39 protein-coding genes (2 of these 39 running past the window's edge) are annotated in these 57,671 nt (G+C 71.9%); 25 read left to right on the forward strand and 14 right to left on the reverse strand.

The window, feature by feature from the left end; translation table 11 throughout:
* On the forward strand, nt 1-1,548 hold the 3' portion of the coding sequence (locus RE027_RS03045) for a phospho-sugar mutase (RefSeq protein WP_368806762.1). The gene continues 204 nt to the left of window position 1, outside the view; only the last 1,548 of its 1,752 coding nucleotides appear in the window; the start codon falls outside the window, past its left edge; it ends in the stop codon at nt 1,546-1,548.
* Between the two features lie 21 nt (nt 1,549-1,569).
* Here the strand turns inward: RE027_RS03045 and RE027_RS03050 are convergent, their stop codons facing one another.
* The 3 genes from RE027_RS03050 to nirD all read right to left on the reverse strand — a co-directional run bounded on the left by RE027_RS03050 (nt 1,570) and on the right by nirD (nt 4,534).
* A complete protein-coding gene (locus RE027_RS03050; RefSeq protein ID WP_368806763.1) occupies nt 1,570-2,838 on the reverse strand; it encodes a heparan-alpha-glucosaminide N-acetyltransferase domain-containing protein in 1,269 nt (422 codons plus the stop codon).
* Between the two features lie 220 nt (nt 2,839-3,058).
* A complete protein-coding gene (locus RE027_RS03055) occupies nt 3,059-4,039 on the reverse strand; it encodes an alpha/beta hydrolase family protein (RefSeq protein ID WP_368806764.1) in 981 nt (326 codons plus the stop codon).
* 84 nt (nt 4,040-4,123) lie between these two features.
* Nucleotides 4,124-4,534: a nitrite reductase small subunit NirD gene (gene nirD / locus RE027_RS03060; protein WP_368806765.1), complete on the reverse strand. Its 411-nt coding sequence runs from the start codon at nt 4,532-4,534 to the stop codon at nt 4,124-4,126.
* A gap of 225 nt (nt 4,535-4,759) precedes the next feature.
* Between nirD and nirB the strand changes: the two genes are divergently transcribed.
* Both nirB and RE027_RS03070 read left to right on the forward strand, forming a co-directional pair.
* Nucleotides 4,760-7,387, forward strand: coding sequence for a nitrite reductase large subunit NirB (gene nirB / locus RE027_RS03065; RefSeq protein ID WP_368806766.1), 2,628 nt, complete (start codon nt 4,760-4,762; stop codon nt 7,385-7,387).
* Between the two features lie 90 nt (nt 7,388-7,477).
* Nucleotides 7,478-8,593, forward strand: a complete 1,116-nt coding sequence (locus tag RE027_RS03070) for a uroporphyrinogen-III synthase (RefSeq protein WP_368806767.1) — start codon at nt 7,478-7,480, stop codon at nt 8,591-8,593.
* A gap of 46 nt (nt 8,594-8,639) precedes the next feature.
* On the opposite strand, the gene RE027_RS03075 is transcribed toward RE027_RS03070, so the two are convergent.
* The 7 genes from RE027_RS03075 to RE027_RS03105 all read right to left on the reverse strand — a co-directional run bounded on the left by RE027_RS03075 (nt 8,640) and on the right by RE027_RS03105 (nt 22,151).
* Nucleotides 8,640-9,875 carry a heparan-alpha-glucosaminide N-acetyltransferase domain-containing protein gene (locus tag RE027_RS03075; RefSeq protein WP_368806768.1) on the reverse strand — a complete coding sequence of 412 codons (1,236 nt, stop codon included), beginning with the start codon at nt 9,873-9,875 and terminating at the stop codon, nt 8,640-8,642.
* A gap of 172 nt (nt 9,876-10,047) precedes the next feature.
* The gene (locus RE027_RS03080) at nt 10,048-11,649 is read right to left on the reverse strand and encodes an FAD-dependent oxidoreductase (RefSeq protein WP_368806769.1); all 1,602 of its coding nucleotides are present in this window, start codon (nt 11,647-11,649) and stop codon (nt 10,048-10,050) included.
* Nucleotides 11,646-13,799 carry a molybdopterin oxidoreductase family protein gene (locus RE027_RS03085; protein ID WP_368806770.1) on the reverse strand — a complete coding sequence of 718 codons (2,154 nt, stop codon included), beginning with the start codon at nt 13,797-13,799 and terminating at the stop codon, nt 11,646-11,648. Before RE027_RS03085 ends, RE027_RS03080 begins: the two co-directional genes overlap by 4 nt.
* A 46-nt stretch (nt 13,800-13,845) precedes the next feature.
* Nucleotides 13,846-15,258, reverse strand: coding sequence for an MFS transporter (locus RE027_RS03090; protein WP_438612410.1), 1,413 nt, complete (start codon nt 15,256-15,258; stop codon nt 13,846-13,848).
* 293 nt (nt 15,259-15,551) lie between these two features.
* Nucleotides 15,552-16,772 (reverse strand): heparan-alpha-glucosaminide N-acetyltransferase domain-containing protein, encoded by a 1,221-nt coding sequence (locus RE027_RS03095; RefSeq protein WP_368806771.1) that lies wholly within the window; start codon nt 16,770-16,772, stop codon nt 15,552-15,554.
* The gene (locus RE027_RS03100) at nt 16,762-20,835 is read right to left on the reverse strand and encodes a Pls/PosA family non-ribosomal peptide synthetase (protein ID WP_368806772.1); all 4,074 of its coding nucleotides are present in this window, start codon (nt 20,833-20,835) and stop codon (nt 16,762-16,764) included. The genes RE027_RS03095 and RE027_RS03100 overlap by 11 nt, the downstream gene beginning before the upstream one ends.
* Before the next feature lie 326 nt (nt 20,836-21,161).
* The gene (locus tag RE027_RS03105) at nt 21,162-22,151 is read right to left on the reverse strand and encodes an alpha/beta hydrolase family protein (RefSeq protein WP_368806773.1); all 990 of its coding nucleotides are present in this window, start codon (nt 22,149-22,151) and stop codon (nt 21,162-21,164) included.
* Between the two features lie 213 nt (nt 22,152-22,364).
* Here RE027_RS03105 and RE027_RS03110 point away from each other — a divergent pair, with 213 nt between their 5' ends.
* Nucleotides 22,365-23,807, forward strand: a complete 1,443-nt coding sequence (locus tag RE027_RS03110) for an amino acid permease (protein ID WP_368806947.1) — start codon at nt 22,365-22,367, stop codon at nt 23,805-23,807.
* 59 nt (nt 23,808-23,866) lie between these two features.
* Here RE027_RS03110 and RE027_RS03115 read toward each other — a convergent pair whose 3' ends face one another.
* Nucleotides 23,867-24,589: a sirohydrochlorin chelatase gene (locus RE027_RS03115; protein ID WP_368806774.1), complete on the reverse strand. Its 723-nt coding sequence runs from the start codon at nt 24,587-24,589 to the stop codon at nt 23,867-23,869.
* Nucleotides 24,590-24,741: 152 nt separating this feature from the next.
* Here RE027_RS03115 and cobA point away from each other — a divergent pair, with 152 nt between their 5' ends.
* The 8 genes from cobA (at nt 24,742) to RE027_RS03155 (ending at nt 36,454) form a co-directional block, all read left to right on the forward strand.
* Nucleotides 24,742-25,764, forward strand: a complete 1,023-nt coding sequence (gene cobA, locus RE027_RS03120; protein WP_368806775.1) for a uroporphyrinogen-III C-methyltransferase — start codon at nt 24,742-24,744, stop codon at nt 25,762-25,764.
* A complete protein-coding gene (locus tag RE027_RS03125) occupies nt 25,754-26,617 on the forward strand; it encodes a uroporphyrinogen-III synthase (protein ID WP_368806776.1) in 864 nt (287 codons plus the stop codon). The genes cobA and RE027_RS03125 overlap by 11 nt, the downstream gene beginning before the upstream one ends.
* Nucleotides 26,618-27,758: 1,141 nt before the next feature.
* Nucleotides 27,759-28,550 carry a glycosyltransferase gene (locus RE027_RS03130; protein WP_368806777.1) on the forward strand — a complete coding sequence of 264 codons (792 nt, stop codon included), beginning with the start codon at nt 27,759-27,761 and terminating at the stop codon, nt 28,548-28,550.
* Nucleotides 28,551-28,552: 2 nt separating this feature from the next.
* Entirely contained in the window at nt 28,553-30,004 is a 1,452-nt protein-coding gene (locus tag RE027_RS03135) for a glycosyltransferase family 4 protein (protein ID WP_368806778.1), read from the forward strand.
* A complete protein-coding gene (locus RE027_RS03140) occupies nt 30,001-33,012 on the forward strand; it encodes a glycosyltransferase family 39 protein (protein ID WP_368806779.1) in 3,012 nt (1,003 codons plus the stop codon). The genes RE027_RS03135 and RE027_RS03140 overlap by 4 nt, the downstream gene beginning before the upstream one ends.
* Nucleotides 33,013-33,085: 73 nt before the next feature.
* Nucleotides 33,086-34,375: a beta-galactosidase gene (locus RE027_RS03145; RefSeq protein ID WP_368806780.1), complete on the forward strand. Its 1,290-nt coding sequence runs from the start codon at nt 33,086-33,088 to the stop codon at nt 34,373-34,375.
* A gap of 62 nt (nt 34,376-34,437) precedes the next feature.
* On the forward strand, nt 34,438-35,688 hold the full coding sequence (locus tag RE027_RS03150; protein ID WP_368806781.1) for a glycosyltransferase family 4 protein: 1,251 nt from the start codon (nt 34,438-34,440) through the stop codon (nt 35,686-35,688).
* Nucleotides 35,666-36,454 (forward strand): PIG-L family deacetylase, encoded by a 789-nt coding sequence (locus tag RE027_RS03155; protein ID WP_368806782.1) that lies wholly within the window; start codon nt 35,666-35,668, stop codon nt 36,452-36,454. The genes RE027_RS03150 and RE027_RS03155 overlap by 23 nt, the downstream gene beginning before the upstream one ends.
* Nucleotides 36,455-36,470: 16 nt before the next feature.
* On the opposite strand, the gene RE027_RS03160 is transcribed toward RE027_RS03155, so the two are convergent.
* A complete protein-coding gene (locus tag RE027_RS03160) occupies nt 36,471-37,469 on the reverse strand; it encodes a right-handed parallel beta-helix repeat-containing protein (protein WP_368806783.1) in 999 nt (332 codons plus the stop codon).
* Nucleotides 37,470-37,800: 331 nt separating this feature from the next.
* Between RE027_RS03160 and RE027_RS03165 the strand changes: the two genes are divergently transcribed.
* Complete coding sequence (locus RE027_RS03165; protein ID WP_368806784.1) at nt 37,801-38,784, forward strand: endonuclease/exonuclease/phosphatase family protein; 984 nt, start codon at nt 37,801-37,803, stop codon at nt 38,782-38,784.
* Between the two features lie 119 nt (nt 38,785-38,903).
* Nucleotides 38,904-39,557 carry a deoxyribose-phosphate aldolase gene (gene deoC, locus RE027_RS03170; protein ID WP_368806785.1) on the forward strand — a complete coding sequence of 218 codons (654 nt, stop codon included), beginning with the start codon at nt 38,904-38,906 and terminating at the stop codon, nt 39,555-39,557.
* A 44-nt stretch (nt 39,558-39,601) separates the two neighbouring features.
* Here deoC and RE027_RS03175 read toward each other — a convergent pair whose 3' ends face one another.
* On the reverse strand, nt 39,602-40,870 hold the full coding sequence (locus RE027_RS03175; RefSeq protein WP_368806786.1) for a PP2C family protein-serine/threonine phosphatase: 1,269 nt from the start codon (nt 40,868-40,870) through the stop codon (nt 39,602-39,604).
* Nucleotides 40,871-41,015: 145 nt separating this feature from the next.
* Between RE027_RS03175 and RE027_RS03180 the strand changes: the two genes are divergently transcribed.
* The 4 genes from RE027_RS03180 to RE027_RS03195 all read left to right on the forward strand — a co-directional run bounded on the left by RE027_RS03180 (nt 41,016) and on the right by RE027_RS03195 (nt 44,842).
* Nucleotides 41,016-41,915 carry an SDR family oxidoreductase gene (locus RE027_RS03180; protein WP_368806787.1) on the forward strand — a complete coding sequence of 300 codons (900 nt, stop codon included), beginning with the start codon at nt 41,016-41,018 and terminating at the stop codon, nt 41,913-41,915.
* A gap of 137 nt (nt 41,916-42,052) precedes the next feature.
* The gene (locus RE027_RS03185) at nt 42,053-43,627 is read left to right on the forward strand and encodes an alpha/beta hydrolase fold domain-containing protein (RefSeq protein ID WP_368806788.1); all 1,575 of its coding nucleotides are present in this window, start codon (nt 42,053-42,055) and stop codon (nt 43,625-43,627) included.
* Nucleotides 43,628-43,821: 194 nt separating this feature from the next.
* Nucleotides 43,822-44,256, forward strand: a complete 435-nt coding sequence (locus RE027_RS03190) for a hypothetical protein (RefSeq protein WP_368806789.1) — start codon at nt 43,822-43,824, stop codon at nt 44,254-44,256.
* A 157-nt stretch (nt 44,257-44,413) separates the two neighbouring features.
* The gene (locus RE027_RS03195; RefSeq protein WP_368806790.1) at nt 44,414-44,842 is read left to right on the forward strand and encodes a hypothetical protein; all 429 of its coding nucleotides are present in this window, start codon (nt 44,414-44,416) and stop codon (nt 44,840-44,842) included.
* A gap of 84 nt (nt 44,843-44,926) precedes the next feature.
* Here the strand turns inward: RE027_RS03195 and mfd are convergent, their stop codons facing one another.
* Nucleotides 44,927-48,634, reverse strand: coding sequence for a transcription-repair coupling factor (gene mfd, locus RE027_RS03200; RefSeq protein WP_368806791.1), 3,708 nt, complete (start codon nt 48,632-48,634; stop codon nt 44,927-44,929).
* Between the two features lie 194 nt (nt 48,635-48,828).
* On the opposite strand from mfd, the gene RE027_RS03205 reads away from it, so the two are divergent.
* From RE027_RS03205 to RE027_RS03235, 7 genes are all read left to right on the forward strand, one after another.
* Nucleotides 48,829-49,326, forward strand: coding sequence for a DUF2505 domain-containing protein (locus tag RE027_RS03205; protein WP_368806792.1), 498 nt, complete (start codon nt 48,829-48,831; stop codon nt 49,324-49,326).
* 21 nt (nt 49,327-49,347) lie between these two features.
* Nucleotides 49,348-50,265: a Na+/H+ antiporter NhaA gene (locus tag RE027_RS03210; RefSeq protein ID WP_368806948.1), complete on the forward strand. Its 918-nt coding sequence runs from the start codon at nt 49,348-49,350 to the stop codon at nt 50,263-50,265.
* 109 nt (nt 50,266-50,374) lie between these two features.
* Nucleotides 50,375-51,637 (forward strand): glycoside hydrolase family 6 protein, encoded by a 1,263-nt coding sequence (locus RE027_RS03215; RefSeq protein WP_368806793.1) that lies wholly within the window; start codon nt 50,375-50,377, stop codon nt 51,635-51,637.
* A 701-nt stretch (nt 51,638-52,338) separates the two neighbouring features.
* Nucleotides 52,339-53,622, forward strand: coding sequence for a glycosyltransferase family 2 protein (locus RE027_RS03220; protein WP_368806794.1), 1,284 nt, complete (start codon nt 52,339-52,341; stop codon nt 53,620-53,622).
* Nucleotides 53,619-55,235, forward strand: coding sequence for an ArnT family glycosyltransferase (locus RE027_RS03225; RefSeq protein WP_368806795.1), 1,617 nt, complete (start codon nt 53,619-53,621; stop codon nt 55,233-55,235). The genes RE027_RS03220 and RE027_RS03225 overlap by 4 nt, the downstream gene beginning before the upstream one ends.
* A gap of 56 nt (nt 55,236-55,291) precedes the next feature.
* Nucleotides 55,292-56,494, forward strand: coding sequence for a glycosyltransferase (locus tag RE027_RS03230; RefSeq protein ID WP_368806796.1), 1,203 nt, complete (start codon nt 55,292-55,294; stop codon nt 56,492-56,494).
* Nucleotides 56,494-57,671 carry the 5' portion of an ArnT family glycosyltransferase gene (locus RE027_RS03235; RefSeq protein WP_368806797.1) on the forward strand. Its footprint extends 409 nt past the window's final position, so 1,178 of the gene's 1,587 nt are visible here — the first part of the coding sequence; it begins with the start codon at nt 56,494-56,496; its stop codon lies beyond the right edge, outside the window. Before RE027_RS03230 ends, RE027_RS03235 begins: the two co-directional genes overlap by 1 nt.

Raw genomic sequence — 57,671 nt, forward strand, 5'->3', positions numbered from 1 at the left:
GGCGCCGGGCCGATGCGGATGAACCGCGTGGTGGTGCTGCGCGCGGCCGCCGGGCTGGCCGCCCACGTCCTGGCCACCGCCGGCGACCCGACCGCCGACGACCCCGGGACCGGGGCGGACGGACGCCCCCTACGGGCCGTGGTCGGCTACGACGCCCGGCACGACTCCGACGTCTTCGCCCGCGACACGGCCGCGGTGTTCACCGCGGCCGGCATCGAGACGCTGCTGATGCCCTCGGCCCTGCCCACCCCCGTGCTCGCGTGGGCCGTGCGGGCCTTCGAGGCCGAGGTGGGCGTGATGGTCACCGCCAGCCACAACCCGCCCGCCGACAACGGGTACAAGGTCTACCTCGGCGGCCGCACCGTGGCGCCGGAGGCCCGGGGCTGCCAGATCGTGGCGCCGCACGACCGGCTGATCGCCGAGCGGATCGCGGCCGCCGGCCCCGTGGCCGGGATCCCCCGGGCCGGGTCCGGGTGGACCGTCCTGCCCGGGACGGTCGAGGAGGACTACCTCCGCGCGGTGCTCCCGGCGCCCGCGCGGACCGCACGGGCCCTGCGGCTCGTGCTCACCCCGATGCACGGGGTCGGCGGCCGCACCGCCGCGCAGGCGCTGCGGCGCGCCGGCTTCGCCGACGTCCACGTGGTCGCCGAGCAGGCCGAGCCCGATCCCGACTTCCCCACGGTCGCGTTCCCCAATCCCGAGGAGCCCGGCGCCCTGGACCTGGCGCTGGAGGCGGCCCGGGCCCGGGACGCCGACCTCGTGCTGGCCAACGACCCCGACGCGGACCGGGTGGCCGTGGCCGTCCCGGAGCCCGGCGGCGCGGGAGCCGGCTGGCGGATGCTGCGCGGCGACGAGGTCGGCGCGCTGCTGGGTCACGCCGCGGCGGCCCGGTGCGCCGGCCGCGGCGACGCCGTGCTCGCCAACTCCATCGTCTCCTCCCGCCTGCTCGGGCGGATCGCCGCCGCGGCCGGGCTCGCCCACCAGGAGACCCTGACCGGGTTCAAGTGGATCGCCCGCGTGCCGGGCCTGGCCTACGGCTACGAGGAGGCGCTGGGCTACTGCGTGGCGCCCGAGGTGGTCCGGGACAAGGACGGGATCAGCGCCGCCGTGGCGGTGGCGGTGCTGGCCGACGAGCTGCGGGCGCAGGGGCGCACGCTCCAGGACGTGCTGGACGAGCTGGCCGTGGCGCACGGTCTGCACGCGACCGACCAGCTGAGCATCCGAGTGGCCGACCTCGGCCGCATCCCGGCGATGAGCGCGGCCCTGCGGGACGCCCCGCCCACGGCACTGGGCGGCTCGGAGGTCGTGCAGGTGGAGGACCTCACCTCCCCGGCCACCGGGCTGCCGCCCACGGAGGGGCTGCGCCTGCTCACCCGCGACGGCACCCGGGTGATCGTGCGCCCCTCCGGGACCGAGCCCAAGCTCAAGTGCTACCTGGAGGTCGTGGCCCCGGTGCCGGAGCGGGCGGCCCTGCCGGCCGCGCGGGCGGCGGCCACGGAGCAGCTCGCCCGGATCCGGCGCGAGCTCAGGACCGCCCTGGGCGTCTGAGCCCGGATCCCGCCGGGCGCGTCAGCGGGCGACGGGGGCCCGGGGCGCCGTCCCGTCCCCGCCCCGGGCCAGCACCCGGCGGGCGATGGCCTTCGTGCTCGCCGAGACGAGCTTCTCCAGCGGCCCCTGGCCGATGCTGCGCTGCCAGAGCACGGCCACCAGCACGAACGCGAGGATCTGGCCCCAGAACCAGAGGTAGGGCGCGTCCCAGAACAGCTCGAGCCACATGACGAGCAGGTGGCTCACGTACAGGGTGAACGTCATGGCGCCCATGGCCGCCAGCGGGGTCAGCCCCCGGTCCACGGCTCGGGGCAGCAGCAGGAACAGCCCCAGCGCGCTCGCTGCCAGGCCGAGGCTCAGGAGGAGCGAGAACGGCGTGTTGGAGTGCGCGCCGGGAACGAGCAGCCACCACAGGGTCGTGGTCGGCAGCTCCGGGTCGGCGCCGTAGGCGATGACCTCGCCGATCTCCGACTCGCTCATCCAAGGGGTGGCCGCGGCGATGGCCTCCCGGCCGCCCAGGCTCAGCGCGACCGTGGCGAGCCCCCAGGCCGCGAGGGCGAGAACGGCGCCCACCGCGGCCAGGCCGGCCTGCACGCGCCGGTCCGCCAGGTCCATCCGGCCGATCGCGATCCCGGCGCACACGAACGTCATCCACGGCAGGGCCGGGTAGGTGCCGGTCAGCAGGAGGTGGGCCAGGACGCTCCCCGGTTCCGTCACGAGGTCCAGCAGGCTCGGATTGCTGAACTCGTGGGCCGGCAGACGGTCCAGGGACCACTGCATGAGGAAGGGCGCGAGCACGGCGAACAGCGCGGCGCTCAGCAGGAGGTGCCGGATCCGCAGGCCGAGGAACGGCAGGGCCAGCAGGAAGAACACCCCGTAGTAGACGAGGATGTTGTGCCAGGGCAGCACCAGGAAGCCCAGCAGGAACCCGATCAGGGCGATGATGGCGGCGCGGCCCACCTGGGCCCACCGGGAGGCGGTCCGTCGCCGCCCCGTGTACGGGGTGCGCCCGCCCGTGGTGAAGGCCAGGCTCACCCCGGCCAGCGTGGCGAACAGGGCGGAGGCGTGCCCCCCGAACAGGGTCAGGGCCAGGGTCGGCTCCCCCTCCTCGCTGAACCAGGGCAGGGTGTGCACCGCGATCATGCCGAACAGGGCGAACCCGCGGGCGGCGTCGACGCCGGCGATCCGCCGGGACGGGGCACGGCCGCGCACCGCGGCGCCCCCAGTCCGGTCGGTGCGGGCACCGGCGTCCGTGCCGGCCCCTGCCGGAGGCGTTCGTTCTGCGGTCATGCGGCTCCCCCACGGACGGATCGGTTCGGTGCCCACGCGCCGATGTCGTCCGCGACCGCGCCCCCCGGCACGGCGCCCGGTCCCGCACGGGGGTCCGGAGGCACAGTGATGCGGACCCCAGCGTACTGGAGCGGAGGACGACGGCGACGGGGAACGTGCTTCGTGTCCTTCTGTGACATTTGCAAACAGCGGGCGCCGTCCGGCAGCGCCACCGGCCGGGCTACCCGGCCCCGGTGCTCTCCCCGGTGCCTTCCCCGGCCGCCTCCTCGGCCTCGGTCAGGACCTCGTCCAGGATCCGCACGTCGGGCAGGTCGAAGTGGTCCACGCCCTCGCGGATCCGCAGGCTCACGTTGTCGTAGCCGGCCGCCTCGTACCACCGGTGCCCGTGGCGGGCGGCGCCCAGGGCGTCGAAGGTCGCCCGCGGATCGGTGCCGTCGTCGTCCCGCCCCACGTCCCAGTGCAGCCGCAGCCCGCGCAGCTGCGACCGGGTGGGCTCCGACCCGGCTTCCCGGGGCCCCTGCCCGCCGCCGAGCAGGATCGCCCCGCCGCCGGGGACGAGGTCCACGTGGTCGGCCAGCAACTCCCGGCCGATGAGCTGGGCGCCCCCGGAGTAGCCGGTCAGCCAGGTGCGGGAGCGGTCGATGTCGTAGTCCGCCAGCAGGCGCTCCTCGACGAGCGCCCGGAACCACTCGGCGTTGAGCTCGCGCTCCTCCCACCAGGTGGCGTCCCCGGAACGGTCCGGGGTGCGCGGCACCACGAGGACCATGTTGTGGGCGCGCGCCACCTCGGCCAGGCACGAGACGTTGTACTCGGGGCTCTCGAACTCCCACGCCCCGTCCCCGTGCAGGCGGAAGACCACGCCCACGGGCCGGCTCCAGTCCACGCCCTGCGCCAGGACGTGGTAGCCGCTGGTCACCCCGTCGTGCTCGAAGCTGAGGTCGAAGCGGTCCCGGGTCTGCTGCCCCGGCCCGAACAGGTCGGCGCCGAAGAGCCCGCGCTCCTCGGCGGCCTCCCGCCGGCGCACGGGCACGTCCATGTCCATGCCGTAGCGGTGGCACGAGAGCGTCTCCGGCGTCCCCGGCTGCGGCGGGGGCTGCTCCGACCGGTCGAGCAGGGCGGCCAGCGCCACGGCCAGCGCGAGCAGGAGAACGAGGCCGAGCACCAGGCCGGCGACGACCCACCGCCGGCCGCGCCGCCGCACGGCGACGCCTCGGTGGCGGTGGCGCCGCGCGGACCGCGGCCACCGGGAATTGCGAAAGGGACGCTGTCGTGTCACCCGCTCATCTTATGGACGGACCCCTGGGAGTTCCCCACCGGCGGACGGTGCGGAGGGCAGCGCCACGAGGACCCGCCCGTCCCGCACCCGGACGGGGTGCACGGGCAGGTCCGGGCCGTCGCCGCTGAGGCAGTGGCCCGTGCCGAGGTCGTAGACCTCCTTGTGCAGGGGCGACGCGACCGTGACCGCCCCGCCGCGGGACCCGAGGATGCCCCGCGCCATCACGCAGGCCCCCGTGCGGGGGTCGCGGTGGTCGGCGGCCAGGACCGTCGAGGGGTCCAGACGGTACAGCGCCACCTGGCGCCCGGCCACCCGGGCGGCCTCGCCCCACAGGGGCTCCAGGTCCGTCAGGGCGCACACGTCGTGCCAGGCCGTCGCGGCGGCGGGACGGGTCGGGGCTTCCGGGAGTGTCTCGGTCATGGGGGCCTCCTGCTGGTTCGGCAACGTCGGGCCCGACGTTAGGCGGACCGGGTTTCGAGGGCGCTCCTCCACCGTTTCGGCCGGGTCAAACGCCGCTCACGCAGGGCGCGGGCAGCGGTGAGGAAAGCGAAAACCCCCCGGAACGGCAGGGCAACCACGGGGCAATCCCCGCCTCCTAGGGTCGGTGACGACGCCCCACCCGCCCACCCGTTCCCGGAGGTCCCCGTGACGCGCTCGCCCTTCACCGCCCGCTCCCCGCAGCACGTCGTCGTGGTCGGCGGTGGCCCCGCCGCCCACCGCTTCGCGGAGGCGGTGCTGTCCGCGGAGGACCACCACGTGCGCCTCACCGTGTTCGCCGACGAGCCGTGGGTGCCCTACGACCGTGTGCAGCTGTCCAAGGCGCTGACCGGCCCGGCCGGCGAGGTCGACCTCACCCTGGGCGGCGGCACCGTCTGGCAGGACCCGCGGGTCGACCTGCGCCAGGGCGTGGAAGCACGGGAGATCGACCCCGCGGCGCGCACCGTCACGGCGGCGGACGGGTCCGTCACCGCCTACGACGAGCTCGTGCTCGCGACCGGCTCGGACGCCGCCCGTCTCGACGTGCCCGGCGCCCACCACGCCCTCGTCTTCCGCACGCTCGCCGACGTCGCGGCGATCCGGGCCGAGGTGGAGCGGCTGCGCGCCCACTACGGGCGCACCCCCCGCGGCGTGGTGATCGGCGGCGGGCTGCTGGGTCTCGAGGCCGCCGGGGGGCTCCAGGAGCTCGGCGCGGAGGCCACCGTGGTGCACTCCCGCAGGTGGCTCATGAACGCCCAGCTCGACGAGGGCGCCGGGCGCTCCCTCAACGCCCTGATCTCCGCCCGGGGGGTGCGCCTGCACCTGGGCGAGCGGCCCTGCGGGATCGGGCTGCGCAAGGCCGACGGCGAGGTGTGCGCCGTCGAGTTCCGGGACTCCCCCGACCTCGAGGCGGACCTGGTCATCGTGGCCACCGGCATCCGCGCCCGGGACCGGCTGGCCTACAACGCCGGGATCGGGACCGCCCCGCGCGGCGGTGTGGTGATCGACGAGGCCTGCCGCACCTCCGCGGAGCACGTGTGGGCGATCGGCGAGGTCGCCTCCTGGAACGGGGAGTGCCTCGGGCTGGTGGCCCCGGCCAACACCATGGCCGAGATCGTCGCCGACCGTCTCGCGGGCGGGCGCTCCCGCTTCGAGAGCTTCGACACCGCGACGAAGCTCAAGCTCGCCGGCGTGGACGTCGCGTCCTTCGGCGACGCCTACGGGGAGACCGCGGACTGCCTCGAGGTCGTCTACGCGGACCCCGCGCGGGGGATGTACCAGAAGGTCGTCGTGACCCAGGACGCGCGGACCCTGCTGGGCGGGGTGTTCGTCGGCGACGCCGAGCCGTACAACGCGCTGCGACCGCTGCTGGGCCGGGAGCTGCCCGCCGAGCCGGGCGCCTACCTCTCGGCCTCCGGCGGGGACGCCCCGGCCGGCGACCTGCCCGACGACGCCGTGCTGTGCTCCTGCAACAACGTGACGACCGGCGCGGTGCGCGAGCGGATCTCCTGCGGCGTGCACGAGATCGGCGAGCTCAAGAAGTGCTCCCGGGCCGGCACCCAGTGCGGCTCCTGCATCCCGATGCTCAAGAAGACCCTGGACCTCGAGCTGGCCAAGGCGGGCGTGGAGGTCTCCCAGGCCCTGTGCGAGCATTTCGAGCTCTCCCGCGCCGAGCTCTTCGAGGCCGTGCGCGCCCTGGATCTGTCCTCGTGGGACGAGGTCGTGGGCCGCTTCGGCACGGGCCTGGGCTGCGACATCTGCAAGCCCGTGGTCGCCTCCGTCCTCGCCTCGCAGCGCGACGAGTACGTGCTCGACGCCGGGCGCGGCGCCCTGCAGGACACCAACGACCGGGCGCTGGCGAACATGCAGAAGGACGGCACCTACTCCGTGGTCCCCCGTGTGCCGGCCGGCGAGATCACCCCGGAGAAGCTCATCGTGCTCGGCGAGGTCGCGCGCAGGTACGGTCTCTACACCAAGATCACCGGGGCCCTGCGGGTGGACATGTTCGGCGCGCGCCTCGAGCAGCTGCCCGAGATCTGGCGGGAGCTCGTGGACGCGGGCTTCGAGTCGGGGCAGGCCTACGGCAAGGCCCTGCGCAACGTGAAGTCCTGCGTGGGCTCCTCGTGGTGCCGCTACGGCGTGCAGGACTCCGTGGGCATGGCCGTGCGGCTGGAGCTGCGCTACCGGGGGCTGCGCTCCCCGCACAAGTTCAAGATGGGCGTCTCCGGCTGCGCCCGCGAGTGCGCCGAGGCCCGCGGCAAGGACGTGGGCGTCATCTCCACCACGGACGGCTGGAACCTCTACACCGGCGGCAACGGCGGGGCGACCCCCGCCCACGCCCAGCTGCTGGCCCAGGGCCTGGACGACGAGACCCTGGTCCGCTACATCGACCGGTACCTGATGTACTACATCCGCACCGCGGACCGGATGCAGCGCACGGCCCGGTGGCAGGAGGAGCTCGACGGCGGGATCGAGCACGTGCGCGCCGTCGTCGTCGAGGACTCCCTCGGCATCGGCGCGGAGCTCGAGGCCGCCATGGAGCGCCACGTGGGCCGCTACGAGGACGAGTGGGCGGCGACCCTCGCGGATCCGGAGCGGCTGCGCCGCTTCCGGTCCTTCGTCAACGACGCCGCCCCGGACGACTCCCAGGACTACGTGCTCGAGCGCGGCCAGCGCCGCCCCGCGACCGACGCCGAGCGCGCGGCCGCCGGGACAGGCGACGGGCCCGTGCTGCTGACCGGTCCGCGCATCCCCGTGCGCGAGGGCGCCGCGACCGGTGCGCCGGCCGGGGTGTGAGCGCGCGGGGACGACCCCGCGCCCTGCGGCGGTGAGCTGCCGGAAACATGCAGAAACACGGCGGTCACAGGGCGACCATACCCTCGGGTCATGAGCGCTGAACCATCCGCCCCCGAGGTCGGCGAGCTGACCGGGTTCCGCATCGGCGTGACCGCCCACCGCCGGGCCACGGACTTCATCTCGGCCCTGGAGCGCCGCGGCGCGCAGGTGGTGCACGCCCCGGCCCTGATGATCTCCCCCGTCACCGAGGACGCCCGGGTGGTCGAGGACACCCGCACGCTGCTGGCCCACCGGCCCGAGATCCTCGTGGTCACCACGGCCTACGGGCTGCGCCGCTGGTTCGAGGCCGCGGACGCCGCGGGCCTGGGCGAGGACCTGCGCGACGCGGTCCGGGCGGCCCGCGTGCTCGCCCGCGGCGCCAAGGCCCGCGGCCAGGTGCTCTCCCTGGAGCTCGAGGACCCGGAGGTCTCCTCCGACGAGCGGACGTCCTCGGTGGTGGACCGGCTCCTGGCCGACGGCGTGGCCGGCATCCGCGTGGCCGTCCAGCTGCACGGGCTGACCGACGAGATCCAGCTGGAGCGTCTCGTGGCCGCCGGCGCCCAGGTGGACACCGTGGCCCCCTACCGCTGGCTCTCGGCCGACGACGGCGAGCGCCTGCCCGCCCTGATCCGGGACGTGTGCGAACGCCGACTCGACGTGCTGACGTTCACCGCCGCGCCGGCCGTGGACTCCCTGTTCAGCACCGCGCAGGAGACCGGCCACTACGACCGGCTCGTCGAGGCCCTGCGCACGGACGTCACGGCCGCCGCGGTCGGCCCGGTGTGCGCCGGGCCCCTGCTGGAGGCCGGGCTGGCGCCGCTGGTGCCCGAACGGTTCCGCCTGGGCGCCCTGGTCCGGGCGGTGTGCACGCACACGGCCGAGGCGCGCACCGTGGTGGTGCCCACCCGGTACGGGACGCTGCGGCTGATGAGCACCGGCACCGCGCTGGACGGCACGTACGTGCCCCTCTCCGACGCGCAGGTCGCGGTGCTGCGGGCGCTGGCAACGAGCCCGGGGGCGGTGGTGTCCCGGGCGCAGCTGCTGTCCGCGGTCCCGGGCCTGGACACCGAGCACGCCCTGGAGATGGTGATCTCACGGCTGCGCAAGGCCCTGCCCGCTCCCCTGGTCGCCACGATCATCAAGCGGGGCTACCGGCTGGACGCGTGACGGCCGCGACAGGTCCCGAGGACCCGGTGGCGGCTCCCGTCAGGGTTCAGGAGCTCCGGCCACCGGGGGACTCCCGGCCCAGCACCGCCCGGCGGACGGGGCGGACCACCGCGTTCATGAGCATCTCCACCGGGCCCTGCCCGAAGGCCCGTTCCCACGCGAGGGCGAACAGCACCGCGAGCACCAGGTTCACCACGGTCCAGAGCACGCGGTGGTCGTAGAAGAACTCGAAGGACAGGAACACGAGGTGGGCGTAGTACAGGCTCAGGGTCATCGCCCCCATGGCGGCCAGCGGCACCAGCCAGGTCTCGAACTTCCGGGCGAGGAGCAGGCACGCCCCGACCACGGCCAGGCTCACCCCGAGGCTCCAGGCCACGGAGAACGGCGTGTTGATGTCGGGGGTGGTGAGGACCAGCCACCACAGGCTGTTGTCCGGCAGCCCGCCGGATCCGTACACGAGGAGGTTGTCGAGCTGCTCGCGGGTCAGGGAGGGAATGCTGAAGAGCAGCGTCGTGTAGACGTCGGCGGAGTAGAGCACGTGCCACGAGACGAGCTTGGCGGTGGCCGCGAGGGCGGCGCCGGCGACCAGCAGGCGCACCTGGATCCGCAGGCTGCGCAGGTTCAGCCGGCCGATGGCCACCCCGGCGAGCAGGTAGGCCATGTAGGGCAGCGCGGGATAGGTGCCCGTCAGCAGCAGCTGCCAGAACACGGCGGCCGGCTCGGAGAGCACGGTCCCGAAGGTCGGGTTGAGCGAGGAGAACTCCGGCAGCGCGTCGCCGACCCGGTGGACCAGCAGGGGGCCCACCAGCAGGAAGACCCCCGAGAGGACGAACAGCGTCCGGGGGGCCAGCCCGATGAAGGGCAGGGTGAGCAGGAAGAAGGCGGCGAAGTAGATCAGGATGTTGTAGGCCGGGGGCTCCGGCGGCATGAGGTAGCCGATGCTCAGGCCCAGGACCAGCAGCAGCACGGCCCGCACCGCGACCCCCGCCCGCGCAGCCATCAGGGCCCGGCCCCGGACGGGACGGCGCCCGCCGGAGGTGAGGGCCAGCCCCGTCCCGGCGAGCAGGGCGAAGAGGGCGGGAGAGTCCCCGGGGAAGAAGATCCAGGTGAGCGTGGGCCTGCCGGTGCTGGGATAGGCCGCGGGCAGCAGGTGGACGCACATGATGGCGATCAGCGCCACCCCGCGTGCGGCGTCGATGCCGGTCAGGCGGCCCGACGTGCGCCGGGAGGCGGATCCGGGGGCGGTCTCCGGGGATCGGCCTCCGGCTGCACCGTCTGTCATGGGTCGTCGTCCTGTTCTGCGAGGTGGTCCTGCTCCTTCCGGGAGAGATCCGCGCCCATGGTCGCACCCTGCACCGGGCAATCGGTGCATCGTGGCCCCGAGTGACCACGGCGCGTCGCGCCCGGGTGGCGCGGTCGGCCTCCCCGGCGCTGCCGGCGCCCCGATCCGCCGGTCACACGGCCGCGGCGGCGTGCTTCTCGATCAGCTCCCGGACAGCGCTCCTGCAGCCGCCGCAGCCGGTGGCCGCCCGCGTGGCGCAGCTGACCTCCTCGACGGTGCGGGCGCCCTCCGTGACCGCGTCGGCGATCCGGCCCGCCGTGACGCCCGCGCAGTGGCAGAGCGTCGACTCCGGGGTCGCCCGGCTCTCCCCGCTCCCCGCGTCCGGGCCGTCGAGGCGCAGCAGCACGCTCGGGTCCTCGGGCACCGCCTCCCCCCGGTCGTAGAGCAGCCCGATGCCGGCGGCGGAGCGGGGCAGGCCGAGCACGATGTAGCCCTCGAGGGTCCGGTCCGGGCCGAGCACGAGCTTGGCGTACGTCCCTGCCGAGCCGTCGGCCCACTGCACCACCGACCCGCCGTCCGGACGGGCTTCCCAGGGCACTCCCCCGACCCTCCCGGCCGCGGCGAGCTCCACCTGGTGCGCCTTGAGCCGCACCGCACCGGCGGGGCCCTCGGTCAGCGGGGCGAGGACCGTCGTCCCGCCGTCGGCCACGGCCTCCAGCTCGGCGCGCACCCGGGCCGCGAGCCACTCCGCCTGCCGCCAGCCGGGACCGACGAGACCGGACGGGCCCGTCCCCTCCCGGGCCGGGCAGACCTGGCAGGACGGGTCCTTGCACAGCACCTCGGCGCAGTCGCCGATCGCGAACACGCGCTGCTCCACGTCGGCCTCGAGTTCGTGGTCGACCACGACGCCGCGGGCGGTGCGCAGTCCGGCTCCCGCGGCGAGCTCGGTGCGGGCCGTGACGCCGATCGAGAGCAGCAGCAGCTCACCGGGGACCTCCCGGCCGTCGTCGAGGAGGAGACCGCGGAAACGCCGGTCCTCGTCCAGGAGCACCTCGCGCGCCTGGGTCCCGGAGACGACCCCCACCCCGGCGTCCGCGAGCGCCCGGCCCAGCAGGGCACCGCCGGCCGCGTCGAGGGACCGGGTCATCACCCACGGGGCGTGGTGCACCACGGTCACCGGGCAGCCGACCTCGCTCGCGGCGAGCGCGGCCTCGAGCCCGAGCACGCCGCCGCCCAGGACCACGACCCGGCCCCGGCGGTCGACGACCTCGCGGACCGCGCGGGCGTCCCGCAGGTCCCGCAGGGCGGTGACGCCGGCCGGGAGGTGCTCGTAGGCGTCCGGGTCGGGGTTGATCCCGCGCAGCACGGGCAGGTTGGGGCGGGCACCGGTGGCGAGGACCAGGCGGTCGTAGCCGAGCTCCCGGGACTCCCCCGTCGGTCCGTCCGTGAGGCGCAGGATCCGGCGGGAGCGGTCGATCCGGGTCACCTCCGTGCCGAGCAGGACGTCGACCCCGGACCGCGACAGGGCCTCGGGGTCGGCCAGTCCCATCGTGGCGAGCTCGGCGCGGCCCACGGCGTGCTCGCCCACGAGCACCCGGTTGTAGGCGGGCTCGGCCTCCCCGCCGATCACGGTGAGCCGGATCGTGCCGTCGGCGGCGAGGTCGGCGACGTCGTCGACGAAGCGCGCGGCCACGGGGCCGAAGCCGATCACGACCACGTGCTCGCCGGGCCGCATCGGGGTGCCGGTGGAACGGGTGCTGCGGTGCACGCTCATCGGGTCGTCTCCTCGGGGTCGATCGCCCGGACCGTCACCGCGCCGGCCTTGAACTCGGGCATGGCCGAGACCGGGTCCACGGCGTCCGAGGACACGAGCTTGTTGGCGGTCTGCCGGCCGGCGTAGTGGAAGGGCAGGAACACGGTGTCGGGGCGGATGTCGGAGGTCAGCTGGGCGCGGGCCACGGCACGGCCCCGGGCGCTGGTGAGCTCCACCGCGGCACCGTCGCGGACGCCGAGAGCGGCCGCGGTCGCGGGGTGGATCTGCATTCTGGACCCGGGCCTGGCCTCGTGCAGGGACGGCACGCGGCGGGTCTGGTTGCCGGACTGGTAGTGCTCCAGGTACCGCCCCGTCACGAGGGTCAGGGTCCCCGCCCGGTGGAGGGGCTCCCGGCGGTTCCGGTGCGGGCTCGGGTCCACGGCGCGGCCGGCGGCTCGGGTCCTGACCGGCACGAGCACGGCCCGCCCGTCCGCGTGCCCGAAGCCGTCGAGGAAGGCCCGGGGCGTGCCCGCCGACCCGCCGGCCGGGTACGGCCAGTAGCAGGCCTCGTCCGCGTCCAGGGCGGCCCAGCTGATCCCCGAGTAGTCGGCCTTCCCCCCGGCGGAGGCACGGCGCAGCTCCTCGAAGACCTCCTCCGGCTCGGGGCTGAACGTGCCGGGAGCCCCGAGCCGCCGGGCGAGCTCGGCCATGATCCACAGCTCGTCCCGGGCTCCGGGCGGCGGGTCCACCGCGCGGCGGCGGCGCAGCACCCGGCCCTCGAGGTTCGTCATGGTGCCCTCCTCCTCGGCCCACTGCAGGACGGGCAGGACGAGGTCGGCGTACCCGGCGGTCTCGGAGAAGAAGAAGTCGCAGACCACGAGGAAGTCCAGGGCCTGCAGGCCACGGGTCACGGCGTCGGTGTCCGGGGCGCCGATCACCACGTTGGAGCCGTTGACCCACAGGCAGCGCACGCCGTGCTCGGTGCCCAGGGTGGTCAGCAGCTCCACGGCCGGGATCCCCGCGCCGGGCAGGTCCACGGGGTGCACGCCCCACACGCCGGCCACGTGCTCGCGGGCGGCGGGGTCCGTGATGGTGCGGTAGCCGGGGAGCTGGTCCGCCTTCTGCCCGTGCTCGCGCCCGCCCTGCCCGTTGCCCTGGCCGGTGAGGGTGCCCCAGCCGGAGCCCGGCACACCGGGCAGGCCGAGGAGCAGGGCCAGGTTGATCGCGGCGGTCGCGGTGTCCGTGCCGTCGACGTGCTGCTCCACGCCGCGGCCGGTGAGCACGTACGTGCCCCGGCGCTCGCGGGCCAGCAGGTGGGCGGCCCGGCGGATCCGCGCGGCCGGGACCCCGGTGACCTGCTCGACCCGCTCGGGCCACCACGCGTTGACGCTCGTCGTGAAGGCCTCGAGGCCCGTGGTGCGCCGCTCGAGGTAGTCCCGGTCCGCGAGGTCCTCGTGCAGGACCACGTGGGCCAGGCCCAGCAGCAGCACGAGGTCCGAGCCGGGGGTCGGCTGCAGGTGCAGACCGCCCCCGTCCTCGGTCATCCGCGCCGTGGCGGAGCGGCGGGGGTCCACCACGACCAGGCCGCCGTGCTCCTGGGCGTGCCGCAGGTGCTGGAGGAACGGCGGCATGGTCTCGGCCGGGTTGGTCCCCAGCAGCAGCACGGTGTGGGCGTCGTCGAGGTCCGTCACCGGGAAGGGCAGACCCCGGTCCATCCCCAGCGACCGGTTGGCCGCGGCCGCGGCGGAGGACATGCAGAACCGGCCGTTGTAGTCGATCCGCGAGGTCCGCAGCGCCACCCGGGCGAACTTCCCGAGCTGGTAGGCCTTCTCGTTGGTCAGCGACCCGCCGCCGAAGACGCCGACCCCGTCCCGGCCGTGGCGCTCCTGCGCCGCCCGGAACTCCCCGGCCATCCGGTCCAGGGCCGCCTCCCAGGACACCTCCCGGAAGACCCCGTCCGCCCCGCGCAGCAGGGGTGCCGTGAGCCGCGAGGGGTGGGCCAGCAGCTCCGACGACGTCCAGCCCTTCCGGCACATCCCGCCGCCGTTCACCGGGAACTGCCGGCCCCGCACCTCCGGGAAGCCCTGCGCGGCGGCGGCCTCCGAGCCCGTGTCGAGGGTCATCGCGCACTGCAGGGCGCAGTAGGGGCAGTGGGTCGCCGTCGTGGCCATGCGTGCCGCTCCTTCGGGAAGGGGTGGGGGTCGAGGAGTGCGGGCCTCAGATGTGGCTGTCGCCCATCTCGGTGCCCTTGCGCAGGTAGCAGAACCAGGTCGTGCCCAGGGCCACGAGGTAGAACGCCACGAAGCCGTAGAACGCGGCGCTGTAGGCGCCCGTGGTGGTGTTCGAGAGGTTCAGCGCCTGCGGGATGAGAAAGCCGCCGTACGCGCCGACCGCGCCGATCAGGCCCAGGGCCGCGGAGGCCTTGCGCTCGGTGGAGACCGCCGCGTCCTGCTGCTGCCGCAGCCCCAGCACCCGGTAGATCGAGGGGATCATCCGGTACGTGGAGCCGTTGCCCATGCCGGCCGCGGTGAAGAGCAGCAGGAACAGCCCCAGGAACAGCCAGAAGTTGGCCAGGGGCAGGGTGAGCACCACGGCCAGCGCGAGCAGCGCCATGACCGCGAACACGGCCACCGTCATGGGGGCGCCGCCGAAGCGGTCCGCGAGCCTGCCGCCGTAGGGCCGGGAGACCGAGCCGACCAGCGGGCCGAGGAACGCCAGGGACAGTGCCGCGGCGCCCACGCCGAAGGACGAGAACTCGGGGAAGGTGTCCGCGATGAGCTTCGGGAACACGCTGGAGAAGCCGATGAAGGAGCCGAAGGTGCCCACGTAGAGGAAGGACATGATCCAGAAGTGCGGTTCCTTGACCGTGGCCAGGGACCCGGCGACGTCGCCCTTGGCGTGGGACAGGTTGTGCATGTACCGCTTCGCGCCCCACGCCGCGAACAGGATGAACGGCACCCACAGCCATCCGGCGACCGACAGCCCGCTGGCCCCGAGTGCGACGAGCGAGACGGCGATCGGGACGACCAGCTGGGCCACGGCCGTGCCGAGGTTGCCGCCGGCCGCGTTCAGCCCGAGCGCCCAGCCCTTCTCCCGCACGGGGTAGAAGAAGGTGATGTTGGCCATCGAGGAGGCGAAGTTGCCGCCGCCGAAGCCGGCGGTGGCCGCCAGCAGCAGCATGACCGCGAACGGGGTGTCCGGGTTGCCGACCGCCAGTGCCAGGCCCACCGTGGGGACCAGCAGCAGCAGGGCGGAGACGATGGTCCAGTTCCGGCCGCCGAAGCGTCCCACCATGAAGGTGTAGGGGATGCGCAGCGTGGCGCCCACCAGGGACGGGATGGAGATCAGCCAGAAGATCTGGGGGTCGGTGAAGGCGAAGCCCGCCCCGGGCAGGAAGACCACGGTGATGGCCCACAGCTGCCAGACGGCGAAGCCGAGGAACTCGGCGAAGACGGACCACTTGAGGTTCGTGCGGGCGATGGGGCGGCCGGTGCTCTCCCAGAAGGCGGGGTCCTCGGGGCGGTAGCCGTCCAGCCAGCGGCCGGGCCGCTCGCGCAGCGCCAGCGGCGGGACCGTCGTCGGCGACCCTGCCGCCGTCGTGGACGGGTCGGGGTGCAGCTCTGGACTCACGGGGACCTCCTGGAGGGGCGGGGCGGTGCACGACGACGGCGGCGTGCGGTGCCTCCACCGTAGGAAGCCCGTGTTTCCGCCCCGGACGGCAGGAGTAACGGCCCGGTGCACTTTCGCTCACACGGCCGGGGCACCCGCGTGAGGACCCCTGGGCGCGCCGCCCCCCCTCATGCGCCGAGTCCCCAGTCCGGTGGCGATCCCCCACTCACGAACGTGGGGATTCGGCACCGGACTGGGGACTCGGCGTCGGGGTGGGGCCGGGCGACAGGGCGTGCCCGGGGTGGGTCAGGCGGTCAGCGCTCCACCACCCGGCGGGTGATGCCCTTCGAGACGCGGGCCACGAGCTTCTCGAGCGGCCCCTGCCCCACCGCGCGCTGCCAGGCCACGGCCAGCAGGCCGAAGACGACCAGCTGCATCCAGAACCAGAACCCGGGGGCGAGGTCGTAGACCCCCGTGGCCAGGAACAGCAGGTGCAGGGTGTAGAGCGTGAACGTCATGGACCCGGCCGCCGCGAGGGGCGTCAGCCACTTGCCGACCAGACGGGCCAGGAGCAGGAAGGCACCGAGCGCGAACACCGCCATGCCGAGGCTGATGAACAGCGCCGGGGGCGTGTTGCTGTGCGGGGCCGGGACCATGAGCCACCACAGGGTGGTGGTCGGCAGGGACGGCTCGGGGCCGAAGACCAGGATCGCGTCGATCTGCTCCTCGGACATCCAGGGGGTGGCGGACCAGATCCGGTCGTAGACCCCGAGGATCAGCAGCGCGGCCATGGACACCGTGTAGGCGAGCAGGGCCGTCGCCGCGCCGACGCCCGCGAGCCACAGCTGCACCCGCCGGCTGGTGAGGTTCATCCGGCCCAGGGCGATGCCGGCCAGGAGGTAGCCCATGTAGGGCAGGGCCGGATAGGTGCCGGTCAGCAGCAGCTGGGAGACGACGGTGACCGGCTCGGTGACCAGGTTCCACAGCGTGGGATTGCCGTAGACGTGGGCGGGCAGGACGTCCAGGGACCACTGCATCAGGAACGGGGCGAGCACGGCGAACAGCACCGCGGTCACCAGCAGGTGGCGGATCCGCAGGCCCAGGAACGGGATCGCGAGCAGGAAGAACATCCCGTAGTAGATGAGGATGTTGTTCACCGGCGGGGCCACGAAGCCGACGAGGAAGCCGACGAGGGCGATCACCGCGGCGCGGCCCACCAGCCCGGCCCGGTCCCCGGCCAGCCGCCGACCCGTGTGCGGGGTGCGGCCGCCGGAGAGGAAGGCCAGGCTCACGCCGGCCAGCGTCGCGAACAGCGCCGCCGAGTGCCCGGCGAACAGGGACCAGCTCACGGAGGCCCGCTCGGCGTCCGCGTTCCAGACCGGCAGGGTGTGCACGGCGATCATGCCCAGCAGGGCGAAGCCGCGGGCGGCGTCGACGCCGACCAGCCGCCGCCGGGTGCGCCGGCCGGCGGGGCCCGGGACGTTGAGCACCGCGGTGCCCCCGCCCCGGGTGGCGGTGGGGTCGTCAGCGCTCACGGGCCGACCCCCCGGTGCCGACGAGCTCGCCGGCCGGGACGTGCAGCGGGCGGATCGGGTTGCCGCCCCAGGTGCTGCCGGCGGGCACGGTCTCCTGGGCCATCACCAGGGAGCCGGGGCCCACGGTCGCGCCGGCCTCCACGGTGCTGCCCGGGAGGACGAAGCTGTTGGGACCCAGCGTGGACCCGGCCTCCATCGACACCGGCTGCAGCCGCATGATGCGGTCGTGGAACAGGTGCGTCTGGAGCACGGTCCCGCGGTTGACGGACACGCCCCGGCCGAGGTGGACGAGGTCGAACTCCGGCAGCCACCAGGTCTCGCACCACACGCCGCGCTCGATCCGGGCGCCCATCAGGCGCGCCCAGACGTTGAACACCGGGGAGCCCACGGCCAGGCGGATCAGGCCCGGCACGGCCAGCGACTCCGCGAAGGTGTCGGCGAGCTCGTTGCGCCACACGAAGGAGCTGAACAGCGGGCGCTCGCCCTCGCGGAAGCGGCCCATGAGCGCCCACTTGACCATCACGGGCACCAGCGCTGCGAGCACGCCGGCGGTGAGCACCACAGGGGTGGCCCACAGCAGCGCCGCGACGATGCCCTCGAGGTCGCTGCCGGCGCTCATGTAGATCGTGGTGAGGACGTAGACGATCGCGAGGTCGATCCACGCGGTGACCATGAAGGGCACGGCGCGCAGGGACTCCATCAGCGTGCGGGCCACGACCAGCCGCCGGCGCGGCCGGTAGGTGACGGCCTCGTCCGCGGCGTCGCTGACCCGGCTGATCGGCTCGGGCATCCGGCCGAGCCAGGACGTGCCGGCCTCGGCGTGCTCCGGGGTGGAGGAGAGCACCGCGATCAGGGAGTCGTCGGGGACGTCCCGGTCCGGGCCCACGATCGCGGAGTTGCCCACGAAGGAGCGCTCCCCCACCGTGGAGCGGCCCACGTGCACCCAGCCGAAGCCGGTGCGGGCGGAGCTCACCATGGAGTGGTCGGCCATGAAGGAGCCGGACTCGAAGGTGGTCAGGTGCGGGAGGGTCTCCACGGTGGAGATCTCCACCTGGTTGCCCACGCGGGCGCCCAGCAGCCGCAGGAAGAACGGCGTGGCGATCGACGCGTAGACCGGGTAGGTGGACACGAGGCTCTTCTGCAGCAGCACGCTGGTCAGCCACACGGCCCAGGCCACGGACCCGTCGGCGCGGTGGTGCCCGGGCGTGATGAGCCGGGCGAGCAGGCGCACCACCAGCACGAGCAGGGCCAGGTACACGAGGGCCGTGAGCACGGCGAACACCGGCACCCACAGGGCCAGGATCGGGAAGACGCGCTCGTAGAGCTCGACCCCCTGCACCTGCGGGAAGACGATCAGGACGCCGGGGACGACGGCCAGCAGGGGCAGCAGCCCGACCGTGCCCAGGCCCAGCGCGTACAGCAGCCCGGTCAGGAACCGGTTGCCGTGGCCGGCGGTCCGGTCGGGCCAGGTGACGCCGGCGGGACCGAGGTCCACGAGCGGGGAGCCGCCCTGCAGCCGCCCGGCCGGGACGGTGCCGGTGACGTGGGAGCCGGGGTCGACCTCCGCGCCGTCCTCGACCACCGCGCCGGGGCTCAGCAGCGTGCGGGTGCCGACCCGGGCGTTCTCGCCCACGGACACGGCGTCGAGGTGGAAGACGTCGCCCTCGAGCCAGTAGCCGGAGAGGTCGACCTCGTGCTCCACGGCCGCGCCGTCGCCGATGCGGGCGAGCCCGCTCACCGGCGGCATGGTGTCCAGGTGGGTGTGGCGGCCGACCCGGTTGCCGAGCAGGCGGAAGAACAGGACCATCACGGGGGTGCCCATGAGGGGCTCGAACTTGTTGAAGATCAGGATCCGCTCGGCCATCCAGACCCGCAGGTGGGTCCAGGAGCCGCGGGGGTGCACGCCGGGGCGCAGCCGGAAGGTGAGCAGCCGGATGAACAGCGCGGTGAGCACGAGCCGGCCGGGCAGGGCGAAGAGCACCAGCCAGCCGATCACGAGCGGCAGCAGCGGCGGGTTCGGGACCCAGGACGCGCCGAGGACGTTGAACAGCAGCCACACGACGATCGCCGAGCCCAGCACGTAGCGCAGGCCCGAGACGGCGTAGAGGCCCGCGAGGAAGGGGACCTGCACGAGGCCGTTCCAGCGGGGGGTGTCGGTCACCCGGCGGGCGCGCGCGGCGTCCTGGGCGACGACGTCGACGGGCGCGAGGCCCGCGAGGTACTCGTGCATGCCCATGAGCGTGGGGTGGCGGTAGATCTCCGCGATCTCCGCGTCCGGGTAGGTCCGGCGGATCTCGGAGACCAGCTTGGCCACGGCCACGGAGGTGCCGCCGAGGGCGAAGAAGTCGCTGTCCTCGTCGATGGGCAGGGGGCCGAGCTGGTCCGCCCAGAGCGCGGCGAGCCACTCGAGCTCGGCGTCGATCTGCGAGCTCTCGGCGTCCGCGCCGGCGGCCGGCAGCGGCCAGGGCAGGGCCTTGCGGTCCACCTTGCCGGAGGTCTTCAGGGGCAGCTCGTCCATCAGCGCCAGCGCGGGCACCATCTGGCCCGGGAGGCGGTCGGCGAGCAGGCGGCGGGCCTCCTGGAGGTCCACCGAGCCCGGCGCGTCGGCCACGAGGTAGCCCACGAGGACCTGGTTGCCGGCGGGGGTGGTGTGCACCGCCGCGGCACCGGCCTGCACGCCGGGCAGGCGGCTCATCTGCTCGTCGATCTCGCCCATCTCCACGCGGCGGCCGGAGATCTTGACCTGGTCGTCGGCACGGCCCACGAAGACGATGCCCTCGGGGTCGGCGCGCACGACGTCGCCGGAGCGGTAGGCGCGGTCCCAGCCCAGGGTGTCCATGGGCGCGAACTTCTCGGCGTCCTTGGCCGGGTCCAGGTAGCGGCCCAGGCCGACGCCGCCGATGATCAGCTCGCCCTCCTCGCCCCAGCGCACGGGGTTACCGGAGGAGTCGACGATCGCCAGCTCCCACCCGGGCAGCGGCAGGCCGATGCGCACGGGCGGCTCGCCGGTGAGGACGGCGCCGGTGGCGATGACCGTGGCCTCGGTCGGTCCGTAGGTGTTCCACACCTCGCGGCCCGGGCGGACCAGGCGGGCGGCCAGCTCGTTGGGGCAGGCCTCGCCGCCGAAGATCAGCAGGCGGATCCGGCTCAGCGCCTCGGCCGGCCACATGGACGCCAGCGTGGGCACCGTGGAGACCGCGGTGATGCCCTGCTCGACCAGCCAGGGGCCCAGGTCGGTGCCCGAGCGCACGACCGAGCGCGGGGCCGGGACCAGGGCGGCACCGGAGCGCCAGGCCAGCCACATCTCCTCGCAGGAGGCGTCGAAGGCCACCGAGAGCCCCGCCATGACCCGGTCGCCCGGGTTCAGCGGGCGCTTGGGCAGGTACAGCTCTGCCTCGGCGTCCACGAGCGCCGCCGCCGAGCGGTGGCTGATCGCCACGCCCTTGGGCTTGCCGGTGGAGCCGGAGGTGAAGATGATCCAGGCGTCGTCGCCGGTGCCGGGCTGGCTGCAGTCGGCGGCGGGCTGGACGCCGGGGCGCGGCGCGAGGGACAGGCCGGCGCCGTAGACGGCGCACACCGAGGCCTCCTCCCACACCGTGGTGGCGCGCTCGTCGGGGTCGTCGAAGTCCACGGGGACGTAGGCGGCCCCGGCGAAGATCGTGCCGAGGATGGCGACGTAGAGATCCACGGTCCCGGAGGGGACGCGGATGCCCACACGGTCCCCGCGTCCGATGTCGAGGTCCCACAGGCGCTGGGCCTGCGCCTCGACGCGCTCGAGGAACTCGGCGTAGCTGAGCACCGTGGTCCCGTCGTCGAGCGCCGTGGCGTCCGGGTGCCGGGACACGGTGTCCATGACGATGTCCACCAGCGTCCGGGACGCCGGGGCGTGCGCGACCGGGAAGACGGCGCGGCCGGGGACCTGGGTCAGGGGCTGCGTCCGCAGGGCACGGTCGAGGACGTCGCCGTCCTCGTCCGGTGCCGACTGCGGGTTCCGGTCCTCGAGCAGGTGCCGGCCACCCCCCAGCCGGGTCGAGCCGCTGCGCATGCTTGAGCGCACTGTCATTGATGTCCCCCATCGATGTCCACACCGCTGCGGATCTGCGCAACGGCTGTGCCGGCGGGGAGAAAGAGCCCAGAGGACCGGTACGACCGGTGTGGAAGGCACTCCAGGGCAGGCCACCGGAAGGGCGGCGCGCGGAGAGTCGTAGTTCGGCCCGATGCCCCCGCATCGGCCTTCCCCCTGAGCCGGATCCCCGCCGACTCCTTTACTGCACCGTACGGCCGGTCATATTGCTTTCGCAAGCCCATGCGGCCGCTGTGCCGGGCCCTTGCCCGGCGGCTGCGCCGATCTTCCGCGTCGTTGCAGGCCGGAGCGGGGTCGGGGAGAGATCAGTCACTCTCCCCCGCCGCGCGCGCGGCCGAAGTGAGGACATCCCCCAGCACGCGGGCCTCGGGCAGCTGGAAGTGGTCGACGCCCTCCCGGTAGCGCACGCTGGTGCGCTGATAGCCCGCGTCCTCGTACCGGGCGTGGCCGGCGGCCGCCGCGGAGAGCGCGTCGAACGGCGCGGAGGGGTCGGAGCCGTCGTCGTCGAGGCCCACGTCCCAGTGCAGCAGCAGGTTCTCCAGCTGCTCCTCCGTGGGCTGCGAGGAGCCGGTGGCGGGGGCCCCGCCGCCGCCGGTGAGCACGGCGCCGCCGCCCTGCAGGAAGTCCACCCGGTCGGCCAGCAGCTCGTAGCTGATGAACTCGGCGCCGCCGGAGTAGCCGTGCAGCCACGTGCGGGAGCGGTCGATGTCGTACTTCGCGAAGATCTCCTGCTCGGCCAGGGCCAGGAACCAGTCGGCGTTGCCCTCGAGGTCCTCCCACCACGTCGGCTCGCCCTGGCGGTCGGGGGTGCGCGGCGCCACGAGCACCGCGTTGTGGGAGCGCGCCACCGCCGCGAGGCACGAGACCTTGCGCTCGGGGTGGTAGTACTCGTAGGCGCCGTCCCCGTGGAGGCGGAAGACCACCCCGACCGGCCGGCTCCAGTCGATCCCGTCGGCGAAGACGTGGTAGCTGCTGGTCACCCCGTCGTGCTCGAAGGGGACGTCCATCCGGTCGGACGGGCCCTCCTGCAGGCGCGGCCCCCCGGAGAGCACCGGCCCGTCGCTGAGCGGACGGGGCACGCCCCGCGGGGCGACGCTCACGCCCGCCAGCCCGTAGGGGGCGCAGGAGATCTCGTCCTCGGTCGTCGGGGCCGGGTCCCAGGCCCAGCGGGCGCCGAAGCTCGCGGCGACCAGGAGTACCAGGAGCACGAGGGAACCGGTGAGAAGCGCCACACCTGCCGCCCGGCGGGACCGGTGGCGCGCGCTGTCCTGCCCCGGTCCGGTCTGCGATTCCACCCGTCCATCGTACGGGGACGCCCGGCGGCGGGGTGACGGACCGATTTTCGGCTTTGCAACCCATACCCCATAATCGGCCAGGACCGTTCGGGGGGACGGTGCCCCCGGCCTCCTCCTGCCGTGGTCCATCCACCGCACCAGAGGAGAAGATTCCGCGTGACCACCACCGCACGCCCTCGGGCCGAGCAGACGGCTCCTGCGACCCAGGAGCAGCTGCAGTCCCAGGAGAAGCTGCGCCGCAGCCTCAAACCGCGCCACCTGACCATGATCGCGCTGGGCGGGGCCATCGGCACCGGCCTGTTCGTGGCCTCGGGCAACACCATCGCCACCGCCGGACCGGGCGGGGCCCTGCTGGCGTACGTCGTCATCGGCTTCATGGTCTTCCTGCTGATGCAGAGCCTGGGCGAGATGGCCACGTACCTGCCGGTGTCCGGCGCGTTCGAGGAGTACTCGACCCGCTTCGTCAGCCCGTCCTTCGGCTTCGCCATCGGCTGGAACTACTGGTACAACTGGGCGATCACCGTGGCCGCCGAGCTCGTGGCCGCCGCCCTGATCATGCGCTACTGGCTGCCGGACGTGCCGTCCTGGATCTGGTCGGGCACATTCCTGGTGATCCTGTTCCTGCTCAACGCGCTGAGCACCCGCGCCTACGGCGAGACCGAGTTCTGGTTCTCGCTCGTGAAGGTCGTCACCGTGGTGGTCTTCCTGGTGCTGGGCATCCTGATGATCGTGGGGATCCTGGGCGGGCAGTCCCCGGGCTTCGAGAACTGGACCACCGGCGAGGCGCCCTTCGTGGGCGGCGGCCTGGGGATCCTGGCGATCTTCATGGTGGCCGGGTTCTCCTTCCAGGGCACCGAGCTCGTCGGCGTCGCCGCCGGTGAGGCGGAGAACCCCGAGAAGAACGTCCCCAAGGCCATCCGCACCGTGTTCGTGCGCATCCTGCTGTTCTACGTGGGTGCGATCACCGTGATCGGCTTCCTCATCCCCCACACCAGCCCCAACCTGCTCACCAGCGACGTCGAGGACATCTCCATCTCCCCGTTCACCCTGGTGTTCGAGAACGCCGGCGTGCTGGCGGCGGCCTCCGTGATGAACGCGGTGATCCTCACCGCGATCCTCTCCGCCGGCAACTCCGGGCTCTACGCCTCCACCCGCATGCTCTGGGCCCTGGCCGACGGCGGCAAGGCCCCGCGCTTCCTCGCGAAGGTCAACCGCCGCGGCGTGCCCATGAACGCGCTGCTGGCCACCACCCTGGTGGGCGGGGCGTCCTTCCTCACCACGTTCATCGGGGACGGGGACGCCTACGTCTGGCTGGTCAGCGCCTCGGGGCTGGCCGGGTTCATCGTGTGGATGGGCATCGCCTGGAGCCACTACCGGTTCCGCAGGGCGTACACGATCCAGGGCCACGACCTCGCCGACCTGCCCTACCGGGCCCGGTTCTTCCCGCTGGGACCCGTGGTCGCGCTCGTGCTGTGCGCCGTGGTGATCCTGGGCCAGAACTACCAGGCCTTCCTCGGTGAGGTGGACCTGCTGGGCGCGCTCACCGCCTACATCGGCCTGCCGCTGTTCCTGGCCCTGTGGTTCGGCCACAAGCTGGTCACCGGCTCGAAGATGGTGCGCTACGAGGAGGCGGACCTCTCTCGCCTGCGCGACTGACCGCAGCCCCCTCTCCACAGCATCAGCGGTGCGGAGTGGGCGAGCGCATCAGGCCCGGGTCACGCCACCGAGCGGTAGCGGGAGACCACCACGTCGACGAGCTCGGGCGGGACCTCCCCCTCCGGCACGGCCAGCGGCTCGGTGTCCACGTCGGCCCCGGCGGCGTGCGAGAGGTCCAGGAAGTAGCCGGGAGCCAGCAGGTAGTTGGCGACGACGACGCGACCGCCCTCCGCCAGGCCGGCCCGGGCGGCGGCCACCGCTTCCTGCACGCGGGGACGTGCGGCGGCCAGGTAGGACACGGTCACGGGCCGGCCCAGCTCCTCCGCGAGCAGATCCGCCACCGCGGCGCAGTCGACCACCGCGCGATGGTCCGAGGAGCCGGCCGTGGCCAGCACCACTGCGTCGTGCTCCCCCAGCGGGGCGCCGTCGGCCCCGCACGCCTCGTGCACCCGCCGGGCCAGCAGCCGGGCCAGCGCGCGGTCCGGGCCGAGGGCGGCGGAGACCCGGTGGAGCTCGTCGGCGGCCACCGCCTCGGCCACGTCCACGTAGACGTGGTAGCCGGCGGAGAGCAGCAGCGGCACCACCACGGCCGGCCGACCGGCGTACTCCCCGGTGCGGGCGGCCAGGTCCGGGGTCTGCACGTCCACCCACGTGGGCACCACCTCGGTGCCGGGCAGCTCCGCGGCGACGGCGTCCACGAGACGGGACACGGCGGTGCGACCGGCCGGGAACCGGGTGCCGTGGGCACAGGCCAGCAGGACGGGGGCGTCGGAGGTCGTCATGCTCCCAGCCTATGATCGAGAGGCGGGACGGGCAGGTTCCGTCACGGGACGTCACGGTGCAACGGCGCCGTAACACGGATGTCCCACTCTGGTAGGGGGCCCACCATGGCATGCGTGGTGCCCCGACCCCCGCTCTCCCCCTGGAGGACCCCATGCTCCTGACCGCCGACCTCACCGACGTCCCGGTGCTCGTCCTCGGGAATCCGCACGAGGCCCGCCGCGCCCACCACCGGTACGCCGCGGCCGGCGCCGCCGTCCGCGCCGTGGCCGACCCCGCCCGGCTCTCCGCCTCGGACGTCGCCGGGGCCGCCCTCGCCGTGGTCGTGGGCCCCGCCGCCCAGCGCTGGCGGGACGCGCTGCGCGAGGCCGGTGCCCGCGTGCCCGTCGTCCAGGAGCCGGCGGCCCGGACCGGCGGACGGGTGACCCTGGTCGGCGGCGGCCCCGGCGCCGACGACCTGCTCACGGTGCGCGCCGTGAGCGCCCTGCAGGACGCCGACGTCGTGTTCGTGGACCGCCTCGCCCCCGCGGGCGCCGTGGCGGCCGCCGCCCCGGGCGCCGAGATCGTCCCGGTGGGCAAGACCCCGGGCCACCACCCGGTCCCGCAGTCCCGGATCCAGGAGCTCATGGTCGAGCACGCCCTGGCCGGCCGGTCCGTGGTGCGGCTCAAGGGCGGCGACCCCTACGTCTTCGGCCGCGGCGCCGAGGAGCTCGCCGCGTGCGCCGCCCACGGCATCCCGGTGGACGTGGTCCCCGGGATCACCAGCGCGGTCTCCGTGCCCGGGGCCGCCGGGATCCCCGTGACCTTCCGCGAGGTCTCGCGCATGTTCACCGTCGCCTCCGGCCACGTCCCGTTCTCCGAGGCCGAGCTCGCCCACTTCGCCGGTCTCGGCGCCTCCGGCGGGACGCTGGTGGTGCTCATGGGCGTGGCCACCCTCCCGCACCTCGTGGCCGGTCTCGTCCGCTCCGGGGCGGACCCCGCCACGCCGCTGGCCGTGGTGGAGCGCGGCTTCACCGACCGGCAGCGCTCCACGGTCACGACCCTCGCCCGTGCGGTCGAGGACACCGCGGCGGCCGGCTGCGGCTCCCCCGCCGTCGTCGTCATCGGACCCGTGGTGCGCCTCGCGAGCGCGGAGCGGGACGCCTTCCTCGCCGAGGTGACCGCCCATGGCTGCTGAGGAGCTGCCCCTGGCCGGGCGGGTGGTGGGCGTCACCGCGCACCGCCGCTCCGAGGACCAGATCGCCGCGCTCGAGCGGCGCGGCGCCCGGGTGATCCACGCCCCGGCGCTGAAGGTCGAGCCGGTCGGCGAGGACGCCGGGCTCGCGGCGGCCTCGCGGGCGCTGTTCGACGCCCGCCCGGACCTGGTCCTGCTCACCACCGGCTACGGGCTGCGCCGGTGGCACGACGCCGCCGAGGCCCAGGGCTTCGACGCCGAGCTGCTGCTGTGCCTGCACGAGGCCGCCGTCTACGTGCGCGGGCCGAAGGGCCGCGGTGCGGTGCGCGGTCTGGGCCTCGAGGACGCGGGCATGTCCGCCGACGAGACCACCCGGGGACTCGTGGATCTCGTGCTCGCCGAGCACGACGGCGACCTCTCCGGGCGCACGGTCGGCCTGCAGCTGCACGGGATCGCCGACGTCGCCCAGCGGCGCCGGCTCACCGACGCCGGCGCCCGGGTGCTGACCGTGACCCCCTACCGCTGGGCCTCCGCCGACGACGCCGGGCAGGTGCCGGTGCTGGTGCGCGAGGCCGCCGCCGGGCGGGTCCACGCGATCACGTTCACCGCCGCCCCGGCCGTGGACGCGCTGTTCAGCACGGCCGAGGAGCTGGGGCTGCACGAGGAACTGCTGGCCGCGTTCCGCGGGGGCATGCTCGCCGCGACCGTCGGCCCCGTCACCGCCGCCCCGCTCGAGGAGCTGGGCCTGTCCCCGCTGGTGCCCGAGCGGTTCCGGATGGGCGCGATGCTCAAGCAGCTCACGGAGGCCCTGTCCGAACCCCGCTCACCGGCGTCGCAGGAGTCCTCCCCCTCCTGAACCGCGATCAGGTCCGCCCGGGCGTGCCGCCTGCCAGGGGCGGAATGCGGGTCGGACTGTCGCCAGGAGTCGTTCGCGGATCTCACCGAAATCATGAGATCGCATGCAAAGCCGCAGCACCTGGCCTGAGCCCGCACTTCCGCCACGCACTGGAAGGCCTTGCCACAACGACACTCACCAGCGATGACTGCAATACATCGTCACGTTGGGCATGGCCCTACACACTTACGCACCACGCATTAGGGGACACGGATCGAACTTTCTGCCCCCAGTTAAGCCCATATTTTTCACAGCCTGGAACGGGGACAGCACCACGAACCGCACGATCACGGCTCTTGGCTATCCCACATTCATTTATTCCCATAAGCCCACGTCAATGCGTCGCGACGGCGGTCCTATTCATGCAAGCGCAAATCCTGCAAGCTCTCAGCAAGTTGGTTCATCCGGGGGGACGGACCAATCGACCCTCGTACACAGGTCGACGACGGTTCTAAGGGGCTTGCCGTGCACTCTTCCATTCGATCCATCATGCCCGCGGTCGTGTTCAGCGACACGCGACTACGTTGGCGGTCCGTTCACGGGATCTTCCGTGCTCCGCACGAGCCGAGGAGAGCAGGGGTCAAGCGGTGACAGCCGACGGGTCGGTCTGACGGCCCGCCCACTGCGCGACCGAGCACGCGTGCGAAGACGGAGTGCCGGAGTCGCCGAATCCGGCGATCTGCGATTTCTCGGGCCACGCTCGACACGACATATCGGCAGTAGATGGGACCCGATCTCCTGGTGTCCGGAATGCCACACCCGTTCTCTGCACCGTGCCGCTTCGACACACCAGTCCGACACCACCGTCTGAGCGCAGCAGACCGGCAGAAGAGGCCCAGCAGGCACTTGAACCGTCCGGCGGGGTCTTCCGCGGCCCGGCGACGGACGTCTGTGCACACGAATAGGCCGATTCAGATCAATACCTCTGAATTGGGCGCCGGGAAGCCAGCGCCCGGTACCTTGTCACGCCCGCACCGGGACCACGGTCTCGGCGGCGCCTCACCCCACGACCGTCAAATCCGAGGGCTTCGTCGCTGTTTCATCAGCACGTCGAACGTCTCGTTCATCCGTCAGTCCAAAGATATTCGTCCGGAAGGAGCCGATGATGGAAACCAAGAGCGGAGTGGCTGTCTTTCCACCAGCACCCGCACCGAAAACCTCCACCATGGCCTCAGCACGTCCACGCTCAGCGGTCGACCTCGAGATCATCGTGCCGGCCTACAACGAGGCGGAGCGGATTTCGGACACATTGCTCAGAACTGCGGACTTCCTGGAGGCGCAGCCCTGGACCTCCCGCGTCGTCGTCGTGGACAACGGAAGCTCTGACGACACCGGGAGTGTGGTCAGACACTTCGCCCGGGAGACGCAGGGACGCGTCCCGATCACCCTCATAGGGTGTGGACGCCCAGGGAAGGGCGCGGCAGTACGCCGGGGGATCCTCAGCGGCACGTCCAAGTACACCGGCTTCTTCGATGCCGACATGGCCACTCCCGTGGAAACCCTGAGTGTGGCCGTCGGACACCTGGAGCAGGGTGCGGCCGCGGTCATCGCCTCGCGGCACTGCCCCGGATCCACGTTCGTCCGGCATCAGCCCTGGGGACGGCGGCTGGGCGGCATGGCTTTCCGTGCACTGACTCGTTCGATGGTGCAAGAGGTCCACGACACTCAGTGCGGCTTCAAGTTCTTCGACCGCCGGGCGATCAATCAGGCCCTGGTCCAGTGCCGGACCACCGGCTTCGCGTTCGACGTCGAACTGCTGCATCGGCTGCAGTACGAGGGCGGACGCATCATCGAGATACCTGTCGCGTGGACCGACCACCCCTCGTCGACTTTCCGGCCCATCCGCGACGGTGCCGCGAGCTTCGGCTCCGTCCTGCACATGCACAAGGGATAGTCATGGAAGCGAACCTCGAAGCTCTCGGCAGCGTGTCGGGCCAGCGCATACTGGTCCTGAACTGGCGGGACACGAAACACCCGCTTGCAGGCGGCGCCGAGAAGTACATGCACGAGATCTCGCGCCGATGGGTGGCCGCCGGAGCTGACGTCACCTGGTTCACAGGCAGGGGCAGGGAACAGGGCCCGAGGGACACCGTGGACGGGGTCAAGATCCTGCGAATGGGCGGCACGCTGAGCGTGTATCCGATGGCGGCCATGAAACTGGTGCGGTCGCGCGGTGATTTCGACGCCGTCGTCGACTGCCAGAACGGCATTCCCTTCTTCTCGCCGTTGGCGGCACCCAGGAAGATCCCGGTGGTACAGGTCGTCCACCATGTCCATCAGGACCAGTTCAGCACCCGGTTCTCAGCGCCGATGGCTGCCTTCGGCAAGTTCTTGGAAGGCACCGCGTCACGGTGGGTGTACGGCAGGCGTCCGATCGCTGCAGTCTCGCCGTCCACCCGACGGGAGCTGCGCCGCCAACTCGGTTTTCCCGGACCGATCTTCGTGGTCCCGAACGGCACCATCGAAGTACCTCACACGGTCGGGCCCCGGGACCCGGATCCAACCGTCACCGTCGTGACACGACTGGTGCCGCACAAGCGGGTCGACCTCCTGCTCGGTCAGCTCGCCGTCGTCGCGCAGGCCATACCGCGCCTACGGGTGAACATCGTGGGTGACGGTCCGGAGAGGGGACGGTTGCAGCAGATCGCGGCGGACCTGGGACTCCACTCGACCGTCAAGTTCCACGGATTTCAGCCCAATGCAGTCCGTGACCAGCTCCTCAACGGGTCGTGGTTGACCGCCATCACGTCTGCCGCCGAGGGGTGGGGCCTCTCCGTGATCGAGAGCGCGGCGTGGGGAGTGCCCTGCTTGGCCCTGCGTGTCCCGGGCATTCGCGATTCGGTCGTCGACGAGGAAACAGGATGGCTCGTGGACCGTCCCAGTGACTACGGTGACGCCCTCATCGACAAGCTCCGCGCTCTGTCCGACGAAAGCCTCGCGCGGGAGATCGCCGGCGCCTGCCAGGACTGGGCCCGTTGCTTCACGTGGGAACGCAGTGCCTCGCTGCTGGCCGGAGTGCTCCAGGAAGCAGCGCTGCGGCAGGATCGGTCCTTGGCGGAGAGCCGCGGCAGCCGCACGGACCTGTCCACCATGGCCGCGTTCGGGCTGCCGCCGGGCACAGATCTGCGTGCGCACCTGCGGCCGACCGATGAGGTGGTCCACGACGGTGGCAAGGTCACGGTGCTGTTCAACGGTTGCGATGAGTTCGACACGGCGCAGGTGCTGGCGGACATGGGGGTCGACGACGCCGAACTCCGGCCGGTCGAGCTCAGCGATCTGCTTGCCGGTCCTGTCGGACGCCCGTCGCGCGGACGAACCTCCACCCAGGGAGCGACAGGAATTCCATGACGTCACCAGCCCTCGTGGGGGACGAGGCTGTCGCTGTTCCGAGCGCGCGCAGTAAGTACCCGGAAAATCCTGCCTCAGCCGATGTTGCAGTCATCTCCGAGAACAATGCACTCCTCTCGGTCTCGGCGGCCCTGGTAGGGGCGCTCAGCTATGCGTGCACGCTTCTGATGGCCAACAGCCTCGGGTCCGCCCAGTACAGCGACTTCGCAGCCGCGCAGATGCTGCTCGGAATAGTGGGGACCATTGCCTCGGCTCTCGTGCCGCTTCCGCTCTCGCACGCGGTGGCGGCGCATCCAGCCGGTTCCGCTGGCCGGCGCGACGGCATCGCCTTCGCACTGCTGGTGTCATTACTGATCGGAGCAGCTGCCGCCCTTGTGACGGGAGTCCTGACGGCGGCATTTGCACCGGCTCCCATGGCCATGGCCGTGGCGCTCTCTGCTCTGGTGCTTTTCTTGATGGCTGCTCCTCAGGGCTGGCTTCAGGGCGAGCTGCGGTTCAAGAGATACGCTTTGCTGGCGCTGGGCGAGATCACGGTCCGTCTGGGGTTCAGTGTGCTCGTGGTGGCTCTCGCCTGGGGCGCCACCGGCGGAGTGCTGGGATTCGCCCTTGGGGCCCTGGCCCTTCTGGCCGTGCCTTCCTCGTTCTATCGAGATCTCCGGCTCCGCCTGCCCGTCCTGAAACAACGGCGACGGTGGTCGGAGACAGGCGACATCGCGCTGGTCCTGTGCGTCGTGTCGGTGCTCGTCGGCCTCGACGTGGTGATCATCCCCTTCCTCGACGACGGGTCGGACGCTGCGGCCGGATTCCAGGCGTTGGCCACCATCGCCAAGGGGCCGGTGTACGTCGCAGCAGGCACCGCTCTGGTGGCGTTCCCACTCCTGCGAAGTCCGCACGTGGACACCGAGAACATCGTTGCTCACGCCCTCCGGTCGTTCGCCGGCCTTGCACTGCCTGCTGCGATCGTGATCGCGACCGTACCCCACCCCCTCATGGGTTTGGTGCTGCCACAGCGGTACCACTCCTCCTTGGGTCTGCTGCCTTGGCTGGCTGCCGCCGGGCTCGGGTACGCCACGATGTCCGTGCTGGCGACCATTCTTCTCGCCCTGCGCCACTACCGGAGATGCCAGGTGGGTCTGTTGATGGCCGGTCTGTTCGTCTCCGGCGGCATCGCCGTCGGCTGGCAGGTCGATGGTGTGAGTGGACTGGCAGTCGGATCGGCCGTCGGCTCGCTGATCGCCGCTGCCGTCCTGGTCGTGATCGCCCGGCCGAAACTACCGCCGGGCAAGGCAGGGACGATCCGTGGTGCTCTCATCGCCACCGCCGTCCTCACCGGCCTCTTGGCCATGGCCGCCGCTGTCCCGCTGATCTGGCTCCTGGCCACCACCGCGGCCGGCGTGCTGGTTCTCGCCCTGCAACGGGCCGAGAACCGCACTCTGTTGCGGATCGTGGGCGTCCTGAGAAGGCGGTGGCCGGCCCGGGGCGCAGAGTCTCGTGCACGCGTCACCACCGCGCTTGCCACCTTCGCAGCAGTCACAGCGGCCGCCTTCGGCGTCCGGGCGATCGGGCTGACCCGCGCCTTCGAACTCTGGGTGGACGAGATGCTCTACGCAGAGCTGGGGCGCGCAGTCAGCTACGGGGAGTTGCCGAACCTGCCGGACGGTCCGTTCTTTCTCCACCCTCCCGGGTTCTTCCTCGTCGAAGGCATGGCGATCAGAGCACTCGGGTTGTCCGGCAACAGCTTCGAGCTCGTGTACGACCTGCGATGGCTCAACGCACTCGTCGGGGCGCTCTCCGTGGGTGTGGCCTTCTTGCTGATCCGCAGACTGACCAACGCTCCGGTTGCGGTCATCACCGCGGTGGTTCTCGCCTTCGAACCCTTCGTGCTGCGGAACAACAGCCGTGTCTTCATCGAGACCCTCGGGACGGCCGTGGTCCTGATCGGCCTGTTGATCATCGTGTCCCTGATGATGCGACGGACCACCCGGCCCGCATTGTTCTCCATGGCACTCGGCGGGCTGCTGCTGGGGTACGGCGTCCTGACAAAGGATGTCTTCGTGCTCCTCACCGTCGCTCCCGTGATGCTGTCCGTTGTGTGGCGACGAACATTGCCCTCGCGTGAGGCGGCGGTCATCTTGATGGGGTCGGCAGTACCGTATTTGGCCTACCTGGCGGTTCTGAGCGCGCATGACATGTTCGCTGATTGGCTGTGGGCGAAGACCAACGGCGTCCGCCGCTTCCTGGGCTTCGAACAGCTCACCGGGTTCAACGCCGAAGGCTCCCCCAGCCTGATCGGCCGCCTGATCGACCAGGCCGGGACTTTCGGAACGAGCTATGTCCTGCTCGGACTCGGTCCGCTGGCTGCCTTGTTCGTCTGTCTCAGCGCGCGTCCCGAGCGGCGGCTGATCGGGCTGGTCGGCCTGGTGATGGGTGTCTTCGGCCTGTACTGCGCCGCCTTCGGCACCTTCGAGGAGCAATACGGCTACCCGGTCATGGTCGCCGGCATTCTGAGCCTCGCCGTCTGCGCCATGGAAGTCTGCGAAGGTCGGCCATCCCTCACCAGACCGGTCACCGGTGTCGCGATTGTGTTCGCGCTGCTGACAGTCACCCTGGGAGTCCGGGCGGAAACCACCACGGACAACGGCTACGCACGGTTCCGGGCGTGGATGGACGATCATCTCCCCGCCGATGCCAGGGTCAGCGTCACGAACAGCACCGGTGAATTCGCCTTCTCGGATGACCCGCGCTTCGGCGCCTGGCCGGATCCGCAGCTCATGGAGCAGAACGGCGTCGAATACATCTTGACGCAAAAGACGCCGACGATGCAGGGCTATGGCTATGCCCGACCGGAGATGCTCGACTGGCTGACGGAAACCGCTACCGAGGTGGTCAGCTTCGATGGGCCCACAAACGGCGCCACCACCTTGTGGCGGGTCAGTGAGGACGAGCTGAGCGAGGCGGCAGACGCGGGCATCGGGCTCCCGTCGGCGAACTACGAGACGGAGAGGTGAGCGGGTGCCCCAATCGCCACACCCAGCCGGCCACGCGTGGACCATCCGCACCGTCGCCGTACTGACTGCCGCGATGGTAGTACTGGTCGGTTGCGAACGGGACACTCCCGACTCGATCGCGCCCGGCATGTCGTTCGGCGTCCTGGGGTCGGACTGCGCTGCTGATCGTGTCGGGCCACTGCACCGGGCCGGGGTGGAACTGGCGCAGATGGATGTCCGGTGGGATCGGCTCGAGCCCGACCCCGGCCGCCTCGATCAGAGCTATGCCGATGAACTGGCGACCTCCATCGACACCTGCAGGGACGCCGGCATCAAGGTCATCCTCGGGCTCGGGCTCCAGTACGCTCCGGACTGGGTCAGCAAGTTGCCTGACGGGGAGTACCTGGACCAGGCCGGCAACACCCATCCGGGGCAGCTTCCCAACATCGTCTTCAGCCAAGACGTCCGCTGGGCCTTCGAACGACATGCCGCCAACGTCCTGGAACTGGCGCCGCAGGAATCCATCCATGCCGTCCGTCTGGGAACCAGTGAGGCCGGTGAACTCGGCTACCCCGGTGGCGGTCAGGGCGACCTGATCTCCGAGACCGGGTTCTGGGCGTTCAACGATGCCGCGAAGACCGGCAACGGCCTGCCCCCCGGCGTCGACAGAGCTCCGCTTGCGGGCTGGGTGCCGGGAGACAGCACCTGGCAGGGCCAGCCCGTGACGGACGACCAGGTGGCCACGTGGTTCAGGTGGTACACGGGCGCGGTTGTCGATGCGGTGGTCTGGCAGGCGGACATGCTGCGCGATCTGGGTTTCACCGGCAAGCTGCATGTGCCGCTCGCCGGCCGAGGCGTTCTGCCCGCCGATCTCCGAAGAGCAATTGCCTCCGGGCTGGACGGCACCGCCGATCGGGACGGAAGTCTCGAACGCGGACTCTACTATCCGGACCAGTTGCCGGCCCTGGCGCAGGGTATCGGCACCGACGACCTTCTGGCGGGCGTGACCGGGCTGGACGATGCGACCGCAGTGCAGGCCCGGTCCGAGCGGCCCGCTACGGACGCCTGCAGTCCGATGGACCACCAAGTCGATCTGGTTTCCCAACCGGACGTGGAACGCTGGCCCGCGTCGCGCTGGACCATTGCCAATGCCCGTAGAGCGGGACTCCAGGTGATCGGTGAGAATCCGGGCTCGCCGCGCGCACCCGGCACGGGCGGAGACCCGAAATCGGACAACCTCCGCGACCAGATGCAGCACGCACCTCGCTACGCCGCTGAGTGCGGCCTCTCGGCGTTCCTCTGGGCCTTCGAGGACGACCTGTTCGGCGACCCCCGGCAGATGAGTCTGGACGAATACCGCGAGGCCATTTCGGCATATCGGTGACTCCAGCGGGGCCTCCCAGACAACCTCGCCATGCAACCTGTACGAACAGAAGGAGACGGAACATGTCGGCAGCGACCGGGAGCCAGGAGCCGGAAACGTCCGCTGCGCAGCAGGGGCCTGCGATCGGTGGTCCCTCCGGACGCTTGAGGGTGCTCCATCTGGGCTTCGAGGATCCTCGGATGCCCGGCGCCGGCGGCGGCTCTGTGAGGACACATGAGATCAACAAGCGTCTCGTCGCGGATGGCCACCACGTCACCGTCCTGACGACGGGCTATCCCGGCGCGGTCGAGCGCTGGCAGGACGGTGTCCAGTACGTACCTCTCGGCTTCGGACAGGGCCGCACGAAGCTGTCGCGGTTGCTCGGTTATGTGCTCCGGCTGCCCGGGGAGGTCCGTCGCCGCCGCAGCACCTGCGACCTGGTCGTCGAGGATTTCTTCGCGCCGTTCTCGACCATGGCCGCCCCTCTGTGGACGCGGAAGCCGACCATTGCCGTGGTCCAGTGGTTGCACGCCAAGGACAAGTCGCGTCAGTACGGGCTGCCCTTCCACCTCGTGGAGCGAGTGGGAGTCAGGGCCCACAGCAGGATGGTGGCGGTCTCCTGCGGGACGGCCGAAGCGCTCCAGGCACTGAACCAACGAGCCCACATCGACGTCATCGGCAACGGTCTGGACCCCCGCGCTTTGGAGGTCCGGCCGCAACTGGGACGGGACGTCGTGTACATAGGGCGGCTGGAGATGCTGTGCAAGGGGCTGGACCTCCTCCTCCAGGCCTGGGAGCGTGCCCATCAGGACGTGGACGGTGATCTCGTCATCGTGGGAGCCGGTCCGGACGAGGAACTGGTACGCAGGATGGTCAGGGACAGCGGACTGGAGGAGAGCATCCGGTTCACGGGCTGGGTCGACGGGGCGGACAAGTTCCAGCTGCTCAGCAACGCTCGGCTGGCGGTCATCCCTTCACGCCACGAGACGTTCGGCCTCGTGGCCATCGAGGCCTTGGCGACCGGCACCCCGACCGTCGCCTTCGACATTCCCTGCCTGCGGGAGGTAGTGCCATCCGGCTGCGGATGGCTCGTCGAGCCCTTCGACGCCGCTTCCCTGGCGACAGAGATCGTGCTGCGCTACAACCGGCCGAAGGAACTGGAGGATGCAGGACGGACGGGACGCGAGTTCGCGACCCGCTTCGACTGGGACGCTCTGGCCTCCCAGCAGACCGCCGCCTACCGGGCCGCGATCCCGATGCTCCCCGCAGCACGCTGGAAGTTCATGCCGATCATGCGAAAGGAAGGCATTCATGGCAGTTCCCGCACGCCTTGAGGAATCGTTGAGCACGAACACCCCCTGGCTTTTCCTGTCTCCGCACCTGGACGACGCCGTACTCTCCTGCGGGTCGCTGATGGACTCGTTTGCGATCCGGCGTGACATCACTGTTGCCACCGTCTTCACGGAAGCGCAGCCTCCACCCCACACCCGGGCGGCCCGCAGCTTCCTGCACCAGTGCTCGGGGCATGACGCCATGGCCCTGTTCGAGGAACGCCGGAGCGAGGATGAGGCGGCCCTCTCCGGGATCGGAGCACGGCACCAGCACCTCGGTGTCACTGATGCCCTGTTCCGGCAGAACCGCAAGGTCAGGACCGCACTGGGTCCCTTGGCGAGGATGCTGCCCGAGCTCGTCCACCTCTATCCCACGTACCGTTTCGACATTGCGCTCGGTCGGATCTCTCGCGGTGACCGGGCCTTGGTCGCGCAGCTCCGGAACAGGGTGTCGAACCTGCTGGAGCAGACCGAAGCCGAACTCCTCTTCTGCCCGGTGGGGGTGGGCCGACATGTGGACCACTTGATCACCCGCGCCGTGGGGACCGAGTTCCCGGAACGCGTGGTCTACTACTCGGACTTTCCCTACAACCAGTCGGCGTCTCCGGACGAGAGCTTCCTCCGGAAGCACCGGCTGGCCGCATGGAGCTGGGAAACAGAACCCGCACGCAAGGAGCGGCACATCAATCAGTACGGCTCCCAAGCCCCGGCGCTCTTTCCGGACGGCGCCATCCCTGTTGCTCCCGAGACGTACTATGCCCCCAGCTGACGCCCGCTCCGAGGAACTAAGAACGGAACGCGTTCCCGCTGATGCGGTTCCCTTTCCCTGCGCCCACCCTGATCGCACCACTGCGGTAGTGAACGTTGTCGGTCACGGTGATGTCCGAGAGACGCCCGAAGACGTCGACAGAGCAACCCGGGATGTCAACGAACGTGTTGCCGCGCACCAGAATCCTGCCGACCGGCCCGTCGCCCTCGTAGTAGCCGGTATGGACGCCGACAGGTGATCCCCAGAACCGGTTCCCGACCACGGTGATGTCGTGGATGCCTCCGTCGCCGAGAGCCAGTTGCATGGCCGCGCCATGTCTGCCGCCACGGACCGTATTCCCCTTGTAGGTGACGTCGTGCACTGTTCCGCCCATGGTGTGCGCCACCAGACCGTCGTCCCCGTCCGAGCCCGCACCCTGGTCGACCCGGTTGGCTGCAACCAGCCCGTCATTGGAGTCGAGGACATGGATACCGTCGAGCTGGTCGTACTTACCGCTCGTGGCCACGGTCGTGTCGTTGTGCTGAATGCAGAAACGGTTGCTGCCGACCACGGCAATGGAGTAGGTGAAGGGATTTCTGGTCCGGACTCCTTCGACCCTGACGTTCACCGAGTTCCGGACGTCGATCAAGTATTCGTACAGGCGCCCGCCGGTGGAGTTGCCGTCCAGGACGTCACCGCTGTGATCCGCTGTCAGGTCCCGGATGGTCACATTCGCGGCGCCGTCGGTCGTGATGAGCGGGTGACCGCCGTACGGCCCCTGGGACCGGAGGAAACCGGCGGACGCCTTCAGCACGGTGGCAGCGCCTGCCCCTCTCAGCTCCACGTTGTCCCTGAGGACGAGGGGGCGGCTCAGGTTCAGTCGTCCTTCGGGAAGGCAGACCACCGCCCCACCGGAACGCGCAGCCCTGTCGACTGCCTGTTGGACGACCACGGAACTGTCTGCGGCGGGATCCTTCGGGCGGGGCACGGCAACGAGAGAAATCCCGGGGCTTCCTGTGGCAGGACGACCGATCACCACGCCTCCTCGTCGAATCAGGCACGCGACCACCGGCGCTCACAGGAGACATCACGGTGATCAGGACGAGTCGGCACGACGGCGCGACTCGCGGTTGGCAGGGCACCAACGTACAAGAACTGGAGGCGCATCAGGTGAAGCGACCAATCATGACCACGCACCACCCGACGACACCACCGGCTCCAGCACTGTGCTGGTACGGCGCGCATGAGGGGCCAGCTCCACCCTCGACGAAAGGTCACTGATGTCCTCATCGTCTCGTGGCCGCCCGGGCGCAGGCCTCGCAGGTGTCCTTCTCCTGCTGTGCGCAGTAGCGGTCCTGGGCCCGGCGGTGATCCTGGTTCTGCCGGGCAACCTGGGCCTGTGGGACGTGTACCCCGTCGTTCAGCTGGACGCCCTCCCAGGGGTTTGGATCGTGGTACTGGGCATTTGCACGCTTGTGACCGCCACCCGGTTGCGCCGCGCTGCATCATCCTCCGGTCCTCGCCGGACCGCACAGCGGACGGTGTTCGTTCTGCTCCTGAGCATCCTCTTGATCGAGGTGACGGTGTTCGTCCGCGCAGGGGGAGTTCTGCCGGCAGACCTCGCGACGGTGCCGAGCGGCCGCGCGGACCTGACGGTCCTTTCCTTCAATGCACGAGGAACCGACGCATCCAGCATCGTTGGAGCCGCTGTCGAGGCGGAAGCGGATGCGGTGATGCTGGTCGAGACCAACGGCGCGGTCGCGGCCGAGATCGTCGACCGGCTGCGACGCCACGGTCAGCGGAGCCAGCTGTTCACCGCGAGCGGGACCGCTCTCGACAGCGAGGACGAGGTCGCGATCATCGTCGACGATCGGCTCGGCGCGTACTACGAGGTACCCGGTCCTGCACTGGCATACGGGTCACTCACGATCGTGCCCGGAGACCGCGCCGGCTCGGCTGCGCAGGCCACAGCCACGGGAGGTCCGGCGCTCAGCGCGGTGCATCCCCCCGCACCGGTTCCGGGTGACGTGCCCTCGACGACCTGGGGGCAACAGCTGCAGGAAGCCGTCGATGCCTGCAGCCGTGAGTCAGCGATCGTCGGTGGAGACTTCAACGCGACATCAGCGCAGATCTCACACGTCATCGGCGACGGGTGCCTCGACGCCGGCTCGCACCTCGGCCGAGGGGCTGTCGGCACCTGGCCCACGGCCGTGCCGGCACCCCTCGGAGCGAGCATCGACCATCAGCTTGCGGACGAGAACCACTGGGAGCCGGTCGGCATCCGGGTTCTGGACATCGGCCGATCCGATCATCGCGGCATAGCCGTTTCGTACCGCGCTGTCAGGCCCTGAGCGCCCGGCGGACTCCTGGTCCACCTCGGACGGAGGGCGCAGTGGCAGGACCCGGAGCCTCCCCCGCGGGTCCGGCCGGTAGGCTGGGCGCGACCCGATCGACCGTCGAAAGGCCGCCCGTGACCACCCCCCAGCTCGCCTCCTACATCGACCACACGCTGCTCAAGCCCGAGGCGTCGCGGGAGCAGATCGCCACCCTGTGCACGGAGGCCAGGCAGTACGGCTTCGCCTCGGTGTGCACCAACCCCCTGTGGGCCGGCTTCGTCCGGGAGCAGCTCGCGGGCAGCGACGTGCTGACGTGCGTCGTCGTCGGCTTCCCCCTGGGCGCGTCCGCCACGGAGGTCAAGGCCTTCGAGACCGCCACGGCCGTGGCCGCCGGAGCCCAGGAGATCGACATGGTCATCGACATCGCCGCCGCGCGGGCCGGTGAGCGCGAGACCCTGGAGCGGGACATCGCGGCGGTCGCCGAGGCCGCGCACGCGGGTGGGGCCGCCCTGAAGGTCATCATCGAGACGTGCCTGCTGGACGACGAGCAGAAGGTGCTCGCCTGCCGGGCCGCCGTGGCCGCCGGCGCCGACTACGTGAAGACGTCCACCGGCTTCTCGACCGCCGGCGCCACCGTGGAGGACGTGCGGCTCATGCGCGAGACCGTGGGCCCGGACGTCGGGGTCAAGGCCTCCGGGGGGATCCGCACCCGGGAGGACGCCCTCGCGCTGATCGAGGCGGGTGCCTCCCGGATCGGCGCCAGCAGCGGCCCGGCGCTCGTCGGCTGAGGACGTCCGCACCGGTCCCTCGTCCCGGGACGGGACGGAGCCCGTCAGCCGCTCCCCGGTCCCGTGGACGGGGACGGTTCGGGCAGCCGGTGGAGGGCGAGGACGGTGAGGTCGATGGGGTGCCCCTCGGTCACGGCCCACGCCGTGGCCAGGTCCACCGCCTCGTCGGCCCCGATCCCGCCCGGATAGCGCCGGGCGACCGTGTCCAGGCCCCCGGCCGGCGGCGCGTCCGGGCGCAGGTCGAGGAACCCGTCGGTGAGCACGAGCAGGGTCTCCCCCGGGCGCAGGGCGGCGGTGCGCACGTCCCACCCGGAGCCGTAGGCCGGTGACAGCCCGAGGGCCGGCCCGGAACCGGCCAGCCGTCGCACGCCGCCGTCGGCGCCGAGGACCAGTGCCGCGCCGTACCCCGCCAGGACGTAGACGACGGTGCCGCTGCTCGCGTCGAGCGTCGCCGCGAAGGCCGTGACGAAGGCCCCGGTGCCGTCGGCGGCCGCCGGCGCCCCCACCGCCGAGCGCTCGACCGTCCGCTCGACCGGCCGTCGCCGGGCGCGCCCCGGACCCGTGGCCCGCAGCAGCGCGCGCAGACCGGAGGCGACCGCCGCGGAGGCGGCGCCGAGGACGTCGGCGGCCTCGAGCTGCACCTGACCGTCCTCGGCGTGCCAGTCGAAGTAGCTGCCGCCGGCGCGCCGGGCCGGTGTGCACCGGCCGGCCAGCTCGTACCCGGGCACCCCCACGGCCCCCGCGGGGAGCAGCATCCGCTGGGCGGCCCCGGCGGCCGCGAGCTCGCCGGTGGCGGCCAGCTCCCGCTCGACGAGCTGCCCGAGCTGGGCGAGGACCTCCTGCTCGTCCGCGCCGAACGTCCGCGGCACGGTGTCCATGATGCACAGCGACCCGACGCGCTCCCCCGTGCGCGCCCGCAGCGGCTGCCCGGCGTAGAAGCGCATCCCCTGGCGCACCACCGTCGTGTCCGCTCCCCGGGTCCCGCGTGCGGTGTCCTCCAGGACCAGGGCGCCCGGCTGCTGGACCGTGTAGTGGCACGGCGAGTACCGCAGGGGCACCGCGACCCCGGCGTCCAGCCCGGAGGCGGCCTTGATCCACTGCCGGTCCGCGTCGACGAGCGCGATGGCGGCCACGGGCACCTGGAAGACCAGTCGGGCCAGGGCCACGATCCGCTCGAAGTGCTCCTCCGGGGCGGTCTCCAGCAGGCCGAGCTCGTGCAGGGCCGCCAGGCGGGCGAGCTCCTGGGCGTCCTGGACGGGCGGGAGGCCGGAGGGGTCGCCCTCCGGCGGCGTCGCGCCGGAGGAGCCCGTCACCACCCCACCTCCCCGCCGGCCGACGACACCACCGGCGTTCCTGAACAAACGCTGAACATCCGACCCCCCATGTTGACACCTCTACAAGAGAGTGCCAGCGTAGATCGAAAGCAGTCTTACGATCCAATTCCCTGAAAGGAATCCCATGTCCGACCAGTACACGATGCAGGATCCCACGAAGCAGTACCCCGGTCCCGACGACAGCTTCGAGCAGCAGCAGGAGGGACCGGGCCTGCAGCGCGAGATGGGTCCGAAGCCCGACTCCGGCGAGTCCACCTACCGCGGCTCCGGCCGGCTCGAGGGCCGCAGGGCCGTGGTGACCGGCGCGGACTCCGGCATCGGCCGCGCCACGGCGATCGCCTACGCCCGGGAGGGCGCCGACGTCGTGCTGTCCTACCTCCCGGAGGAGGAGCCGGACGCCCGTGAGGTCGTGGAGCTCATCGAGGCCGCCGGGCGCCGTGCCGTGGCCGTGCCCGGGGACGTCACCGACAAGGCGTACTGCGAGCAGCTCATCGCCACCGCCGTGGCCGAGCTGGGCGGGATCGACATCCTGGCCAACATCGCCGGCAAGCAGCAGCACTGCCCGGACATCCTGGAGCTGACCGACGAGCAGTTCGACGAGACCTACAAGACCAACGTCTACGCCATGTTCTGGCTGTGCAAGGCCGCCGTGCCGCACCTGGCGCCGGGCTCGGCGATCATCAACGCCTCCTCGATCCAGGGCTACCAGCCGGCGCCGATCCTGCTGGACTACGCCTCCACGAAGTACGCGATCAACGGCTTCAGCAAGTCCCTGGCCGCCCAGCTGGCGCCCAAGGGCATCCGCGTGAACGTGGTGGCCCCCGGCCCGGTCTGGACCCCGCTGCAGATCGTCGGCGGCCAGCCCCCGGAGAACCTGCCCGAGTTCGGCGCCTCCGAGGCCCCCATGGGCCGGCCGGGCCAGCCCGCGGAGATGGCCCCGGCATACGTGTTCCTGGCCTCCCAGGAGTCCAGCTACGTCAGCGGCGAGACCCTCGCCGCGACCGGCGGGATGCCCACGCCCTGACCGCTCCGCGGGCGGCTCCGGCTTCTGCCCGGGTCCGCCCGCCGTCCGTCCCAGCGCTGCTTACCGGCGCTCCGGATCGAGGTCCGGCAGCGGACCGGAGCGCGAGAGACCCACCGTCCCTGTGAGGAGAACCACCCATGGCACTGTCCTATCCCACCCAGCCCGGTGACATCGACCACCTGATCGCCGACGACCACGCGGTCGTCGAGCGCCAGTTCCAGCACCTCGAGGCCGGCCGCGGCGACCGCCGCACCCTCGTGGACCAGATCAGCTTCGAGCTGTCCCTGCACGCCTTCGCCGAGGAGACGGTGATGTACCCGCTGTGGCGCGAGCTCGGGATGGACGATTTCGACGACGACGCCCGCGAGGAGCACGGCGACATCAAGGAGCTGCTGGTCACCCTCGGGAGGACCGAGCCCGGAGAGGCCGAGTTCGAGGACGCCCTGACCGAGCTGATCTCCGTGACCCGCCACCACGTGGAGGACGAGGAGCAGGAGGAGCTGCCGGCCTTCCGCGCCAAGGTCGGCGCGGAGCGGATGGCCGAGCTGGGCAAGGAGTTCCTGGCCGCCAAGCGCCAGGCTCCCCCGGCCCCGCACCCGCACGCCCCGGACGAGGGCCGGATCGAGAAGCTGGTCGGTGCCGTGGCGAAGCCGGTCGACGCGGCGAAGGCCGCGGTGACCGGCAAGAAGAAGCGACTGGCCACCGACGCCTCCGGTCTGCTGGACCCCCAGGCCCAGGCGATCGTCGACGCCCACTCCTCGCTGGGCCCGCAGCCCTTCGAGATCCTCGAGCCCGAGCAGGCCCGGGCCCAGCCGGGCCCCGACGACGCGGTCAAGAAGGTCATGGCGGACCAGGGCCTGGAGGGCCCCGAGCCGGTCGGGTCGGTGACCGACCTGCGGATCCCCGACGCCGCCGGCGGCGAGCAGACCTTGCGCGTCTACACCCCCGCCACCCCCGCTGAGGGTCCGCTGCCGATCATCATGTGGATCCACGGCGGCGGCTGGGTGCTCTTCGACATCGACACCTACGACGCCTCCTGCCGCGGGCTGACCAACAAGACCGGCGCGATCGTGGTCTCCCCCGACTACCGGCGGGCGCCCGAGGCCGTGTTCCCGGCCTGCCACGACGACGTGCTCGCCGCCTGGCGCTGGACCGTGGCCAACGCCGCGCAGATGGGCGGGGACCCGGCCCGGATGGCGATCGGCGGCGAGTCGGTGGGCGGGAACATGGCCCCGGCCACCTGCCTCCAGCTGGCGGCTGCCGGTGAGCCGCTCCCGGCCGCCCAGGTGTGCGTGTACCCGCTGACCACCCCCGAACAGTTCGGGGAGTCCATGGAGGATGCCGCCGACGGCCGCCCGCTCAACCGCGCCCTGCTGTCCTGGATGGCGATGCACGCGTTCGAGGGCGTCCCCGAGGCGGCGCAGGACCCCCGGATCGACCTGCTGAGCTGGCCCCGGGAGTCCCTGGCGCTGATGCCCCCCACGCTGGTGATCACCGACGAGCGGGACGTCCTGCGCAGTCAGGGCCAGCAGTTCGCGGCGAACCTCGAGGCCGCCGGCGTGCCCACCACGGCGACGTACTACGAGGGCGTGATGCACGAGTTCTTCGGTGCCTCCGCCGTGCTCGACAAGGCCGAGGCCGCCCAGCAGGAGGCCGCCGCCCACTTCGCCGCGGCCCTCGACGGCTCCGCCCGGGGCGCCGGCATCGGCTGAGTCACCGGCACCGGCCGAGACCCCGGCGTCGCAGGCCCGTCCCCAGCGGCCCGCCCGGAACCCTCCGGTTCCCGGCGGGCCGCGGCACGGCCGTGACCGGCCGCCGCGCGCCCCCGGCGAACGACTAGACTGGCCGCGAACGCCTCCGCGGCCCCGTCGAGCGGCCGCCCCGAACCGCCAGAAGGGTGCCATCCATGGCCAACCGAGCCCACTCGTCCACCAGCTCGTCCGCGGACGCCCCGACCGACGGCCGCAGCACCGACACGCGCTCGCACTCGGGCCAGGGCCGGACCGTCAACAACCTGGTCTTCCTCGCCGCCTGCCTGGCCATCATGGTCGGCAGCTTCTGGGCCTTCGCCAGCTACCCCAACAGCCCGCTGCTGTGGATCGTCGGCCTGGTCCTCTACTCCCTGGCCCTGCTGGTCCCGGTCAGCATCCTGCAGAGCAGCACCGCCAAGAAGATCCGCGGCGGCCGCACCCTCGCCATGGACGTCCCCTCGAGCACCGAGGTGGCCGGCGTGGACACCACCGCGCAGCGCTTCGACGACGGTCCCCGCGACATCGGCGCCCGTGACGCCGAGGTCCACTCCGAGCACAAGGACGACAAGCTCGGCCAGGCCACCCAGTAGGCCACGACGACGGACGGCCCCCTCCCCGGTCGGGGAGGGGGCCGTCCGTCATCGACACCCGGTGGGTCGAGGCGTCCGAGCCACCGACTAGAATGGGTTCCGACGTCTCCGCGGCCCCCATGACCGGCCGCCCCGAACCGCCAGAAGGGTGCCATCCATGGCCAACCGAGCCCACTCGTCCACCAGCGTGTCCGCGGACGCCCCGACCGGCGGCGCCAGCGTGCGCTCGCACTCGGGCCAGGGGCGGACCGTCAACAACCTGGTCTTCCTCGCCGCCTGCCTGGCCATCATGGTCGGCAGCTTCTGGGCCTTCGCCAGCTACCCCAACAGCCCGCTGCTGTGGATCGTCGGCCTGGTCCTCTACTCCCTGGCCCTGCTGGTCCCGGTCAGCATCCTGCAGAGCAGCACCGCCAAGAAGATCCGCGGCGGCCGCACCCTCGCCATGGACGTCCCCTCGAGCACCGAGGTGGCCGGCGTGGACACCACGGCCGCGGAGTTCGGCCAGGGCACCCGCGGCGTCCGCGAGCGCGACGAGCACACGGCCTCCGTCCACCGCGACGACAAGCTCGGCAAGGCCGTCGAGTAGTCACCGCCTGCCCTCGCGCAGGACGTCGGCCCCCTCCCGCACCGGGAGGGGGCCGACATCGTTCCGCGGGGCCGTGCCGCCCGCTCAGGCGGCGGCGGGCTCCTTGGCGAACACCGCCTCGACCACGCCGCGCGCCCAGTCGAGGATCTCGCGGTCGACGAGGTCCTTCCCGCCGATCCGCGCGGTCTTCGGCTTGGGGATGAGCACCTGGGCGGTGTCCGTGCCGGGCACCGCCTTCACCTGGGCCCCGGGGTAGAGGCGGGCGAGGCGCATCTGCCGGGACTCGGGCAGGTCGGCCGGGGCGAAGCGGACCGTGTTGCCCTGGGCCGCGACGTCCGTCAGGCCCGCGGACCGGGCGAGCACCCGGAAGCGGGCGACGTCCAGGAGGTTCTGCACCGGGGCGGGGACGTCGCCGTAGCGGTCCACGAGCTCGTCGGCGACCTCCTGGATCGCCTCCGCCGTCGTGGCGTTGGCGAGGTTGCGGTAGGCCTCCAGGCGCAGCCGTTCCCCCGGGACGTAGTCGTGCGGCAGGTAGGCGTTGACCGGCAGCTCGATCTTCATCTCGGTGGGCCGCTCGTCCTCCTCCCCGCGGTACTCGGCGACGGCCTCGCCCACGAGCCGCAGGTACATGTCGAAGCCGACGCCGGCGATGTGCCCGGACTGCTCCCCGCCCAGCAGATTGCCCGCCCCGCGGATCTCGAGGTCCTTGACGGCCAGCTGCATGCCGGCGCCGAGCTCGTTGTGCGCGGCGACGGCCTTGAGCCGCTCCAGGGCGGTCTCGGACAGCGGCTTCTCCGCCTGGTACAGGAAGTAGGCGTAGGCCCGTTCGCGGCCGCGGCCCACGCGCCCGCGCAGCTGGTGCAGCTGGGAGAGCCCGTACCGGTCGGCGCCGTCGACGATGAGCGTGTTGGCGTTGGCGATGTCGAGGCCGGTCTCCACGATGGTGGTGCAGACCAGGACGTCGAACCTCTTCTCCCAGAAGTCCACGATGATCTGCTCCAGCCGGGACTCGGACATCTGCCCGTGGGCCACGGCGATCCGCGCCTCGGGCACGAGCTCGGCGATCGCCTTGGCCGTGCGCTCGATCGAGGACACCCGGTTGTGGATGTAGAAGACCTGGCCCTCGCGCATGAGCTCGCGCCGGACCGCCGCGGAGACCTGCTTGTCCGTGTAGGCGCCCACGTAGGTGAGCACGGGGTGCCGCTCCTCCGGCGGGGTGGCCAGGGTGGAGGTCTCGCGGATCCCGGTCAGGGACATCTCGAGGGTGCGCGGGATCGGGGTCGCGGACATGGCCAGGACGTCCACGTTCGTCCGCATGGCCTTGAGCTTCTCCTTGTGCTCCACGCCGAAGCGCTGCTCCTCGTCGATGACCACGAGGCCCAGGTCCTTGAACTCCACCTCCTTGGACAGCAGCCGGTGGGTGCCGATCACCACGTCGATGGATCCGTCCCTGAGCCCTGCGAGCGCCTCCTTGGTCTCCTTGGCGCTCTGGAACCGGGACAGAGCGGCCAGGTGCACCGGGAAGCCGGAGAAGCGCTCGGTGAACGTCTCCGCGTGCTGCTGGGCGAGCAGGGTGGTGGGCACGAGCACCGCCACCTGCTTGCCGTCCTGCACGGCCTTGAACGCGGCGCGCACGGCGACCTCGGTCTTGCCGTAGCCCACGTCCCCGGAGATCAGCCGGTCCATGGGCACCTCCCGCTCCATGTCCGCCTTGACCTCGTTGATGGTGGTCAGCTGGTCGGGGGTCTCGACGTAGGGGAACGCCTCCTCCAGCTCCCGCTGCCACGGGGTGTCGTCCCCGAAGGCGTGGCCCCGGGAGGCCATCCGCGCGGAGTAGAGGCGGATGAGCTCGTTGGCGATGTCCTTGACGGCCCTCTTGGCGGCGCGCTTGGTCTTGTTCCAGTCCGCCCCGCCCATCTTGGACAGGGTCGGTGCCTCGCCGCCCACGTAGTTGGTGACCTGGTCGAGCTGGTCGGTGGGCACGAACAGGCGGTCCCGCGGGCCGTTGCGCTTGGACGCCGCGTACTCGAGCACCAGGTACTCCCGTACGGGCTTCGGCTGTCCCGGCTTGGTCATGGCCCCGGCGATGGGCCGCTGGATGAGCTCCACGAACTGCCCGATGCCGTGCTGCTCGTGCACCACGAAGTCGCCCGGGGACAGCGAGAGCGGGTCCACGGCGTTGCGCTTGCGCCGCACCGGCAGCCGGCGCATGTCCTTGGTGGTGTACGGGCTGGACCGGCCGAGCAGGTCCGCCTCGGTGAGCAGCACGATCCGCGGGCCGTCGAGGGCGAAGCCCTTGCCGGCCACCGCGGTGGTGAGCTCCACGACCCCGGGCTGCGGCCCCTCCACCAGCGCGTCCCGGCGGGACGCGGGGATGCCGGCGTCGTGCAGCAGCTCCGCGATCCGGGCCAGCGGTCCGGGGCCCTCGGTGACGGCGACGACGCGCCAGCCGTCGGCCACCCGCTTCTGGAGGAACTCCAGCATGGCCTCGACATCGCCGTGGAAGCCGTGCGGGTCACGGGCGGCCACGGTGAGGGTGTCGGCGTCGGAGTCGAGCAGGGCGACGTCCTCCGCCGCGGTGTCCGCGTCCACGTCCTGCCCGGCCACGGCGTTGACGTTGAGGGCGGTGACCGCCCACCAGCCGAGCCCGGCGTCGAGGGCGGTGGAGCGGGCCTCGGCGAGGGTCTGGAAGGACCCGGAGGCCAGCGTGCGGCCCTCGTCGTCGCCCGTCTGCCCGGCGGAGGTGATGTCGATGGGCGCGGACCGGCCGTCGGAGGCGGAGTCCCACGCGGCGAGGAGGAACTCCTCGTTGGTGGCCACGAGGTCGTGCGCCCGGGTCCGGACCTTCTCCGGCTCCATGACCACCACGAGCGAGCCCGGCGGCAGCAGCGAGAGCACGGGGACCATGCCGTCCACGAGCAGGGGCGCGAGGGACTCCATGCCCTCCACGTAGATGCCGCCGGCGATCCGCTCGAGCATCGACTCGGCACCGGGCAGCGCGTTACGCAGCGTCGCGGCACGGGACATCACCGAGGGCGTGATCAGCACCTCGCGGCACGGCGGGGCCACGAGCCGGTCGGGGTGCTCCGTGCCGGTCAGGGTGCGCTGGTCCGCGACGGCGAACCAGCGCAGCTCGTCCACCTCGTCCCCGAAGAACTCGATCCGCACGGGGTGGTCCTCGACCGGGGAGAAGACGTCGATGATCCCGCCGCGCACGGCGAACTCCCCCCGGCGGGTCACCATGTCCACGCGGGCGTAGGCGGCCTGGGACAGGGCGGTGACGGCGGCGTCGAAGTCGAGCTCCTCCCCGCGGGCGAAGCGCACCGGGGTCATCTCGCCCAGGCCCTCGACGACGGGCTGCAGCACGGAGCGGACCGGGGCCGTCAGCACCCGCAGCGGGCGCTCGGGGTCCTTGCCGGCCAGCCGGCGCAGCACGTCCAGGCGGCGGCCCACGGTGTCCGAACGGGGCGAGAGCCGCTCGTGCGGCAGCGTCTCCCAGGCCGGGAACTCCGCGATCTCCCCGGCGGGCAGGTAGGCGCCCAGGGCCGCGGCGAGGTCCTCGGACTCACGGCCGGTGGCGGTGACGGCGAGCAGCACCGGCGCCCTGTCGTCGGCCGCTCCCGGGGCGTCCAGGGCCCCGCGCAGCTGGGCCGTGAGCACCGGGCGCATCCCGTCCGGGGCGCTGATCACGGTCTCGGGGCTGCGCTCCCCGGGCGGGAGGGCGGCCTGAGCGCGGATGTTGGCGAAGGAACGCTCCGCCCCGAGGGCGGCGAGCAGTCCGGACAAGGTCATGGGTGCACAGTCTCCTGGGACGCTGTGGGAAGTGCTGGCGGGGCAAAGGGGCTGCAGCAGCCGACGTTCGCGGGTTCCAGCTTACTCCCGGACCCCGACAGCGCCCGGGCCGGGACCGGAGGCCCGCCTACGATGGGGGGAAGCATCCACCACCGCGGCGCCCCGGCGCCGCAGCACCCCGAGAAGGAGTCCCCATGGCCGTCACCGCGTCCACCACCGTCCCCGCTCCCGTCGAGCAGGTCGTCGCGACCTTCGCGGACGAGGCCTTCGTCCGCCACGTGGCAGGGAAGGCCGGCGCCACCCTGGAGTCCTTCGAGCGCTCGGGCGAGACCACCGGGGCGTTCACCGTCACCACGGTCCGCGCCATGCCCGCGGACCGGCTGCCGGACGTCGCCCAGCGGTTCGTCGGGCCCGCCCTGCACCTCACCCAGACGGACGCCTACGAGGCCCCGGCCGCGGACGGGTCCCGCGTGGTGCGCAGCGACATCAAGGTCGCGTCCCTGCCGGTCTCGGGCAGCGCCCACCAGACCCTGCGCCCGCAGGGCGAGCAGACCGAGGTGCACGTGGACTGCACCGTGGAGGCGAACATCCCGTTCGTCGGCAAGCAGGTCGCGTCCGCCGCGGAGCCCTACGTCAGCAAGGCCCTCTCCCTGCAGTCCCGGGAGGCGGAGGCCTGGCTCGCGAGCCGCTGAGCCGCTGCCCCGTCGTGCCAGCTGGCGGAGGGCTACTTCGGTCTGCGGGACACGCACATCGGCATCGACTTCCCTGGCCTGGACCACACCGTGGGCAAGTGGGCCTCGGAGGGCCTGCTGGTGATCTTCTTCTTCCTGGTGGGCCTGGAGCCCAAGACCGAGTTCGTCCACGGCGAGCTGCGCAACATCCGCAAGGCGATGCTGCCCGTGGCCATGCGCACCTTCCTGCTGACGCTCGCGGTGGTGGACGAGCTCATCACGATCATGATCATCGCGTTCGTCTGCACCGACGACCTCGGCGTGCTGCAACCGCTCCTGGCGCTCGTCCCGCTGGGTCTGTTCACGCTCCTGGCCCAGACGTTCCCCGGGTTCTCCATGGAGCACCACTGGGCGGCCTGGATCATCCTGCTGCCCATCGGCATCGTCACCTGGCTGTTCGTGCTGGAGGCCGGCATCCACGCCACCATCGCCGGAGTGCTGCTGGGCGTCGCGGTGCCGGTGAAGAAGGCCACCCCGCGGGTGATCCGGCAGGAGGAACCCGAGCTGGGTCTGGCCCCGGCCCTGGAGCACCGCTTCCGGCCGCTGTCCAACGGCCTGGCCATGGTCGCCGGCATCGGCTTCGCCGTCTCCCTCCTGGTGGCCGAGCTCAGCTTCGGCCTGGGCAGCGCGCACGGCGAGCACGCCAAGGCGGGCATCCTCACCGGCTCGGCGATCGCCGCGGTGCTCGGCGGCACCCTGCTGGCCGTGCGCAACGCCCACTACAGGAAGCTGCGCCTGGCGGGCGCGGCCGTCGACAAGCTGGACGCCGCCGAGGCCGGCCGCCCGTTCCGGCCCTGCCGGAGATCAGCTGTTCGCCGCCACCGGGGAGAGGACCGTCGCGCTCGCCGTCCGGTCCGTCCCGGCGCCGCAGCAGCAGATCTCGAGACTTTCGTCCATTGACGCCCCGGGCACCGCCCCAGAAACTGTCACCGAAGGGCACCGGACCGGGATCGGCCCGGTGCCTGCGCGGAGCGCCCCCACGCCCAGTGACAGTTCTGAGGATTCCCCCATGCCCGGACGACCCCCCTCCCCCGTGCCCCGAGCGGGGGTCGCCGTCACCGTGGCCCTGCTCACCGTGGCCGGTCTCGCGGGCCTTCCGGCGGCGGCGGGCATCGTGAACGGCATGACGTTCCGCGACCCGCAGCCGAACCGCGTCGAGCAGGCGCTGGACCAGGCGGCCCAGCTGGAAGCGTCCGGGAACAGTGCGTCCGCGGAGGCCCTGCGCGCGGTGGCGTCGACCCCCCAGGCGGACTGGATGGTCTCGGGCACGCCCGAGGAGGTCCGGCAGCAGGTGCGCCGAAGCACGACGTCCACCGCGGACGAGGATCGCCCGCCGGTGCTGGTGGCCTACAACCTGCCCCTCCGCGACTGCGCCCAGTACTCGTCCGGCGGGGCGGCGAGCGTCGCCGAGTACAAGGCCTGGATCGACGGGTTCGCCGCAGGGATCGAGGACCGGAAGGCCCTGATCGTCCTGGAACCGGACGGACTGGGACAGATCCCCTGGTACACCGGGACGACCGGCGAACCGGACTCGTGCCGACCCGACGGTGCCGACGGCACCACGGCGGCGGACCGGTTCGAGATGCTCTCCTACGCCGTGGACGCCCTCACGGCTCTGCCGGACACCCGCGTGTACCTCGACGGCACGCACAGCGGCTGGCTGGCCGTCGGGGACGCGGCGGAACGGCTCGTGCGGGCCGGCGTGGAGCGCGCCGACGGCTTCGCCCTGAACGTCTCCAACTTCGAGACCACCGAGAAGCAGCTCGCGTACGGCACATGGGTCTCGAAGTGCATCCACTTCGGTACGAGGATGGACCCGGGCAACTTCGCCGGGTGCGGGAGCCAGTACCACCCCGCGTCCGCGGACGACGTCTCCACGTGGGGACGGACGGACGCCTGGTACGCCGAGCACGTCGACGACGCGGCGAACGGCCCCGCGGGCCCCGGGGATCTCGCCCACTTCGTCGTCGACACCAGCCGCAACGGGCAGGGGCCCTGGACACCGGAGCTGTCCTCTCCCGACCCCCAGCCGTGGTGCAATCCTCCGGGGCGGGGGCTGGGCCGGCCACCCTCGACGGAGACGGGTCACGAGCTGGCCGACGCCTTCCTCTGGATCAAGGTCCCCGGCGAGTCCGACGGCGAGTGCGACCGCGGGCGGGGCCCGGGCGTACCCGATCCCGGGTGGGGCCTGGTCCCGCCGCCGGCCGGGGCATGGTTCCCCGAGCAGGCGCTGGACCTCGTCGAGAACGCGGACCCGCCGCTGCGGCGCTGATCCGGGAAGTCCCCGGAGGTGGGGACGGTGCTGCTGGCCGGCCCATCCGTTGGCGAATGCAACAGACGGTCACGCAGATGGGCGGACCGAGAAGAACTGTGCTCTGTTCTGGGGACGTCGTCACCGATCAGATCCCCCGACCGGCCCACAAGCGTGATATCGAATGCAACCATTCACGATGGCAACTACACATTTCCCGCACCAGCGCGGGGCCGGAAACACATGCTTATTCACATGATGCTCCATTTATGTGCGTACGCTTCGATTCGCATTCGACCGATCTCCTTGAGAACCTGAGCGCACCGGATCGTCGGGGGAACGGCGCAGAACGCGCCGGCGGCGAACCGGGACATCGACAGCACTGCCCAGCGCGGTGGCTCGGCACGGCGGCGCACCTCGCCGTCAGCGCCGGGTCCTCGCGACGTTGACCACCGCGTCCACGTCGTGAGCCGACGGGGTGGTGCGGCGGTCGATCCGTCACTCAGGGGGAGTTGCTGTGCATGCATTGATCGATCGGACGAGGAGCTGCACTTCGGGTGCAGGCACGTCCGCTGCCGTGAACCGCTCCATCAGCTCGAGCGTCCCGGGTTCGGGGGAATCCGCGCACGAGTCCTGAGGGTCGCCGACCGGCGACCTCCGGAGGGCTGCATCGCGGTCCTCCCCAGATCATCCATGTACTGAGCACCTCCGGGGGGAGAACCATGCTTGCCGTCCTGCTGTCCGCACTGGTCGTGATGATCGCGCTCGTGCTTTTCGCGATCACCACGTCCACGCTGTACCTCAACACCTACGCCTGGTGGGATCCCAAGACCCAGGAGCGCACCTTCTACGGCGGTGTGCTGGCCGAGGAGCAGCACTCCTTCTCGCTCATCATGCCGTGCCGCCACGAGGAGGAGCCCGTCATGCGGGCGACGCTGGAGGCGCTGCTGCACCAGACGCACCGGGCTGTCGAGGTGATCATCTCCGTGGGCCACGACGACCCGGAGACCGTGGCCATCGCCGAGCGTCTCGCCGCGGAGCACCCGGACAGCGTCCGCGTCAGCGTGGAGGGCAGCGCCGTGAAGAACAAGCCCCTGCAGCTCAACGCGGCACTGCTGATGTGCCGCAACGACATCGTAGGGGTCTTCGACGCCGAGTCCATCGCGGCCCCGGACCTGCTGCGCAACATCGACAGCTGCTTCGTGGGCCGCAACGCCGACGTCGTCCAGGGCGCGGTGCAGCTGATCAACTTCAAGGACACCTGGTACTCCCTGCGCAACTGCCTCGAGTACTTCACCTGGTTCCGCTCCCGCCTGCACGCCCACGCCAACAAGGGATTCATCCCGCTCGGCGGCAACACCGTGTTCATCAAGCGGCACCTCCTCAACGAGGTCGGCGGCTGGGACACCGACTGCCTCGCGGAGGACTGCGACCTCGGGGTGCGGCTCTCCACCCTGGGCCGGCAGATCGTGGTCGCCTACTCCCCCGACCTCGTCACCCGGGAGGAGACCCCGGACAGCCTCAAGGGCCTGGTGAAGCAGCGCACCCGCTGGTCGCTGGGCTTCATGCAGGTGTACGCCAAGGGCGACTGGAAGCAGCTGCCCACCCGCCGCCGCCGGGCGCTGGCCTGGTGGACGCTGATGCAGCAGCACTTCATGGCCTTCGCCGGACTGGTGATCCCCATCGCCATCATCGCCGCGGTGTGGGGCGACTTCCCGATGGCCGTGACCCTCATCGCGTTCCTGCCCCTGATCCCGACGCTGGCCACCATCGCCTTCGACGTGTGCATGCTGCACGAGTTCGGCCGCGACCACCGCTTCCGGGTCAGCGCCTACGACTACCTGCGCCTCGTGGTCAGCACCCCGTTCTACCAGCTGGTGCTGGCCTTCGCCGCCGTCCGCGCGCTGGTCAAGTTCTACCGCGGGGACTTCCGCTGGGAGAAGACCTCCCACTCGGGGGCCCACCTCACCTACGTGCAGCGCACCGGAGAGGTCGTGGGGGCATGAGCCGGACCATGACCGTCGTGGAGGCGGAGCCCGCGACCGCTCCGTCCCCGATCTCGCAGCACGCGACGGGCCCCGGGACCTGGGGCCGTCTGCGGGACGGCGCGCGCCGCGTCCCGCGCGACCGCGTGGTCCTCGCCGTCCTCGCCGCCCTCCTGGTGGCACTGGCCGTGCTGAGCGTGTGGAACATCACCGAGTCCTCGGCCTTCCAGGACGACGAGGGCACGTACACCTCCCAGGCCTTCAGCGTGCTGGAGGACGGGGAACTGGCCCCGTACACCTACTGGTACGACCACCCTCCCCTGGGCTGGATCCAGCTGGGGCTCCTGGTGTGGCTGCCCCAGCTGCTCGGACTGGGCGAGGACACGCACGTCGGCGCGGCCCGCATGGTCATCGCCCCGTTCTTCGTCGCCACCGCGGTGCTGATCTACCTGATCGCCCGCCGGATGGAGGTGCGCCGCCCGCTGGCCGTCGTGGCCGCGGCGCTGTTCGCGCTGTCCCCCCTGGCGCTGACGATCGGGCGGCAGGTCTACCTGGACAACATCGGCGTGGCCTGGCTGCTTCTGGCGTACTACCTGGTGCTCTCACCGCGCAACGCCCTGTGGCACCACATCGGCGCCGGCGTCTTCTTCGCCGTCGCGGTGCTGTCCAAGGAGACCCTCGCGATCTTCGGCCCCTCGCTGCTGCTCGCGCTGCTGAACCGTCCCTCCTGGAGCAACCGGGCGTTCTCCGTCGTCGGCTTCCTGGTCGTCGGGGGCGCCGCTCTCGCGCTGTACCCGCTCATGGCCCTGCTCCGGGGGGAGTTCTTCTCCGGCGCCGGTCACGTGTCCCTGCAGGACGCGCTGGTGTACCAGTTCCTCACCCGCTCGGGCTCCGGGTCGATCTGGGAGGCCGGCTCGAGCAGGGCCGAGCTCCTGCAGGGCTGGCTCTTCTACGACCGCCCCCTCGTCGTGGTCGGTCTCGTGGCCGCCGTGCTCTGCCTCGTGCAGCGCCGGAGCGTGTGGATCCCGGTGGGCATCGCCTTCTTCGCCCTGCCCATCGTCACGGGCGAGGGCTACCTGCCGGCCATGTACGTCATCGGCGTCCTGCCCTTCCTCGCCCTGGCCGTCGGCTGCGCCCTCAACATGGCGTGGGGACGGCTGGAGCGGGTCGCGGACCTCCAGGTGCCGTCCGTGCGCCGTGCGGTGCGCGCGGCGGGGGCGGTGACGGTCGCCTTCGTCCTCCTGGTGACGGTCGCCCCCCAGTGGGTGGGCCAGAACAGGACCCTGCTGACCCACCAGACCAACCAGGACTGGTCCTCCGCCCTGGCGTGGGCCGAGGACAACATCCCCCGGGAGGACACGGTCCTGGCGCCGTACTCGATGTGGCAGGACCTCAGCGCGAGCGGCTGGTCCGACGCCTGGAGCGTCGTGGCCACCGAGAAGGCCGATCTGGACCCCGAGTTCCTGAACCAGCACCCGGAGGGCGCGGACGCCATCGACTGGGTCCTCGTGGGCCCCTTCGTCGAGTCGAACATCGACCAGCTCGGGCTCACCACGGCCGGGGAGGCGCTCGAGAACTCGGTCCCGGTGCAGACCTTCGGCGGGTGGAGCATCCACCGCGTGCTGAACGACTAGATCCGCACCGCACCGACCGCCGCACGCAGCAACATCGTCCAGGGGAGAACACCACCATGGAACTGACCGTCATCGTGCCCACCTTCAACGAGGCGCCGAACATCGCCGAGCTCGTCCGCCGGGCCGAAGCGGCCTGCACGGGCATCGACGCCGAGATCGTCTTCGTGGACGACTCCCGGGACCACACCCCCGACGTCATCCGGACCACCGCCGCCAGGAGCACCGTCCCGGTCCGCCTGATCCACCGCGACGACCCCGTCGGCGGCCTGGGCGGCGCCGTGATCGAGGGCGTCCGCTCCAGCCGGGCGGTGTACTGCCTGGTCATGGACGGGGACCTCCAGCACCCGCCGGAGATGATCCCCGTCCTCTTCGACCGCCTCCGGGCGGCCGACGCCGAGGTCGTCGTCGCCTCGCGCTACTGCGGCAACGGCGGCGACGCCGGCGGACTGGCCAACGGCACGCGGCGACTCGTCTCGTCCGGTGCCACGCTGCTGTCCCGGGCCCTGTTCCCGCGCCGCCTCGAGCACTGCAGCGATCCCATGACGGGCTTCTTCGGCTTCCGTCGCTCGGCCGTGGAGGTCGAGCGGCTCAAGCCCACGGGTTTCAAGATCCTGCTGGAGATCCTCTGCCGCCACCGGCTGCGCGTGCTGGAGGTGCCGTTCGTCTTCGGTGAGCGGTTCGCCGGGGAGTCGAAGGCATCGTTGAAGGAGGGCGTGCGCTTCATCCGTCAGCTGGCCGGTCTGCGCTTCGGCCGGATCGCCGGCTTCGGGCTGGTGGGAGGGATCGGCGCCGTGCTCAACCTCCTGATCATGGGCGTGCTCGTGAGCCTGGGCGTCCACTACGTCGTCGCGGCGATCGTGGCCGCGGAGATCACCATCCTGACCAACTTCCTGATGCAGGAGCGGATGGTGTTCCACGCCCAGCGGCAGGGTGCGGGCAGCCTGCGCCGCCGGTTCCTGCACTCCGCGGGCTTCAACAACGTCGACGCGGCCGCCCGCCTGCCCCTGCTGTGGCTGCTCGTGGAGTTCGCGGGCGTGCCCAGCCTGCTGGCCCAGGCGGGCACGCTGGTGGGGGCCTTCCTCCTTCGGTACCTCTACCACTCGCGCGTGGTCTACGCCGACGTCTCCCCGGTGGCGCAGCCGGTGCCCGTCCGGGTCCCGGCGAGCGCTCGTCCTCGTGCGGACGTCCGGCCCGGCGCCGTCGAGCACCCGTCCGGGGGCGGGCGCCCCGCGCTCCTCCTCGACGGGACGGCATCCTGATGGCCACGCAGACACCGGTCCGCCCCGGAAGGCTCATGTCGGTCGTCTCCACCCGGCCCGAGCGGGCTCCGCTGCGTCTGCCCGGGAACCGTCCCGGTCCGGGCGTCGACGGCATCACCGTGCTGGTGCTCTGCGTGGTCACGGCCGTGCTCGGCGCGTGGAACCTCACGGGCGCCTCGCCCTACATGGACGACGAGGGCACCTACACCGCCCAGGCCTTCAGCGTGCTCCGTGGCGATCTGGCACCGTACACCTACCAGTACGACCATCCTCCCCTGGGCTGGATCCAGCTGGGCGTCCTGGCCTGGATCCCCCAGGCACTGGGCCTGGGCGACGGCACCTACGTGGGCGCCACCCGGTTCGCGGTCCTTCCCTTCTTCGTGGCCACCGTCGTCCTCACCTACCTGATCGCCCGGCGGATGCGGGTCCAGCCGCCCCTGGCGGTGCTGGCGGCCGCCCTGGTGCTGCTGTCCCCGCTGTCGCTGACCCTGGGACGGCAGATCTACCTCGACAACATCGCGCTCCCCTGGCTGCTGCTCGCCTTCTACCTCGCGCTGAACGAGCGCAAGGCCCTGTGGCACCACGTCGGCGCCGGCGTCTTCTTCGCCCTGGCCGTGCTCTCGAAGGAGACCATGGCGGTCTTCGGCCCGGCCCTGCTGGTGGCCCTCGTCAACCGGCCCACCTGGTCCAACCGCGCGTTCTCCGTGGTGGGCTTCCTCGTGGTCGGCGGACTGGTCCTCACCTTCTACCCCCTCATGGCCCTGCTCAACTGGGAGCTGCTGGCCGCCCCGGGCCGCGTGTCGCTCCAGGAGGCGGTGGTCCTCCAGCTGATGGAGCGCAACGGCTCCGGAGCGCTCTGGGACGACGGCTCCGACCGCGCCACCCTCCTGCAGGGCTGGCTGCACTACGACCAGCACCTGATCGTGGGCGGCGTCCTCGCAGGACTCGTGTGCCTGACCCGCCGCAGCAGCGCGTGGCTCCCCGTGGCCGTCGCGGTCTTCTCGCTGCCCGTGCTCCTTCCCGACGGATATCTGCCGGCGATGTACGTCATCGGCATCGTGCCCTTCCTGGCGCTGTCCGTGGGGGTCGCCCTCCAGATGGTGTGGAACCGGCTGCTGCGCACGACCCCCTCCTGGCGGTCCCGGGCCGGCGCGGCAGCGCGGGGCACCGCCGCGGC

Source organism: Kocuria sabuli (genome assembly GCF_040981185.1).
In the GTDB taxonomy this organism is placed as follows: Bacteria; Actinomycetota; Actinomycetes; order Actinomycetales; family Micrococcaceae; genus Kocuria; species Kocuria sabuli.

Excerpts from the sequence above, each read along its gene's own strand:
- RE027_RS03115 (WP_368806774.1), bottom strand. The coding sequence starts at position 24,589 with ATGACGACCTCCGACGCCCCCGTCCTGCTGGCCTGTGCCCACGGCACC.
- RE027_RS03130 (WP_368806777.1), top strand. The coding sequence starts at position 27,759 with ATGATGGAAACCAAGAGCGGAGTGGCTGTCTTTCCACCAGCACCCGCA.
- RE027_RS03135 (WP_368806778.1), top strand. The coding sequence starts at position 28,553 with ATGGAAGCGAACCTCGAAGCTCTCGGCAGCGTGTCGGGCCAGCGCATA.
- RE027_RS03195 (WP_368806790.1), top strand. The coding sequence starts at position 44,414 with ATGGCCAACCGAGCCCACTCGTCCACCAGCGTGTCCGCGGACGCCCCG.
- mfd (WP_368806791.1), bottom strand. The coding sequence starts at position 48,634 with ATGACCTTGTCCGGACTGCTCGCCGCCCTCGGGGCGGAGCGTTCCTTC.
- RE027_RS03050 (WP_368806763.1), bottom strand. The coding sequence starts at position 2,838 with ATGACCGCAGAACGAACGCCTCCGGCAGGGGCCGGCACGGACGCCGGT.
- RE027_RS03180 (WP_368806787.1), top strand. The coding sequence starts at position 41,016 with ATGTCCGACCAGTACACGATGCAGGATCCCACGAAGCAGTACCCCGGT.
- RE027_RS03100 (WP_368806772.1), bottom strand. The coding sequence starts at position 20,835 with ATGACAGTGCGCTCAAGCATGCGCAGCGGCTCGACCCGGCTGGGGGGT.
- RE027_RS03185 (WP_368806788.1), top strand. The coding sequence starts at position 42,053 with ATGGCACTGTCCTATCCCACCCAGCCCGGTGACATCGACCACCTGATC.
- RE027_RS03140 (WP_368806779.1), top strand. The coding sequence starts at position 30,001 with ATGACGTCACCAGCCCTCGTGGGGGACGAGGCTGTCGCTGTTCCGAGC.
- RE027_RS03070 (WP_368806767.1), top strand. The coding sequence starts at position 7,478 with ATGAGCGCTGAACCATCCGCCCCCGAGGTCGGCGAGCTGACCGGGTTC.
- RE027_RS03230 (WP_368806796.1), top strand. The coding sequence starts at position 55,292 with ATGGAACTGACCGTCATCGTGCCCACCTTCAACGAGGCGCCGAACATC.
- RE027_RS03085 (WP_368806770.1), bottom strand. The coding sequence starts at position 13,799 with ATGGCCACGACGGCGACCCACTGCCCCTACTGCGCCCTGCAGTGCGCG.
- RE027_RS03205 (WP_368806792.1), top strand. The coding sequence starts at position 48,829 with ATGGCCGTCACCGCGTCCACCACCGTCCCCGCTCCCGTCGAGCAGGTC.
- RE027_RS03215 (WP_368806793.1), top strand. The coding sequence starts at position 50,375 with ATGCCCGGACGACCCCCCTCCCCCGTGCCCCGAGCGGGGGTCGCCGTC.
- RE027_RS03190 (WP_368806789.1), top strand. The coding sequence starts at position 43,822 with ATGGCCAACCGAGCCCACTCGTCCACCAGCTCGTCCGCGGACGCCCCG.
- RE027_RS03220 (WP_368806794.1), top strand. The coding sequence starts at position 52,339 with ATGCTTGCCGTCCTGCTGTCCGCACTGGTCGTGATGATCGCGCTCGTG.
- RE027_RS03080 (WP_368806769.1), bottom strand. The coding sequence starts at position 11,649 with ATGAGCGTGCACCGCAGCACCCGTTCCACCGGCACCCCGATGCGGCCC.
- cobA (WP_368806775.1), top strand. The coding sequence starts at position 24,742 with ATGCTCCTGACCGCCGACCTCACCGACGTCCCGGTGCTCGTCCTCGGG.
- RE027_RS03150 (WP_368806781.1), top strand. The coding sequence starts at position 34,438 with ATGTCGGCAGCGACCGGGAGCCAGGAGCCGGAAACGTCCGCTGCGCAG.
- RE027_RS03145 (WP_368806780.1), top strand. The coding sequence starts at position 33,086 with ATGGTAGTACTGGTCGGTTGCGAACGGGACACTCCCGACTCGATCGCG.
- nirD (WP_368806765.1), bottom strand. The coding sequence starts at position 4,534 with ATGACCGAGACACTCCCGGAAGCCCCGACCCGTCCCGCCGCCGCGACG.
- RE027_RS03225 (WP_368806795.1), top strand. The coding sequence starts at position 53,619 with ATGAGCCGGACCATGACCGTCGTGGAGGCGGAGCCCGCGACCGCTCCG.
- RE027_RS03155 (WP_368806782.1), top strand. The coding sequence starts at position 35,666 with ATGGCAGTTCCCGCACGCCTTGAGGAATCGTTGAGCACGAACACCCCC.
- RE027_RS03125 (WP_368806776.1), top strand. The coding sequence starts at position 25,754 with ATGGCTGCTGAGGAGCTGCCCCTGGCCGGGCGGGTGGTGGGCGTCACC.
- RE027_RS03075 (WP_368806768.1), bottom strand. The coding sequence starts at position 9,875 with ATGACAGACGGTGCAGCCGGAGGCCGATCCCCGGAGACCGCCCCCGGA.